This is a genomic window from Pseudomonas sp. AM14(2022) (assembly GCF_036346455.1).
In the GTDB taxonomy this organism is placed as follows: domain Bacteria; phylum Pseudomonadota; class Gammaproteobacteria; order Pseudomonadales; family Pseudomonadaceae; genus Aquipseudomonas; species Aquipseudomonas putida_A.
This window is the reverse complement of record NZ_JAOTNY010000003.1, coordinates 397,873-451,887: the sequence shown is the minus strand read 5'-3', so window position 1 is coordinate 451,887 and position 54,015 is coordinate 397,873. Positions and strand designations below refer to the sequence as shown.

The following is a 54,015-nucleotide window of genomic DNA, read 5'->3' as shown; positions in this document are numbered from 1 at the left end:
GCCTGATTCCACAATTGCCAGCCATCAGCGTCGCGGCGCAATCGGCAAAAAGCCTGCGGATGCTTCAGCAGAACCTGCCGTGGCAATACCCACGCGGCGTGCAGCAGACAGGCGAAAGCCCCGAGCAGACTGGCCCAGAGTGGAATCGACAGGAGAAACAAAACACCCAGAGCGAACGCCTGGGCCAACAGATACGCCGCCAGCAACTGCCGTGAGGCATGCCAGCGGCATTCGAACGTGTTACTTGGGCTGAACACGGTCCAGAATCATCCGGACCATGCGCTGCAGCTCAGGGTCTTCGGACTCACTGCGCTCCATGAACCAGCCGAACATGTCCTGATCCTCACAGGTCAGCAGACGGACATACAAGTCGCGATCGACCTGGTTGAGGTGCGGATAGACCTCTTTCACGAACGGCACCAGCAGCACGTCAAGTTCCAGCATGCCACGGCGGCTGTGCCAGAAGAGGCGATTGAGTTCAACTTGTTCGACCATGGAGCCCTCCTCAAATAGGCGCGCAGTATACAGCCCCGGCGCGGGTCGCACAGTCGGCTTTGGTCGGGCACCACCGATCCTTTATCAACTACCCATTTCAACAACGCGCCCTTATGATGTGCCCCAGACTTTTTACCCTGCGATGACCCATGGCCGATTCTGCTTTTTTCTGCACCCTGTCTCATGAAGGCGTACTCGCGGTTCGCGGCGTGGATGCCGGCAAATTCCTGCAAGGCCAATTGACCTGCAACATCAATTACCTCAGCGACAGCCAGGCCAGCCTGGGCGCGCGCTGCACGCAAAAAGGCCGGATGCAGTCGAGCTTCCGCATTCTGCTCGAAGGTGACGGCGTGCTGCTGGCAATGGCCAGTGAACTGCTGGAGCCGCAACTGGCGGATCTGAAAAAGTACGCGGTGTTCTCCAAATCCAAATTGACCGACGAAAGCGCCGCCTGGGTGCGTTTTGGCCTGGAGCACGGCGACGCCGCGTTGGCCAGCCTGGGTCTGAACCTGCCAGGCGAAACCGACGGCGTGGTGCGCAACGCAGGCCTGATCGCGATTCGCGTCTCGCCGGATCGCGCCGAACTCTGGGTACCGGCCGATCAAGCCGATGCCATCAAAGCCAAGTTGGCCACCGCCCTGCCTGAAGGCAAATTGAACCAATGGCTGCTGGGGCAGATTCGCGCCGGTATCGGTCAGGTCATGCCGACCACCCGCGAGTTGTTCATCCCGCAGATGCTCAACCTGCAGGCCGTCGGTGGCGTGAGTTTCAAGAAAGGTTGCTACACCGGCCAGGAAATCGTCGCGCGCATGCAGTACTTGGGCAAGCTCAAGCGTCGCCTCTATCGCGTAGAACTTGACGCGACTGAACTGCCAGAGCCGGGCACCCCGCTGTTCGCCCCAAGCCACAGCAGCGCCATCGGCGAAGTGGTGATTGCCGCCCGCGCCGCAGAAAAGATTGAACTGTTGGCGGTGTTGCAGGCCGAAGCTGCCGAAGCGGGTGATCTGCACCTGGGCGACCTCGAAGGGCCAGCCCTGCATTTGCTCGACCTGCCCTACGAACTGGATCGCGACCGCGAAATCCAGCGCTGATCGCAGCTTTTGTTGCAACACCCTAGAGAATCTACATGAGCGAGCTGGCGGATAAGGTCCAACAGGATTTGGTTGAGGCCATCGATAACGATGACCTGGTTCTGCCAACGTTACCGGAAGTGGCCCTGCAAATTCGCAAGGCCGCCGAAGACCCGGAGATCAGTGTCAGCGACCTGAGCAAAGTGATTGGCCGCGACACGGCGTTGTCGGCGCGACTGATCAAAGTGGTCAACAGCCCGTTGCTGCGCGCGACCCAGGAAGTCACCGACCTGCACACCGCGATCACCCGACTGGGGGTGAACTACAGCAGCAACCTGGCGATCGGCCTGGTGATGGAACAGATCTTCCACGCCCGCTCCGAGGTGGTCGAACAGAAGATGCGCGAAGTCTGGCGCAAGAGCCTGGAGATCGCCGGCGTCAGCTACGCCCTGTGCCGTCGGCACACCCAACTCAAACCTGATCAGGCGGCGTTGGGCGGACTGGTGCATCAGATCGGCGTACTGCCGATTCTGACCTATGCCGAAGATCACTACGAACTGCTGTCAGACCCGGTCAGCCTCAACCATGTGATCGACCACATTCACCCGCTGCTGGGCGACAAGCTGTTGCGGGTCTGGGAATTTCCCGAACAACTGGTGGCGTTGCCGGGGCTGTACCTGGATTTCAAACGCGACTCGGCGCACCTCGATTACGTCGATCTGGTGCAGGTGGCGAGTCTGTATTGTCACAAGGACAGCGATCATCCGATTGCGCGGATTGACCCGCTCAGCGTGCCGGCGTTCAGGAAGCTTGGGATCGATCCGGAGAACAAGGAGTTGTGCGCGGATCTGCAAGAATCGCGGACGATGTTTTACTGATCCGGAACCGCGGCGCGGCCTTCGCGAGCAAGCCCGCTCCCACAGGGGATTTGTGTACGGCGTGGATTCCCTGTGGGAGCGGGCTTGCTCGCGAAGAGGCCCGCACCAACACCACATTTATCCGGCAATAAAACTCACCCGAACCTTCAAACCGGCCTGCTCACCATCGTGCAAGGTGATCTGCGCCAGATGCGCCCGGCAGATCTCTCCGACGATCGCCAGCCCCAACCCTGAGCCCGCAACCTGCTGATTGCGCCGATAGAAGCGTTCAAACACCCGATCACGCTCTTCCAGCGGAATCCCCGGCCCGTCATCTTCAACTTCAAGCACCGCCGGCGCCGCGACCCGCAGAATCACGTTGCCGCCCGGTGGCGTATGCGCCAGTGCGTTGTCCACCAGATTGCTCAGCAGTTCATTGAGCAACGTCGGCTCACCGCGCAGCCACACCGGCTCATCCGCCTCCAGAGCCAGCGCGACTCCGCGCGCATGAGCCAACGGCGCCATAGCCATGCCCAGCTCGCGGGCCAACTGACTCAGATCGAGCAGTTGCGCGCCACCCTCGGCAATCGCCCGGGCACCGTTTTCCACCCGCGCCAGCGACAGCAGTTGATTGGCCAGATGGGTCAGGCGATCAGTGCTTTGCGCAGAGGATTCCAGGGTTGTGCGCCAGGTTTCCGCTTCAGTCGAACGCAGCCCAAGTTCCAGCCGCGCCTTCAACGCCGCCAGTGGCGTGCGCAGTTCGTGGGCGGCATCGGCGATGAACTGCGCCTGCCGCTCGAACTGCCCGCGCAAGCGTTCGGTGAAGTGATTGAGCGCGCGCACCAGCGGCCACAATTCATGTTGCACTTCCACCAGCGGCAGCGGCCGCAAATCATCGGGCTGACGCTCCTCCACCGCCGTGCGCAAACGCTCCAGCGGGCGCAGCGCGGCACTCACCGCAAACCACACCAGCAACAAGGCGCCGATCGCGAGCATGCCCAGACGCAGCAGCGTATCGGCCGCCAGACTGCGGGCCATGCTGACTCGCGCCTCATCGGTTTCCGCGACACGGATTTCCGCCATGCCATTCATGTTCGGTTCGGTGACCGCTTTGAGCAGGCTGACCACGCGCACGTTCTGCCCGCGATAGGTCGCGTTATAGAAGCGCGCGAGCGCTGGATAATCGTCAGTTCTTGGCGTACCGGGTGGTGGTCCGGGCAGGTTTTCGTAGCCGGAAATCAGCTTCTGGTGGATGTCGTTGACCTGGTAGTAAATCCGCCCGGCGCTGTCGTAAGCGAAGGTGTCCAGCGCCACGTAGGGCACGTCGGCGCTGAGGGTGCCGTCGCGCTGCGACAGGCCGGCGGCGATGGTCCGCGCCGAGGCCAGCAGGGTGCGGTCGTAGGCGGTGTCGGCGGCTTCGCGCCCGTTCCAGTACGCGCTCAGACCACTGGCGAGCATCAGCACCACCAGCAACAACGCGAGGTTCCACAGCAACCGCCAGCGCAGGCTGCTGGGCTTATGCATCGCGGCTTTCCAGCAAGTAGCCGAGGCCACGGAAGGTCACGATCGCCACCGGTTGGCCGTCGAGTTTCTTGCGCAGGCGATGCACGTAGATTTCGATGGCATCGGGGCTGGCTTCTTCGTCGAGACCGAACACCTGTGCCGCCAGTTGCTCCTTGCTCATCACCCGGCCCGGGCGGGCGATCAACGCTTCGAGCACGGCTTGTTCGCGGGAGGTCAGTGTCAGCAGTTCTTCGCCGAGACTGAAGCGCCGGGTGTCGAGATCGTAGGCCAGCACGCCGCAGCGCTGCTGACGCTCGCCACCGAGCACACTGCGCCGCAACAGAGCTTTGACCCGGGCTTCGAGCTCGGTCAGTTCGAACGGTTTGGCCAGGTAATCGTCAGCGCCGAGATTCAAGCCGTGTACGCGGTCCTTCACATCGCTGCGCGCTGTCAGCATCAACACCGGCAGGTTCTTGCCACGTGCGCGCAGGCGTGCCAGCACCTCGAAACCGTCCATGCGCGGCAGGCCGACATCGAGGATCGCCATCGCGTATTCCTCGCTGCCCAGCGCCAGGTCGGCGGCCACGCCATCGTGCAACACGTCCACGGTCAGACCGGTGCTCTTGAGCGCCTGGGCGACGCTTTCGGCCAGTTGCAAATGGTCTTCGACGAGCAGAACACGCATGGATCTCTACCTCATTCAGGGATGGCCGACGCCACTCTTTGCCGCGGAGTTTACAGCCGCAACCGCCGCTGTGAAGCCCGAAACCCGCGAAATCCAGCTGAAAGGTTAGCGAAAGGTTAGCCCGTTAGAGTCCGGTCACGGACAGTTTCGACTGCCGTCGCTGCTGCCACACAGCGATACGAAAAACGCCTCGAAGCGTTTTCGACCAATAAGAACAATAAACGGAGTACACCCGCATGCCGTCCTTGCAGACCAAGGCTCCCACGCCTGTTCGTCCTTCTCGTTTGCGCCACGCCACCCTCGCCAGCACCGCTGCCCTCGCCGGTTTCTCGCCGCTGAGCTACGCCGACTTCATCAAAGACAGTTCCGCCACCTTCGAAACCCGCAACATGTACTTCAACCGCGACTTTCGCGACGGCACCAGTGCCCAGCAAAGCAAGCGGGATGAATGGGCGCAGGGTTTCATGCTCAACCTGCAATCGGGTTACACCGACGGCACCGTGGGCTTCGGTGTCGATGCGCTGGGCATGCTGGGCGTCAAGCTTGATTCGAGCCCGGATCGTACCGGCACCGGCCTGTTGCCGACCCACGATGACGGGCGCGCGGCGAACGAATACTCGAAAGTCGGCCTGACCGGCAAAGTGAAAATCTCCGCCACCGAACTGAAAATCGGCAGCCTGATGCCGGAACTGCCGATCCTCAAACCGAATGACGGGCGCATCCTGCCGCAGACGTTTGAAGGTGGTTTGCTGACCTCCAAAGAGCTCAAGAACCTGACCTTCACCGGTGGGCGTCTGGAGAAAGCCAAGGATCGCGACAGCACCGATTTCGAGGACATCGCCCTCAACAACAAGAACAGCCGCTTCGCGGGCACCGTGGCCGGCAAGCATTTCGATTTCGCCGGCGTGGACTACAAGTTCACCGACAAGATCACCGGCAGTTACCACTTCGCCCAGCTCGACGAAGTCTATAACCAGCACTTCTTCGGTCTGGTTGCCTCGCGGCCGATGGGCCCGGGCACCTTCGCCACCGACCTGCGCTTTGCCGTCAGTGACGATCAGGGCGCGGCCCGTGGTGGCGAGATCGACAACCGCTCGCTCAACGGTCTGGTCAGCTACGCCCTGAGCGGCCACAAGTTCACCGCCGGTTATCAGCACATGTCCGGCGACAGCGCCTTCCCGTATGTCGATGGCAGCGACCCGTACCTGGTCAACTTCGTGCAGATCAACGACTTCGCCGGTGCCGAAGAACGCTCGTGGCAAGCGCGTTACGACTTCGACTTTGCCCGCCTCGGCATCCCCGGCCTGTCGTTCATGAGCCGTTACCTGAGCGGTGACAACATCAAGCTCAAGAATGGCGAAGAAGGCAAAGAGTGGGAGCGCAACACCGAGATCAAATATGTAGTACAAAGCGGCGCCCTGAAGGACGTTGCCGTACGCCTGCGTAATGCCACCTACCGTTCCAACTACTCCGCTCGCGATGCCGATGAAGTGCGTCTGCTGGTGAGCTATAGCATTGCCCTTTGGTAATTCAGTACGTCCATAACAACAACTCCCAAGGAGACATAGATGAACTTATCACTGCGTAAAGTTGCTCTGGCCGCTGGCGTCATGTTGTTCGCCGGCCAACTGATGGCCGAACCGAAACGTCCGGAATGCATCGCCCCGGCCTCCCCCGGCGGTGGTTTCGACCTGACCTGCAAACTGGCGCAGAGCGCGCTGGTCAACGAAAAACTGCTGACCAAACCGATGCGCGTGACCTACATGCCCGGCGGTGTCGGCGCGGTGGCGTACAACGCGGTCGTCGCCCAGCGCCCGGCCGACGCCGGCACGCTGGTGGCGTGGTCCAGCGGTTCGCTGCTGAATCTGGCGCAAGGCAAGTTTGGTCGTTTCGATGAAACCAATGTGCGCTGGCTGGCCGCCGTCGGCACCAGTTACGGTGCCATCGCGGTGAAAAGCGATTCGCCTTACAAGACCCTCGACGATCTGGTCAAAGCCCTGAAGAAAGATCCGAGCTCCGTGGTGATCGGTTCCGGCGGCACCGTCGGCAGCCAGGACTGGATGCAGACCGCACTGATCGCCAAGGCTGCCGGGATCAACCCGCGTGACCTGCGTTACGTCGCCCTCGAAGGCGGCGGCGAAATCGCTACTGCACTGCTCGGCGGTCACATCCAGGTGGGTAGTACCGACATCTCCGACTCCATGCCGCATATCCAGAGCGGTGACATGCGGCTGCTCGCGGTGTTCGCCGATAAACGCATCGACGAGCCGGAAATGAAAGACATCCCGACCGCGCGAGAGCAGGGCTACGACATCGTCTGGCCGGTGGTGCGTGGTTTCTACCTTGGGCCAAAAGTCAGCGACGAAGACTACGCCTGGTGGAAGGACGCCTTCGACAAACTGCTGGCCTCGGAAGAGTTCGCCAAGCTGCGCGATCAGCGTGAACTGTTCCCGTTCGCCATGACCGGCCCGGAGCTGGACACCTACGTGAAGAAGCAGGTCGCGGACTACAAAGTGCTGGCCAAAGAGTTCGGCCTGATTCAGTGATCGTCTCTGTCTAGCGGCTGCGGCCTCGCGCATCGAGGCCTCGGCACAGGAGTTTCCCATGCTCTTACAACGCATTTTCGCCTCGGTGCTGTTGCTGGCCTGCGTCGGCCTGGCGCTGATGGCGTGGCCGTATCAAGCGGCTTTTTCCTACGAACCGGTCGGCCCGCGCGCCTTTCCCCTGCTGATGCTCGGCCTGATGGGCGTGGCGCTGCTGTACATGGTGTTCCGCCCTGCACCGATCAAACACAGCGAAGACGAGCCGCCGCTGGATCGCGAAACCCTGACCAAGATCGGCATCTGCGTGCTGTTGCTGCTGGTCTTCGCCGGCCTGTTCGAACCGCTGGGCTTCATCCTCAGCAGCATCCTGATCGGCATCCCGATGGCGCGCCTGTATGGCGGTCGCTGGTTGCCAAGCATTGTGGTCACGACATTGATGGCCATCGGTCTGTACCTGCTGTTCGACCGTCTGATGGACGTTCCGCTGCCTTTGGGCCTGCTCGACGTTCTGGAGAACTGATATGGATACTCTCGGTTATTTGGGGCAGGGCTTCGGCGTCGCGCTGAGCCCGTACAACCTGGTCACGGCCTTGACCGGCACGCTGATCGGCACCGTGGTCGGGCTGTTGCCGGGCCTGGGTCCGATCAATGGCGTGGCCCTGCTGATCCCGATCGCCTTTGCCCTCGGCCTGCCACCGGAGTCGGCGCTGATTCTGCTGGCGGCGGTGTATCTGGGCTGCGAATACGGCGGGCGGATTAGCTCGATCCTGCTGAACATTCCGGGCGAAGCCTCCACCGTGATGACCACCCTCGACGGCTATCCGATGGCGCGCCAGGGTCTGGCCGGTGTCGCGCTGTCGCTGTCGGCATGGAGTTCGTTCATCGGTGCGTTCATCGCCACCTGCGGCATGGTGCTGTTCGCCCCGTTACTGGCGAAATGGGCGATTGCCTTCGGTCCGGCGGAATACTTCGTGTTGATGGTGTTCGCGATCGTCTGCCTTGGCGGCATGGCCGGTGATCGTCCGCTGAAGACTTTTATTGCGGCGCTGATCGGGCTGTTTCTGTCGACCGTGGGCATCGACGCCAACAGCGGCGTATACCGCTTCACCGGCGACAACATTCACCTGACCGACGGCATCCAGTTCGTGGTGCTGGTACTGGGTCTGTTCTCGGTCAGTGAAACTCTCCTGCTGCTGGAAAAAACCCATCGTGGCCAGGAAGCGGTGAAAGCCACCGGACGCATGATGTTCAACTTCAAGGAAGCGGCGTCGGTGTTCGTGGTGAACATCCGTTGCGGCCTGCTGGGTTTCATCATGGGCGTGTTGCCGGGTGCCGGCGCGACGCTGGCCAGTGCCGTGGCCTACATGACCGAAAAACGCATCGCCGGTGCCGGCGGCAAATTCGGTCAGGGTGACGCCCGTGGCCTCGCCGCTCCTGAGACTGCAATCGGCGCTTCGGCCTGCGGCGCACTGGTGCCGATGCTGACCCTCGGCGTACCCGGTTCGGGCACCACCGCCGTGATGATCGGCGCGCTGTCGCTGTACAACATCACCCCGGGGCCGCTGCTGTTCCAACAGCAACCGGACATCGTTTGGGGCCTGATCGCTTCGTTGTTCATCGCCAACATCATGCTGGTGATCCTCAACATCCCGATGATCCGCATCTTCACCCGCATCCTCGCCGTGCCGAACTGGGCACTGGTGCCGGTGATCGCGATCATCACCGGAATCGGCGTGTACGCCGTGCATGCGACCACCTTCGACCTGTTCCTGATGGTCGGCATCGGTATCTTCGGCTACATCCTGCGCAAGCTGGATTTCCCGTTGTCGCCCGTGCTGCTCGGGTTCATCCTCGGTGGGCTGATGGAGCAGAACCTGCGTCGTGCACTGTCGATCTCCAACGGTGCGCTGGAAATCCTCTGGTCGAGCCCGATCACTTTCGGCGTGTGGATCCTGACCGCGATCATGTTGCTGATGCCGCTGCTGCGCATCTGGCGCAAACGCTCGGCGGCGCAACGCGCCATCGCCGATGTCTGATCGCTCCTCCCTCCGAAGCTGGTGGGCGACCCCGCTGGTCGGTCTGCTTGGCGGTTTTATCGCCAGCCAGATCGGCTGGCCACTGCCGTGGATGGTCGGCTCGCTGCTGGCGATTATCCTGGTGCGCTGCCTGACACCCTGGCAATTGACCGAGATCCCCGGCGGGCGCAAATGCGGCCAATGGATCGTCGGCATCGGCATCGGCCTGCACTTCACGCCGCTGGTGATGGAGCAGGTACTGAGTCATTTCGGTTTGATTTTCTTCGGCGCGCTGGTCACCAGCCTGTCGGCGGTGGTCGGCGTGTGGTTGATGCGGCGTACCGGCGAAGATCGCGCCACGGCATTTTTCTCGAGCATGCCCGGCGGTTCCGGGGAGATGGTCAACCTCGGCGCGCGCAATGGCGCGCTGCTCAGCCATGTCGCGGCGGGGCAGAGTCTGCGGGTGCTGGTGGTGGTGCTGTGCGTGCCGGCCGCGTTCAAGTATCTGCTGGGCGACGGCACACCGATTTCCCACGCCGGCAACGTCGATTGGCGCTGGCTGGCGATTCTGTTTCCCACGGGCGCCCTGCTCGCCTGGCTCTGGCAGCGTTTGCGTCAACCCAATCCGTGGCTGTTCGGGCCGTTGCTGGTCAGTGCCACGGTGAGCATTGCCTGGGATTTGCACATCGGCCTGCCGGACGGCGGCAGCCAGATCGGTCAGTGGCTGATCGGCAGCGGGCTGGGCTGTCACTTCAATCGACAGTTCTTCCGCCGCGCGCCGTCATTCATGGGGCGTACGCTGATCGGCACGGCGCTGACCATGTTGATCGCCACATTGGCCGCGCTGGGCTTGAGTGCGCTGACCCATCTGGATCTGCGTTCGCTGACGTTGGGCATGATGCCCGGTGGGATTGCCGAGATGAGTCTGACGGCGGAGACCCTGCAACTGTCGGTGCCGCTGGTGACGGCGATGCAGGTGATGCGGCTGCTGTTTGTACTGTTTCTGGCGGAGCCGTTGTTCAAATACTGGAACCGTAATCCCGAGTAATACCGCGCCGCCCTTTTCGCGAGCAGGCTCGCTCCCACAGGGTTTTGAGGTGTTCACACAATCTGTGGCAACCACAGGAACCTGTGGGAGCGAGCCTGCTCGCGAAGGGGCCCGCCCATTCAACCCATCAAATCGGCGGCAGACGCCACTCAATTGGCGCTTCGCCATTCTGCTCGAGAAACTTGTTGGTCCGACTGAAATGCCCGCAGCCGAGGAAGCCACGATAAGCCGACAACGGCGATGGATGCACCGACGTCAGCACCAAATGCTTGGTCGCATCGATCAGCTTCTGCTTACTCTGCGCGTGTGCCCCCCACAGCATGAACACCAGATGCGGCTGGCGTTCGCTGACCACCTCAATGATCCGGTCGGTGAAGAACTGCCAGCCCTTGTCCTTGTGCGCGTTGGCATTGGCGCGCTCGACAGTCATGGTGGTGTTGAGCATCAACACGCCCTGATCGGCCCAGCTCTGCAGGTAGCCGTGGTTGGGAATGTCGATGTTCAAGTCGCGCTTCAACTCTTTGTAGATATTGACCAGCGACGGCGGCGCCGGCACGCCGGGTTGCACCGAAAAGCACAAGCCATGGGCCTGGCCCGGGCCGTGATACGGGTCCTGGCCGAGGATCACCACTTTGACTTTATCCAGCGGCGTCGAATTCAGCGCATTGAAAATCAGCGGGCCCGGCGGGTAGATTTCCTTGCCGGCAGCCCGCTCCTGCTGCAGAAAATTGCGCAACTCTGCCATGTATGGCTGGTCGAACTCAGCACGCAGTGCCTCCTTCCAGCTCGGTTCGAGTTTGATACGGTCGTCAGCAGTCATGGTCATACCCGGCAAAAACAATGGGGCGAACCCTAGGAAAGCCGACCACGCTTGTCAATTGATCTGACGCAGATCCGGCACTTTCCCACACAGCGATCATACTGATCGTTCAAATTCCCGATCGAGGTCACGATGAATCTGCACTTCGAAGAACTCACCGGCACCGACGGCGCCCGTCTCGGGATCGCCAGCCTGGATGCTGAAAAGTCGCTCAACGCGCTGTCCTTGCCGATGATCAACGCCCTGAGCGACAAGCTGAACGCCTGGGCCAAGGATCCACAAATCGTCTGCGTGCTATTGCGCGGCAACGGCGCCAAGGCGTTCTGCGCCGGCGGCGAAGTGCGTAGCCTGGTGGAGGCCTGCCGGGCCCACCCCGGTGAAGTCCCGCCACTGGCGGCGCAGTTTTTCGCCGCCGAGTATCGCCTGGACTACAGCTTGCATACCTACCCCAAACCGCTGATTTGCTGGGGCCACGGTTACGTGCTCGGCGGCGGCATGGGCCTGTTGCAAGGCGCCAGCACGCGGATCGTCACGCCGAGCAGTCGCCTGGCGATGCCGGAGATCACCATCGGTTTGTATCCGGACGTCGGGGCCAGTTGGTTTTTGTCACGGTTGCCGGGCAAGCTCGGCTTGTTCCTCGGTCTGACGGGTGCACACATGAACGGCCGCGATGCGATCGATCTGGATCTGGCCGACCGTTTCCTGCTTGAAGAGCAGCAACCGCAGCTGATCGAAGGCCTGCTGCAACTCAACTGGCAGGAACAGACCGACATGCAGCTCAACAGTCTGTTCAAGGCCCTGCAACAGGAAGCCGTGGGGCAGATGCCCGAGGCGCAGTGGCTGCCGCGGCGTCAGCAGATCGATGAACTGCTCGACGTCAGCGACGTCACCTGTGCCTGGAAAGCCATCAGCCTGCAACGCGACAGCAGCGACCCGCTGATCGCCCGCGCCGCGAAAACCCTGAGCGAAGGCTCGCCGCTGACCGCGCATCTGGTCTGGGAACAGATCCTCCGCGCCCGCTATCTGTCGCTGGCCGAAGTGTTCCAGATGGAATACACCCTGAGCCTCAATTGCTGCCGGCACCCGGAATTCAGCGAAGGCGTGCGCGCACGATTGATAGACAAGGATCAGAAACCGCACTGGCATTGGCCGGATATCAATACCGTGCCGGATGCGGTGGTCGAGGCGCATTTTCACAAGGTCTGGGAAGGTCGGCATCCGTTGGCGGATCTGACGCAATACTGAACGCCCGGTAAATCGCAGGCACAAAAAAAGCGGCGCTCAATGCGCCGCTTTTTTGTTTGCGGATGATTACCAGCGACCGCCTCGCCCGCCGTGGTCACCGCGGTTACCGTGATGGTCACGGCCGCCACGGTCACGATCCCAACCTCCACCGCGGTGGCCGTCCCAACGGCCACGATCATTGTCGTGCCAGCGACGACTCTCGTAGTAGCGTGGCGCTGGCTGGTAGTAGCGCGGCGCCGAGTAGTAACGCGGAGCCGGTTGATAGTAACGCGGGGCCGCCTGGTAGTAGCGCGGGGCCGAGTAATAGGTGCTGCCACCGCTGTAATAGGTGCCGCCAGTGTTGTAGTAAGCCGGAGCGGGTGAGGTGTAGACCTCCGAGCTGTAATAACTGTCTGCGTAGGAGTAGGGAGCGCAACCGGCAACGGAAAACATCATCGCAGCAAGTAGAAGAATTCGTCGATACATGGCGGCCTCCTGGACCGCGGGTAGCCGCACCAGCGACGCTGGCAGGCATCAGTCGTTTATTCGGTGACTGACGAAACATCTGACAGCGTTTTCCGAATCTGGTGCGCTTCCGTAACAAGTTGAAACATGTGATTGATGAAATCCTGTTCATTTGGAAACCACTGTCATTCAGCAACTGATCAGTGGTGCCCACCGTGATAGCCGCCGCCGTGATAACCGCGTCCGTAGCCGCCGCGATAGCCGTGACCACCGTAGTAATAGCGCCCGCCACCGTAGTAGCGCGGACCGTAATAACCGCCGTAGTAATACGACGAGTAATAGCCTGGATAGTAGTAAGTGGCAGGGTAAGCATCGTAAGGACCGGCATAGTAGTAACACCCGGACAGGCCTGAACCGAGCACCGCTCCCAGCAGCACTCGACGTAACAGTTTTGAAATACCCATGACGGCCTCCTGAAAGACCCACGGCCGCAGCAGGACAGCGCAGCCGACACAGTTTTTGACTGTCATGTCTGGGGCAAGTGCCGGGCGCGGAAAAGCTTCAGATCAGCGGTGTCAGTCACACTGAAAATGCTCTGTGGGAGCGGGCTTGCTCGCGAAAGCGGTGGGTCAGTGACGAATCACTGACTGACAGGACGCCTTCGCGAGCAAGCCCGCTCCCACAGTTAGCCTGCGTAATGCCCAGGAATACATCGGTGCCACCACCGTACATGCTGATGACACCTTGCATACCCTGCTGTCTCGGGCCGATCATGCGATGTAGCAGGCCAGACAAACTGGCCGTAACCGCAATTGCGTGGAAATGCCTTACTCGTCCTATGCCTGATTCCGACATCAAACCCGACCTCTGCCCCGCCTGCGGCGCGCGCAACGACTGCAGCCTGGCCGATCCGCGCACCGCCGACCAGGCCTGCTGGTGCTTTGGCGTAAGCATCGACCCGGCAGTGCTCGAAGCGCTTCCGGCCGAACTGCGCAATCAATCCTGCCTATGCCCGCGCTGCGCGCAGGTCGAAGCGCAACTGCAAGCAGCGGCGCGACCGATCCCGTAAGATACGCGACCCTTTGTCCGCCGATTTCTGACCATGCGCGTCGACCGCTTCCTCAGCAACCTGCCCCGCTATAACCGTCAGCAGGTTCGCCTGTTGCTGGTGGAAAAGCGCGTGCGGATCGACGGAAAAGTCGTCAGCGACCCGCACAGCGAAGTGCTGGAGTTCAGCCGCGTCGAAGTCGATGAAGAAGTCCTGCAACTCGGCAAACCGGCACGCTACTTCATGCTGCACAAGCCGCCGGGGTGCGTCAGTGCCACTCGCGATCCGCAGCACCCGACCGTGCTTGACCTGATCGATGAACCGGACAAGGACGACCTGCACATCGCCGGTCGCCTCGACTTCAACACCACCGGGCTGATGCTGATCACCAACGATGGCAGCTGGTCGCGACGCCTGACCCAACCGCAGACCAAACTGCCGAAGGTCTATTACGTCGAGACCGAACAGGAGATCGGGCCGCAATACGCGCTGGCGTTTGCCGATGGCATCTACTTCGCCTTCGAAAACCTGACCACGCAGCCGGCGCAACTCGAAGTGCTCGGCCCGCGAGTGGCGCGCCTGAGCATCGTCGAGGGTCGCTACCATCAGGTGAAGCGCATGTTTGGTCACTTCAACAACAAAGTGTTGCGCCTGCACCGCGAATCCATGGGCCCGCTGTCGCTGGATAACGCGCTAAAACCGGGCGAGTACCGCGCTTTGCGCACCGAAGAGATCCATTTGTTCTAAGCCGGCGACCGCTCAGCAGAAGTTGTCGAACAATTTACCAACGGCACTTGCGCGATCCCCATCCCACTGCTTGAATCAGGACGTCGGCCAAATTGTGACCGATTAGTCACACCATACATCCAAGAAACTTTTTGCCGGTCGTCAGCCCTCTGGGTTGCGCCTCAGCCGGCAGACTGCCCGCCAATAACAACACCCGTCGACCGCAGTCATGGATCGACATGGGCCAAGCAAATTCCAGGCGTATGCCTACCTGTCACAAAGCTCGTGCAATCTCTATTTGCGCGCATACCCGCTTGCTTGCCAGGAGTCTTATGACATGAGGCCAGAAATCGCTGTGCTGGATATACAGGGTCAGTATCGGGTTTACACGGAGTTCTATCGCGCAGACGCCGCAGAAAAGACCATCATCCTGGTCAACGGCTCGATGGCCACGACTGCGTCGTTTGCACAGACTGTGAAAAACCTGCACCCGCAATTCAACGTGGTTTGCTACGACCAGCCCTACGCGGGCCGGTCGAAAATCCACAACCGTCACGAGAAACATCTGACCAAGGAAGTCGAAGGGCAGATCCTGCTGGAGCTGATCGACCACTTCGGCGCCGAACACGTGCTGTCGTTTTCCTGGGGCGGCGCAGCCACCCTGGTTGCCCTGTCGCAACAGCCGCGGCGTATCGAGAAAGCCGTGATCAGCTCGTTCTCGCCGGTGATCAACGCACACATGCTTGATTACCTGGAGCGCGGTGTCGATTACCTCGGCCAGCGCGACGGCGACCGCGTCGGGCACCTGGTCAACAGCACTATCGGTAAACACTTGCCGTCACTGTTCAAGCGCTTCAACTATCGCCACGTCAGCAGCCTGGCCGAGCACGAATACGGGCAGATGCACTTTCACATCAGTGACGTGCTGCACAGCGATCGTCAGTGCTATTTGAATGCGGCGAAGAAGATCAACGTGCCGGTGCTGTTTCTCAACGGCGAATGGGATGAATACACCGCCGCCGAAGACGCCCGGATATTCGGCAACCATGTGGCGCACAGCACCTTCACCACGCTGCAGGCCACCGGCCACTTCCTCGACATGGAGCACAAGGCTGCGTGCCGCGATAGCCAGAACGCACTGCTTGGTTTCCTGAAACCCTCAACGCAGTCGAGCCGAACGCGTTACGCGTTCGTCCAGGATCACCATGCATTGGCCATTTGAAAAAGCGTCGTCGCGAGCGAGTCTGTGGGGCTGAAAAACCAGCATTCATTGTCCTGCAGATTTGCCCGCGAATGACCGTTTTCAATGCTGTAACGCGCTGCGAGCAAAAGAAAAACTTCAAATCCGCGCCCGACTCTGGTACAAAGTCAGCCGCTCTGAGCGGGTATAGTTTAGTGGCAAAACGAAAGCTTCCCAAGCTTTAGTTGAGGGTTCGATTCCCTCTACCCGCTCCACTCACTCAGGTCTCACGTCGTATTATGACGGGGGATGCAGGAACAGAAAAACCGGCCTACAGGGCCGGTTTTTTTGTGTCCGGGATTTGTCCGCATTGCCCCGTAAAGGCCTGCAACACACGCATCATCCCAACGCGAAGCCCCAGCCTAGACTGGACCTTGCCAGCGAGCCAATTAAAAGTCGATGACCGCTCGGTGGTTATGGTGTTGATAAAAAAAAATCAGTAGTTATAGTACCCACCAAGCACACCACAAGGAGGTGTTGTGAATAGCCGCTTTTTAATCGGTCAACTCGTCGCAGACGGCTGGTATCTGGTGCGGGTCAAAGGCAGTCATCATCACTTTAAACATCCCGTCAAGCCTGGACTGGTGACGGTGCCGCACCCGAAGAAAGACCTGCTAAAGAAAACGGCCATCAGCATTATGAAACAGGCGCTGCTCTGACTTACTCCGCCAACAGCGCCCAGGAGGACCACGAACATGCTTTACCCGATCGCAATTTCAATAGGTGATGAAGAACACGCCTGGGGAGTGGAAGTGCCGGATATTCCCGGCTGTTTTTCTGCCGGCGATGATCTGGATGATGCCGTCGCGATGGCTCGTGAAGCCATTGAGGGGCATTTCGAAATTCTGGCCGAGGACGGTGCGTCGATCCCGCCAGCCAGCAAGCTTGGCGTGCACGTAGCGAACCCGCAGTACTCCGGTTGTGCCTGGGCTGTGGTTGATATCGACGTTACCAAATACCTGGGCAAGGCGCAGAAACTCAACATCACACTGCCCGGCTATCTGCTCAACCGCATAGATGAATATGTGCTTCATCACCCGGAAGAAAAAAGTCGTTCGGGGTTTCTGGCCTCGGCAGCGTTGAAGGTCTTGCAGCAAGGTTGAATGCAAATCGGGCCCTCCGCTAGCATTTCTCCATCACCCACCACCCTCCCCCTGCGCGGCCATCGACGAATACGAGTTTTGACTTTCGAGGGACTCCATGGCGCGGCCTCTGTGCCGCCGATGACCGAACTCAAAAGAGCACTTCCCCCATGACGCAAAACATTTACGACGACCCCGAATTTTTTCACGGTTACAGCCAGATGAACCGTTCAATCGGCGGCCTCGATGCCGCGCCGGAGTGGCCGGCGCTCAAGGCTTTGCTGCCATCGATGCACGACTTGAATGTGGTCGACCTCGGCTGCGGCTATGGCTGGTTCAGCCGCTGGGCCAGTGAACACGGTGCCGCCAATGTGCTGGGGCTGGATGTCTCGGAAAAGATGCTGGAGCGCGCGCGTGAAACCACTACGGCGGCGAATATCCGCTATGAACGCGCCGATCTTGAACACATCGACCTGCCGGCCTGCAGTTTCGATCTGGCCTACAGTTCGCTGGCGCTGCATTACATCAAGGATCTGGCCGGACTGTTCGCCCATCTGTACGGGGCGTTGAAACCGGGCTCGTATTTTGTGTTCTCCATCGAACATCCGATCTTCATGGCCCCGCGCAATCCAGGCTGGCTGGTCGACAGCGATGGGCGCAAGCGCTGGCCGCTGGACAGTTATCAGATGGAAGGCGAGCGGGTAACCCACTGGCTGGCCGACGGGGTGATCAAGCAGCACCGCACGCTTGGCACGCTGTTGAATTCGTTGATCGCGGCGGGTTTTGCCATTCGCCACGTCAACGAATGGGGCCCGAGCGATGCGGAGGTGACCGCGCAACCAGCGCTGGCTGAAGAGCGGGAGCGGCCGATGATGTTGTTGGTGGCGGTGCAGCGCTAATTCGCGGCATATGCATTGTGGCGAGGGAGCTTGCTCCCGCTGGGGCGCGAAGCGCCCCGAATATCTTGGGCCTGCTCCGCAGTCCAGCGGGAGCAAGCTCCCTCGCCACAGAATGGGTGTTTGCCGTTACCGAGTCGCGACGATAAATAGCCGTGGAAACGGCAACAGCACCGAACCATCCGGCAACGCCGGATACGCCTCGGAAACGGCCGCCAGATACTGCTGCAGATACTGCGCCTGCTCCTCTTCGCTCAGCGGGCTCAGAAACGGAATCAAGCCACTGCCCTTGAACCACTCCACGATCCCCGCCGCTCCACCGGACAACTGATGGTGATAGGTGGTGCGCCACACATCGACCCGCGAACAGTGCAGACGCAACATCGAGAAGTAATCGCTGGCACTCGCCATGTCGGTGCGCTGCCCGGCGGCGCCAGCCAGCTTGGCGGCCCATGGGCCGTTGGCGGCGACTTCACGCATCAATCGGTGGGAAGGCTCGTTGAGGTTGTCCGGCATCTGGATCGCCAGACTGCCACCGTCCGAAAGCTTACCCGCCAACGCCGGCAGCAACGTAGCGTGATCCGGCACCCATTGCAGCACTGCATTGGCGAAGATCACATCGAACGGGCCTTGATCCCCCCAACTATCGATTTCTGCGACCTCGAACTGCAACTGCGGGAGGCGCTTGCGCGCGGCGTTTACCATGTCCGGCGAACTATCGAGACCCCTGACCTGGGCCTGCTCAAAACGCTGCACCAGCAGCTCGGTGGAGTTACCCGGACCGCAACCGATATCGACCACCGATCGCGCCTGAACCGTGGGAATCGCCGCCAGCAGATCACGTGCCGGGCGGGTGCGTTCATCTTCGAAAGCGACGTATTGTCTGGCGGACCAACTCATTGCGTTCTCCTGTCGGAACACTTCAGCGGTTCGTCACAATACAGGTAGCGCTGCGGGCAGTTCCAGACGGGCTTATTGCAAGGGATGTCTTCGCCCTCACAATTATTGGCAGTCGCCATTTGTAAGTAGAATTTTCATCGCGCCCCGGATGTCTGAATTTCAAGCTCTCCCAATAAGGAACACCGCAATGAAATTCGCCAAAATCTCCCAGACCCTGGCCCTCTGGGCCGGTAGCCCGAAAACCTTCATGGGCGCATTGATCCTGATTTTTCTGTGGGGGTTGAGTGGGCCGATTTTTGATTTCAATGACACCTGGCAACTGATCATCAACACCTCGACCACAATCATCACCTTTCTGATGGTGTTCCTGATCCAGAACACGCAGAACCGCGATACCGACATCCTGCACCTGAAACTCGATGAGTTGTTGCGGGTGAACAAGGAAGCGCAGAACGCAATGCTCGGCCTGGAATCGCTGGATCTCAAACAACTCGAGGCGCTGCGCAAGCATTACCGCAGCCTGGGGGAAAGCGAGGTGTTCAACCTTGAGGGGCTGGGAGAGAAGAGCAAGCCGAAGCAGGATTTGAATGACTGCTAAGTAAAGTTGAACAAAGCAAAAGATCGCAGCCTGCGGCAGTTCCTACACCGTTCTATGTAGGAGCTGCCGCAGGCTGCGATCTTTTGATTGGCAGTTGGTGTCAGCGACTGGCTTGCAGCGCCCGGGCCATTTCCAGATGGCTTTGCAGTTTTGGCAGCGTCTCGTCGGCAAATGCCTTGATTTCCGGCACGTCGGTCGACTGCGCTTCCTGCTGGATCTGCTGGATGGCCTCTTCGGTCGCTTTCACCTGGCTCGCGGCGTAGGCCTGGTCGAAGGTTTCACCGTCTTTAACCTCCGGGATCATGCTCTTGGCCTTGTCGGCGATTTCTTCACGGGGAGCGACCGGCAGATCGAGTTTCTTCGCGATCTTCGCCAGATGCTGGTTGGCCGTGGTGCGGTCATTGATCACGACGATGGTGTAATCCTTGACCTCTTTGGATTCGGCTTTCTGGTGCGCCAGACGGCTGGCTTCGATGTCGGCCATGCCTTTGGCGGACGCATCGTTGATGAAGTCGGCAGGCGACTGGGCGAATGCTGTGCCCGCGAACAAACCCAACAGCGTGGCAAAACTGAAACGACGTATCTGGGTGGCCATCCGGCTCATGGTCGCGCCCTCCTATCTCTGCAAATTCAAGCGGGGGCTTGCACCCCCGCCTCTCAATCAAAACTACCTCACCGACTACTTCGACTTCTGAGCTGGCTTGCGGCCCATTTCGGTTTTCGCAGGCTCTTTGTCGACCGTCGTGGTGGTGGTTTTCCCACCTTTGCGACCGGCTTCAGAGGCCTTGGTTCGATCGTTGGCGAAGTTTCCCGAGTTCGAGTTTCTTGAGTTAGGCATGATTCTCTTCCTCTTGGTGTTGATCGTTGGCGAGCAGATGCCCGCCTAGATTGAGAATTGCCGGACTGCCAAAGGTTTAGAAAAGTTGCCCGCGCCGCGACGAACGGCGCACACTGTTTCAGCTATCCACCGCCCGATGATTGAGGCGTTTGGCGGCGTACATCGCTTGGTCGGCATGCCGGAACAATTGTTGCTCCTCACTGCCATGTTCGGGATAACGGGCCACGCCGATGCTCGGTTCGATATGCAGGTTGTGACCGTCCAGGCGCATCGGCTGCACCAGCACCTGGCGGATTTTTCCGGCCACGCTGTCGGCGTCTTCAGCGGCGTGAACGCTGTGCAACAGCACCACGAATTCGTCGCCACCGATGCGCGCCACGGTATCGGTGTCGCGTACGCAGCCCTTGAGCCGACTCGCCACCGTTTGCAGCAGCATGTCGCCGACCGCATGGCCAAAGGTGTCGTTGACCTGTTTGAAGCGATCCAGATCGACGTACAGCAGCGCCATGTTTCCCGAGGTATCACGGGCAGCGGCCAGCGCAGCCTTGAGGCGGTCTTTGAGCAACCCGCGATTGGGCAACTGGGTCAGTTGATCGTACTGCGCCATGCGTTTGAGCCGCGCGTGCAACTGCTGGCGCTCGATGGCGGTGGCGACCTGGGCGCAGACGTATTGCAGCAGTTCCTTGTCCTGCTCGGTGTAACGCTCGCCGCCCGGCAGGCTTTTGACGATCAGCGCACCGATGGTGCCGTTCTTCGAATTCAGCGGCACACCGAGCCAGCACGGTGAGTCCTGCCCCGCCACCAGCGCCGCGAAGTCGGGCGAGGCGTCGGGGCTGTCCGGCGTCAGCAGAATCGGCTGACCGCTGCGGATGACCTGCGCACACAAACGCCCGGTGACGGTGCCCGGTTGCTCGGGCTGCAATTCGTGATCGTCGACGTGATAAGGAAAATTCAGCTGCGCACAGTGCTCGTCGTACAGCGCCACGGAGAAATTCAGCGCCGGCAGCCACTCACCGATGATCAGGTGGATGCGCTTGAACAGCGCCAGCAAGTCTTCGGCGACATGCGCCGCTTCGGAAATCGCATACAGCGCAGCCTGACGCGATTCCGCCTGCTTGCGCTCGGTGATGTCGCGGGCCACGGCGATGCGCAGTTGATCGACCTCCGACCAGCGCGCCGACCAGAGGATGTTGACGATGCGGCCATCCTTGCGCACGTAACGGTTTTCAAAGTTGTGCTTGGGTTCGCCGCCCATGATGTCGTGGGCGGCGGCCAAGGTGCGCTGGCGGTCTGCGGGATGCACCAGTTCGATCATCGACCGGCCGATCAACTCGTCAGGCGTATAACCAAAAATACGCTCGCAGGCAGCACTGACAAAAACGAAACGGCCCTGCCTGTCCACCGCGCAGACGGCATCGAGCAACAGGTCCATATAACTCGCCAACGGCGCGGAATTTCGGCTTTCCATGGTTCAGCGTGGGTGTCCGGACAATGCAGCACTGTTCAACCATCCCTGACCCTTTGTTCACGCATCCCTGCACACAACTTCAAGCCTTGTTCGGCAGCAATCCCGGTAGTGCGTGCATCAGTGCGTTGATCGCAAAACCGATGAACATCACGCCACACAAACGCGTGATCATCAGCTCGTGGCGCTGATACAGCGTGCGCACCCGTCGGGCGCCGACAACGCCGATCAAGATAGCGTAAGCCAGCAATCCGCCGAGAAAGCTCAGGGCGATCAGCCCTGGCAGCATCGACCAGTTGAGCAGTTCGGCGCGGCTCGACAGCAGCGCGGTAAATGTCGCCACCGCCACCGGGTACGCCTTGGGATTGGTCAGGCCGAACAGGATGCCGTGCCAGAACGGCTGACGCGCTGCGCCCTGTGGCTGATCAGCGCTGCGCCGCTGGGCCCGCACTGCACGCCAGCCGAGCCAGAACAGGTACAAACCGCTGAGCACACCCAGCACATCGAACGCGGTGCTGCCGATCTCGCGGGCACCGACGATGGCGATCAGCGCGGTGCTGCACCAAACCACATCGCCAAGCAGATGCCCACAGAGAAACCCGGCCCCGGCCCGTCGCCCATGCGCCGCACCGATGCCGAACACCGCCAGAACACCCGGCCCGGGCGTGATGCCGTATATGAAACCCGAGGCCAGAACGGCCATTAGCAGCGATGGAGTCATGGAAAACCTGCTGGCGCCAGTACAAATGATGGCCAGTCTATATCAGCCCAATGTGTCTGATCACGACGCGTCGTAAAAACGCATGCCCGTGTACGGTTTCAACCGACAGGCTGCCAGTCGCGAAGCCAGATCACCGACGTGAACCTCAAGCTTGTGGCCATCAGGGTCAAGAAAGTAGAACGACGCACCTTCGCTGCGGTTGTCGCGCCATTCCTTCACATTCGCCGCTTTTAGCGTCTGCACAAACAACGGAAAATCTGCCTCGGCGAGGCTGAACGCGTAATGATGTAGTCGACGGACGGCTCGGTGGTGCGCTGCGCCTCCAGCGACAGACACAACCACAGCCCCGGCAGCGAAAGGTAGGCACCGGCATCCCATGTGGCTTCGACGCGTAGACTCAATACATCGCGATAGAACGCCAGGCTGCGGGGCAAATCACTGACGGCGAGGGTCAGGTGGTTGAGGCCGGTAAGCATGGGGTCAGTAACCTCTGAAGTCTTCAGGAACGTTGTACTGCTGGCCATCGTACGTCAGGGTGATCTGCTTTTTCTTCAGCTCGGTGGTGTTCGATACGCACTGATTGCCGGACTTGGTGTTTTTCATTTTACTGCCGGTGGTGGTGACGATCAGATCGGCGAAACCATTGTGGCTCGTTGGAGCGATCTCGAGGGTCCGGCGGATTTTTTTGCTGTAGCCCTCGCAGTCATTCACGAACTCACCGTTGTCCTTGAAGACCACCAGGCCTTCAAGCACCGGACGTAACTCGTCGCCCTCGCGCACATACAGCACCAGATCGGTTTTCTCGTAGGGAATGGCATGGGAACTGTGGACGAACTTGGCTCGCAGCCCAAAAGCGCGGATATCCGGCGTCAAACGGTAGCGCGCCGTGTCGATGCGCACATCATCCAGACGCACGGCATCAGAGTTGTAGGCGCCCGGCTTACGGTAGGTGGCGATGGGTTTGGCGTTGCTGGCATTGAGGAGCGCCAGGTCCAGATCGAACGCCCCGGCATCGTCACCACCAGAATCGGCCAGATAGGTGGATTTGACCGAAATCGCCTGACTCGGGAACGCCGGCCAGACGTTGCAGCGTGACATGGATTTGCCGTCGAAACTCTTGGTGGTGCAGGCGGCGTGGGCTTGGGTGGTGATGGCCAGCAAACCGAAGGCGATCAGGAGTCTGGTGGGGTTAAGCATGGTTCTTCCTTGATAAGTGTCGTGTCTGGCTGGCGGGTTACAGGCCTTGGAAACCGTTTGGCAAAACGTATGATTTTCCGTCGTAGTGCAATGTTGTCAAAACGGGTTTGTTGTCAGTGGTTTTAGTTTTACATGCGTCTCCCGTCCCCAAACTTGTTGTGTCTTTCTCCAAGGTTTTGACAATCAGATCTGCATAGCCGTGAGAGCTCGTTTTAGCGATTTCTACCGTTCTTGAAATCTCATATCGCTCGCCTTCGCAGTCACCATCCCACTCGCCGCCATACCGATAAACCACTAATTTATCCAATACCGGGCGCAATTTTTCGCCCTCTTTCACGTAGAGCGAAAGCAGGTTTTCTTCCATCGGATTGATCCGGGATCCATTAGTGGATAACGCACGTACGCCAAAGGCACGAAGATCGGTAGTCAGTGTGTAGCGAGCCGTATCGAGCGTTATTTCTCGCAAACTGACGCCATCCAATACAAATGCAGCCGCTTTGTAATAAGTCGCAATGGGTTTCGATTGAGCGGTGTCCAGAACGGACAAGTCGAAATCGTAGGTACTCAGCGCTTCTGGGTCATCAGATGGGGATCCGCGCTTAAACTGTGCAGTGGCGTTGATGGTTAATCCTGGATATGCAGGCCACTCCTTGCAGACAGAAAGATCCAGATCTCCTGCCATCGGTGTTGGCACGCAACCAGCCAACACCTGCCCCGCCATCAACCACCCACTCAGGGCCACCCAGCCGATCCATCCAGACTTCACTGGCACATCCCACTCCTTGATAACGTTTTCAGCCGCGCACTATCCCCTCCTCAATCATGCGATTCAACCAGTTCAACGCCTGATCCCCACCCCGGCGCTTATGCCACGCCAGCACAAACGTGAACGGCGCAATCTCGAACGGTGGCGGCAGCACAATCAATTCCTGCTGATCAATCTCGCACACGCTGCGCGACGACACCGTGAGAATCAGATCCGTACCGCTGATCAACTCGGGGGCGACGTTCCAGTGCGGCAGGCTGATGGCGACGCGGCGGCGTTCGCGCAATGAAGTCAGCGCCCGTTCGATTTCCGGGGTGCCGCTGCCGCGCATTTCCAGCAGAACATGCGGGCGCGACAGGTAGGTCGGCAAATCCAGTACGCCGTCGGCCGGCAAGCTGCGGCGATCCAGCAGGCAGACGTAGCGCTCTTCGAACAGCACGCTGCTGCGCAACTCGTTGGGCATTTCCGGGAACACCCCGGCGGCCAAATCGATGTCACCGTTGAGCACACCCTCCAGCATGCCCTCGCGGCTCGCATGGCTGATCTGCAGGTCGATGCCCGGGGCCTCTCGGCGCAAGATGCGGATCAGCCCGGGCAGGATGATGGCCGCGCCGTAGTCGGACATCGCCACACGAAAGGTTCGCCGCGCAGTGGCCGGATCGAACGTGTTCGGCGCCAACAGCGATTGCACCTGGGCCAACGCTTCGGCCAGTGGCGCAACCAGTTCCAGCGCCCGCGCCGTAGGCACCAGCGTCGAACCGGCGCGCACCAGCAGCGGATCGCCGAGCAAGTCGCGCAGCCGCGCCAGCGCATGGCTGACCGCCGGTTGACTCAGGTGCAGCCGCTCGGCAGCGCGGGTGACGTGTTGCTCGCTGAGCAAAGCATCGAGGACCACCAGCAGGTTTAGATCGATACGGCGTAGATCATTCATCTTGTGCATGTTCTGGATGACAAAACGGAATTTAAATCTGCGCGACGAATACCCTAGAGTCCAGCAAAACCTGTTGGAGAGTGAGCATGAGTACGTTGCAGTGGGTTGGCTTTTTGCTGCTGGCCGCGTTTGCCGGGGCGGTGGTGCCGTTTCAAAGTGCGATCAACAGCAATCTGGCGCGGGGGCTTGGCCATCCGCTATGGGCAACCTTGGCCTCATTGCTGGTGAGTGCTTTGGTGCTGTTGCCGGTGATTCTGGCGTTGCGCCTGCCGCTGCCGTCGCTGGGTTTTATCAGCAAGGCGCCGTTGTGGATGTGGGCTGGCGGTGCGTTCGGCGTGTGCTTTGTGGCGCTGGCGGTGATGTTGCTACCGAAGCTCGGCGCGTCGGGGTTTGTTGCGCTGGCCTTGGCCGGCCAGGTGATTGCGTCGATGCTGCTGGATCACTTCGGGTTGTTTGGGCTGGTGGAGAAACAGCTGACGGCATCGCGGGTGTTGGGCGCGTTGCTGCTGATTGGCGGGGTGGTGTTGATTCAGTTTGGTGGGGTGTTTGAGCGGAATGTGGCGGCGGTTGGCTGATCTGAGAGCTCATGGTTTTGTGGTGTTGACGAGTCAGTCTTCGCGAGCAGGCTCGCTCCCACAGTTGATCGCATTTCAACTGTGGGAGCGGGCTTGCTCGCGAAAGGGCCGGTGAGTTCGGCTAAAAAATATCAGGACGGCGCATCTCAAAACGCGTTACGGAAAATCTCCTCGATCTGCCGCTGATCCGCCGCCCGTGGGTTGGTCAGGCCGCATGCATCTTTCAGCGCGTTGGTGGCAAGCACGGGGATGTCGCTGAGCTTGGCGCCGAGTTCACGCAGGCCACCCGGAATCTCGACGTCCTTGGCCAGACAACGGATCGCGTTGATCGCCGCCTGAGCGCCCTCTTCCGGGCTGAAACCACGGATGTCCGCACCCATGGCGTGAGCGACGTCAGTCAGGCGTTCGGCACAGATCAACGCGTTGAAGGTCTGCACATGCGGCAGCAGCACGGCGTTGCACACGCCATGGGGCAAGTCGTAGAAACCGCCCAACTGGTGGGCCATGGCGTGCACGTAGCCAAGCGATGCGTTGTTGAACGCCATGCCGGCGAGGAACTGCGCGTAAGCCATGTTTTCCCGCGCCGCGAGGTCGCTGCCGTCACGCACGGCCAGGCGCAGGTTGTTGCTGATCAGGGTCATGGCCTTCAGCGCGCAGGCGTCGGTGATCGGGTTGGCCGCAGTCGAAACGTAGGCTTCGATGGCGTGGGTCAGCGCGTCCATGCCGGTGGCGGCCGTCAGGCTTTTCGGCATGGCGACCATCAGCGCCGGGTCGTTGACCGACAGCAGCGGCGTGACGTTGCGGTCGACGATGGCCATTTTCACGTGGCGCGATTCGTCGGTGATGATGCAGAAACGGGTCATCTCGCTGGCGGTGCCGGCGGTGGTGTTGATGGCGATCAGCGGCAATTGCGGCTTGCTCGATTGATCAACGCCTTCGTAGTCGCGGATCTGCCCGCCGTTGGTCGCACACAGGGCAATGCCCTTGGCGCAGTCATGGGGCGAACCGCCGCCCAGCGACACCACGAAATCGCAGCGACTGTCCTTGAGCAGCGCCAACCCGGCCTCGACATTGGCAATGCTCGGATTCGGTTTGGCGCCGTCGAAGATCATCGAATCGATGTCCTGCATCGCCAGTTTTTCGGCAAGCATGGTCGCCACGCCAGCCTTGGCCAGCCCCGCGTCGGTGACGATCAGCGCCTTGCGAAAACCGTAGTTGCGGATCGCAACCATGGCTTCGTCGAGGCATCCGTTGCCCATGATGTTTACGGCCGGAATGAAAAAGGTGCTGCTCATGCGCGTCTCCTGACTGGGGCCGAATCGACTGCTCCGATACGGCGGATGTGCACAGGATCGACTGATCGGTCACCACCGATGTTGATCTGGCTCAATGCCCGCTCGTGATAAAGTCGCCGTCCATCCGCCCTTTGTTTTGAGACTGCCCACGCAATGACCGATTTTCTGGACGTCGATGCCACCCTCGAAGACTGGAGCGCCCTGCGCGCCACCGCCGACTTCAACGGCCTGCTGGTGGGCAATGGCGCCAGTCGCGCGGTGTGGGACGATTTCGGCTACGACTCGCTGTTCGAAAACGCGCGCACCGTGGAAGAGAAACCGCTGAGCCCGTCGGAACTGAGCGTGTTCGACGCGATGCAGACGCGCAGCTTCGAGCAGGTACTCGGCGCGCTGAAAACCACCAGCCGGGTCAACAAGGCGTTGGCCGTCAGCTCGGCCGCACCGCGCAATCGCTACTATGCGATCAAGGAAGCGCTGATCAACACCGTGCACGCGGTGCACATTCCATGGCGCCTGGTGCAGGCCTCGACCCTGGCCACGCTCAATGAAGAACTGGCGCGGTATCGCACGGTGTTCACCACCAATTACGACCTGCTCAGCTACTGGGCGATCCAGCACCGCAGCGAGGCGATCGACGACCTGTTCAACGGTCCCGACGCCAGTTTCGATCTGAGCGCAAGCAGCAGCGCCAAACCGCGTCTGTTGTATCTGCATGGCGGTCTGCACCTGGTGCGCAATCAGGACGGCACCGCGCGCAAACTGACCTCGACCGAGGGCACCCTGCTCGGCAGTTTCGCGATCAACAACACAATCAAGACGCTCGACGACGTGCCGCTGTTCGTCAACGAAGGGCCGAGCGCAGACAAGCTCAAGACCATTCGCAGCTCGGATTATCTGTCGTTCTGCTATGAGCAGTTATTGGGCCACGCGCAGAACCTGTGCATCTTCGGTCATGCCTTGGGCGAGCAGGATGCTCACATCGTCAGGGCGCTGCGTCTGGCGAAACCGGCGAGCGTGGCGATCTCGATTTATCCGCGCAGTGCGGCGTTCATTCAGCACCAGAAGCGGCATTACGCGAAGGTGTTCGAGGGCACCGGGATTGAGTTGCGGTTTTTTGATGCGAAGACGCATGCGTTGGGTAATCCGAAGTTGTCGGTGCCGGTCGAGGTTTGATGTAAACCGGACTGACGCTTTCGCGAGCAAGCCCGCTCCCACAGGGGGAATGCATTCTAAATGTGGGAGCGGGCTTGCTTGCGAAGCTTTTTCTGGCGGCTCATTCTTCGCTGCTGTGCACCACCACCAGCAACTGCGCCTGCACCTCGCCCACCGATCTGATCCGGTGCGGCTTCTGCGCATTGAAGTGCAGCGCATCGCCACGTTCGAGCAGCACCCGCTCGTTCATGAAATCCACTTCCACCTGCCCTTCGTGGACGAACAGAAACTCCTCGCCCAAGTGCTCCTTGAAGGTCTTGTCGGTGAATTCGCGCGGCGGGTAGATGATGAACGGCAGCAGGTTGCGCTCGCTGACCTGATGCGCCAGCACCGCATACCCCGGGCTCTGATCGTTGGCCGCCAGTGACTGGCGTTCGTGGTTGCGTACCAGGCTGTAGCTGTCGAGGCTGACGTTGTCTTCGGAGAACAATTCCTCGACCTTCACGTTCAGCGCCTTCGCCAGTTTCAGCGCGGCCGCAATCGACGGGGTGTTCAGCCCGCGCTCGACCTTCGACAGATAACTCTTGGTCATGCCGGATTTTTCCGCCAGCGCCTCAAGTGTCACGCCAAGTTTTTTTCTCAACAATTTCAAACGGATAGACATGCGCAGCAGTTATTCCATCAAGGAAACGACGATTGATGCTTGCTTATGACACTTTGTGTCATATAGGCTCTTTAGTGTCATTTGCAATCACCCAAAGGACACAGACATGGCCAAGACATTAGCACTACCCAAAGAGCAACTGGTCAAGCAAGCGCTGACCCAGATGCAAAACACGCTGGCGGATAATACGTGGACTGACCGGCAAAAGCTGGCGCTGACCTGCCGGATCCTGTTCGAGAGCGGTCATGACTCCGGTCTGGCCGGGCAGATCACCGCTCGCGGCCCACAACCGGGGACCTATTACACTCAGCAACTGGGCCTGGGTTTCGATGAAATCACCGCGAGCAATCTGCTGCTGGTCAACGAAGATCTGGAAGTGCTCGAAGGCCACGGCATGGCCAACCCGGCCAACCGTTTCCACAGCTGGGTCTACCGCGCCCGGCCGGACGTGAACTGCATCATCCACACGCACCCGACGCACATTGCCGCGCTGTCGATGCTGGAGGTGCCGCTGCAGATTTCCCACATGGACCTGTGCCCGCTGTACGACGACTGCGCGTTTCTCGAAGGCTGGCCGGGCGTGCCGGTGGGTAACGAAGAGGGCGAACTGATTGCCGGTGCACTGGGCGACAAGCGCGCGATTCTACTGTCGCACCACGGCCAACTGTCGACCGGCAGCACGATCGAAGAAGCCTGTGTCATCGCCCAACTGATCGAGCGCGCCGCCAAACTGCAGCTGCTGGCGATGGCCGCCGGCACGATCAAACCGATCATTCCGGCGCTGGGGCGCGAGGCCCATGACTGGGTGTCGAAACCCAAACGCCACGCCGCCGCCTTCAACTACTACGCCCGGCAGAACCTGCGCCAACACGCCGATTGCCTGAACTGATTTCAGCTTTTTCCGGAGACTCATCATGTCCAATATTCACGGCATCATCGGCTACACCATCACCCCGTTCGGCACCCACGGCGAAGGCCTCGATCTGCCGGCGCTCGGCCAATCGATCGATCGTCTGATCGACAGCGGCGTCCATGCCATCGCCCCGCTCGGCAGCACCGGCGAAGGCGCTTACCTCAGCGACGCCGAGTGGGATCAGGTCGCCGAGTTCAGCATCAAGCACGTGGGCAAACGGGTGCCGACCATCGTCAGCGTGTCCGACCTGACCACCGCCAAAGCCGTACGCCGCGCACGCTTCGCTGAAGCCCACGGCGCCGACGTGGTGATGGTGCTGCCGGCGTCGTACTGGAAGCTCACTGAAGCGGAAATCCTCGCGCACTACCGCGCCATCGGCGACAGCATCAGCGTGCCGATCATGCTCTACAACAACCCGGCCACCAGCGGCACTGACATGTCGGTGGAGCTGATTCTGCGCATCGTCAATGGCGTGGAAAACGTGACCATGGTCAAGGAGAGCACCGGCGACATTCAGCGCATGCACAAGCTGCAATTGCTCGGCGACGGTCAGGTGCCGTTCTACAACGGCTGCAATCCGCTGGCGCTGGAAGCGTTTGCCGCCGGCGCCAAGGGTTGGTGCACCGCCGCGCCGAACCTGATCCCGCAGCTGAATCTGGATCTGTATGCGGCTGCGCTGGCCGGTGATCTGGAACGGGCACGGGAGTTGTTCTATCGCCAGTTGCCGCTGCTGGACTTCATTCTCAAGGGCGGTTTGCCGGCGACGATCAAGGCCGGATTGCGCGAAACCGGGCTGGAAGTCGGCGCTCCACGACTACCGGTGTTCCCGCTGAGCGAAGCAGGGCAAGCTCAGCTAAAAGCGATCCTCAAGACCCTGCGCTGACACACAAACCCAATGTGGGAGCGGGCTTGCTCGCGAAGGCGTCGTGTCAGTCGACATCTCCATTGACTGATCCACCGCCTTCGCGAGCAAGCCCGCTCCCACATTTTTGCTCTTCTGTGTTCTTCACAGCACCGGCAAGGTCTTGTCCTTGATCACTTTGCTCGGCCCATTGGCCTTGACGCTGGCGATACCTTTGGCACACGCGGCGTCGTTGGAATAGGACTCACTGCTGCCGATGATCTGCTGGTTGGCGGCCTTGAGGTTGAAGTAAGGATGACCATCCTTGGTGGTCTTTTTCTCGTAGCGTTCATCCAGCGGGCTGTTGCTCTGCACCGAAGCAATGCCGTTGTCGGCAGCCGCGCGGGTGGTATAGAGCTCGCTGGTGAGAATGGTTTCAGCGTTGGCGGCCTTCAGCACAAACCTGAACTGGCCGTTGCTGCTTTTGCTCACTTCGTACCATCCGGACATGCTCGTTTCTCCTTGGCGGTTGAAAGGTTTTGCGCCAATGAGTAAAGACCAGCCCATGACTTCTGTCGCCTGTAATGGCCTCTTCGCGAGCAAGCCCGCTCCCACAGTAGATCTCCAGTGATCACAAAAATAGGTGAGCACTCGGCAATCAATGTGGGAGCGGGCTTGCTCGCGAAGGGGGCGACTCGCAATCAGCTATTTCACCACTGCTCGCACCACCGACAACTGCGGCTCCATCACCCGCCGCTGACTCAGATACCGCGTGCAACTCACCCGCAGGAACGAGGCAAAATTCACCACCTCGCCGCGATAATCCATCACCTCTTCATACAGCTTGGCGATCAGTTGATTGGTGGTCATGCCATCGACTTCGGCGATTTCGCTGAGGATGTCCCAGAACTGGTTTTCCAGGCGCAGCGTCGTCACCACGCCGCAGATGCGCAGCGAGCGCGAGCGGGATTCGTAGAGAATCGGGTCGGCCTTGACGTAGAGCTCGCACATCGGCGAATCCTCGTTACAGGGTGATCTTGGTGCCGAGCAGGCCGAGGAAACCGGCCAGCCAGTTCGGATGCGCCGGCCAGGCTGGCGCAGTCGCCAGATTGCCCTGAACGTGGCCGTCGGTCACCGGGATATCGATGAACGTGCCACCGGCCAGGCGCACTTCCGGGGCGCAGGCCGGATAGGCGCTGCATTCGCGACCTTCCAGAACGCCCGCCGCCGCGAGCAACTGCGCACCGTGGCAGACAGCGGCAATCGGCTTGCCAGCCTTGTCGAAGGCGCGCACCAGCTCCAGGACTTTTTCGTTCAGGCGCAGGTATTCCGGCGCTCGTCCCCCGGGGATCAGCAGCGCGTCGTAATCGGCCTCGGCGACCTTGGCGAAATCAAAGTTGAGGGCAAACAGGTGACCCGGTTTCTCGCTGTAAGTCTGGTCGCCTTCGAAGTCATGGATCGCGGTGCGCACAGTCTTGCCCGCAACCTTGTCCGGGCACACGGCGTGCACAGTGTGACCGACCATTTGCAGGGCCTGGAACGGCACCATCACTTCGTAGTCTTCGACGTAATCGCCGACCAGCATCAGGATTTTTTTCGCGGCCATGGGGAGGACTCCTCTGGGAATGGGCTTGCAGGAGTATTCAAGGTAGACCTTATCGGTTGGGGCGGGTAACAACCGGCTACTACCTCGAAGACCGCGTTATCGTTCTTCGCGAGCAGGCTCACTCCTACAGGGGAATGCATTCCAATTGTAGGAGTGAGCCTGCTCGCGATAGCGTCCGCAAACTGTACGCCTAAGTCTGTGCCTAGCTGTAACAGCCCGACCCGCCCGGTTCATGGCTAGATGAAGCCACCTTCCTGTCACCTTCAATTCTGGTCACTCACATGTCCTCGCGCGAAAACACCGGCATGGCCCTCGGCCTGCTCGGGGTTGTGATTTTCAGCCTCACCCTGCCCTTCACCCGGATTGTGGTGCAGGAACTGCATCCGCTGCTCAACGGCCTCGGCCGCGCGCTGTTCGCGGCGATTCCCGCGGCAGCGTTGTTGTTATGGCGACGCGAGAAGTGGCCGAGCTGGCAGCAGATCAAAGGCCTGAGCCTGGTGATCGCCGGGGTGATTCTCGGCTTCCCGGTGCTGTCGGCGTGGGCCATGCAGACCTTACCGGCGTCCCACGGCGCCCTGGTCAACGGTTTGCAGCCGCTGTGCGTGGCGCTGTATGCCGCCTGGCTGTCCCATGAACGCCCGTCGAAAGCCTTCTGGGCCTGCGCCGCACTGGGCAGTGCGCTGGTGCTCGGCTACGCGTTGTACACCGGCGCCGGGAGCATTCAGGCCGGTGACTTGTTGATGCTCGGCGCAATTGCCGTCGGCGGTCTGGGGTATGCCGAGGGTGGCCGGTTGGCCAGGGAAATGGGCGGCTGGCAGGTGATCTGCTGGGCGCTGGTGCTGTCGACGCCGCTGCTGATCGGGCCAGTCTTGTATCTGGCGCTGCAACATCACGGTGCAGTGTCAGCCAAGGCCTGGTGGGCGTTCGGCTACGTGGCACTGTTTTCGCAGTTTCTCGGCTTCTTCGCCTGGTACGCCGGGTTGGCGATGGGCGGGATCGCGCGGGTCAGTCAGATCCAGTTGCTGCAGATCTTCTTCACCATCGCGTTTTCGGCGCTGTTCTTTGGTGAACATGTCGAGCCGATTACCTGGGTGTTTGCCTGCGGGGTCATCGCAACGGTGATGCTTGGGCGCAAGACCGCCATCAAACCCCATGTGGGAGCGAGCCTGCTCGCGAAGGGGCCATAACAGCCAGCAGCATCCTTGGCTGGCACTCCGCGTTCGCGAGCAGGCTCGCTCCCACAAGGTCAGGCGAGAAAGCCGTCGGCGCGCAGCAGGGTTTCCAGACAGTGCTCGCTGATGTTGTAGAAATCCTTGAGCTCCTGAATCTTCACCAGCAACTGAGCCGGGTCCACCGGCTCGGCGCGTTTCACCGCGAGAATCATCTTGTTCTTGTTGGTGTGTTCCAGCGAGATGAATTCGAACACTTTGGTCTCGTAACCGCAGGCTTCGAGGAACAGTGCACGCAGGCTGTCGGTGACCATTTCCGCCTGTTGGCCCAGGTGCAGACCGTATTGCAGCATCGGCTTGAGCAGCGCCGGACTCTGGATCTGCAGGCGGATCTGTTTGTGGCAGCACGGCGAGCACATGATGATCGACGCGCCGGAACGGATGCCGGTGTGGATCGCGTAGTCGGTGGCGATGTCGCAGGCATGCAGGGCGATCATCACGTCCAGTTCGCTCGGCGCCACGCTGCGCACGTCACCGCACTTGAACACCAGCCCCGGGTGCTCCAGTTTCGCCGCGGCGGCGTTGCACAGGTTGACCATCTCTTCGCGCAGCTCGACGCCGGTGACTTCGCCTTCGGCCTTGAGCGTGTTGCGCAGGTAATCGTGGATGGCGAACGTCAGGTAACCCTTGCCCGAGCCGAAGTCCGCCACCCGCACCGGTTTGTCCAGCGCCAGCGGTGACGAGGTCAGCGCGTGGCTGAAGACTTCGATGAACTTGTTGATCTGCTTCCACTTGCGCGACATCGCCGGGATCAGCTCGTGCTGCGCGTTGGTCACGCCCAGGTCCTTGAGGAACGGTCGGCTCAAGTCCAGAAAACGGTTTTTCTCACGGTTGTGCTCGGCGGACGGCGCTTCACGCAATTGCTGAGGTTTGCTCTTGAACAGTGAACTCTTGCCCTTTTTGCTGTATTCGAGCTGGGCTTCGTCGGTCACGGTCAGCAAATGCGCATTCTTGAACGCGGCCGGCAATAGCTCGGCAATCACCGCCACGCCTTCGCTCAGCGGCAGATTCTTGGTGATGTCGCGGGTCTTGTAGCGATAGACAAACGACAGGTTTGGCTGCGTCTTGACCGTCACCGCTTTGATGATGATCCGCTGAAGATCCGCCTCTTCACCCACGTACTTGGCCAGCACCAATTTGATGAAGCCGTTGTGTTCGAGGCTGGTTTGCAGCAGCTCGATGAACTGGGCGTGATGATCGGGCGCGGGCTTGAGGGAGGGGGCGGTAACGGACATGGAAAAGCGGCCTCGGACGGGCGAAATCGGGAATGGCAGGTATTTTAGGGGGGATGGCGCTTGGGGACACGCTCTTATTTACCCAACGGCACAAGAACTCAGCGCACTGCCTGGCCCCTGTGGGAGCGGGCTTGCTCGCGAAAGCGGCGTATCAGGCGACATCGATGTTGAATGTCAGACCGTATTCGCGAGCAAGCCCGCTCCCACACTGGCTCGGCGTAATCCGGCCATATGTATCAGACAGGCCTTGTTCAGCGGGACCGGAAAGAACCGCACCCAGACTCAGCCCAACACAATCAACCGATTGGGCAATTCATTCCTCACCTGCGTTACCGGCACGTGCACCTTGAGCAGTTCCCCACAGGCATCGATGCAGGTGACAAAGCCCTCGAGCGTGCGCCCCTGCCGCACCTGCTCGGTGAACGCGGCGACGATCGCGTCCCAGCTTTTGTTGTCCAGCCGCCGGGAAATCCCCTCGTCCACCAGAATCTCCACGTAGCGCTCGGCCTCGCAGACAAAGATCAGCATCCCGGTGCTGCCGACGGTGTGGTGCAGGTTCTGTTCGAGGAACTGCCGCCGCGCCAGGTTCGATGCGCGCCAGTGACGCACGCGGCGCGGGATCAGATGAGTGGTGATTTTCGGCAGGCGAAACAGCAGGCACAGGACGATGAACAGGCCCCATTGCACCAGCAACAGGCTGTGCATGGTCAGCCAGCCGGTCAGGTAATGGACGATGCCCGGCACCAGCAGCGCCAGCAGGCTGGCCCACAGCAGCGGGATGTACGCGTAGTCATCGGCGCGGGCCGCCAGCACGGTCACCAGTTCGGCGTCGGTATCGCGCTCGACCCGGGCGATCGCCTCGGCGACTTTGCGTTGTTCGTGTTCAGTCAGTAATGCCATGTCGAAAAGTGCCTGATCATTATTGTTGTGTGTTCACCAGCCGCCGGACGAACCGCCGCCGCCGAAACTGCCCCCGCCGCCGCTGAAGCCCCCGCCTCCACCGCCACCGCCAAATCCACCACCGCCGAAACCGCCCCCGCCTCCGGAGCCGCCACGGCCGGCGGGAAGGATACCGAGCATCTGGCAGACAAACACGGTCAGGATGAACAACACCACCAGAAAAACGAACAACAGCGGATGCCGCGAGACAAAATCGCTCTGCGGATCGCCGCTCGACTCGTACACCGTCGACGGTTCGTCCAGCGGATTGCCGCCGAGCACCACCAGCATCGCCGCCACGCCGTCGCTGATGCCCTTGCTGAAATTGCCGGCCTTGAACGCGGGGGTGATCACTTGATGAATGATCACCGAACTCTGTGCATCGGTCAGCCGATCTTCCAGCCCGTAACCGACTTCAATGCGCAGTTTGCGCTCGTCCCGGGCGACGATCAGCAGCGCGCCGTTGTTCTTGTCTTTCTGGCCGATGCCCCAGTGCCGGCCCAGTTGTACGCCGTAATCCTCGATGGTGGTGCCCTGCAGATCAGGCACCGTGACCACCACCAGTTGCTCGCCGGTGGCCTGCTCGTGAGCCTGCAATTGCTGGCTCAACTGGGCGCGCACCGACGGCTCGAGCATCTGCGCCTCGTCCACCACCCGCCCGCTCAGCGCCGGGAACGTCAACTCGGCCCGGGCGCTGACGGCGAACAGCCACAGCATCAGCACCAGGCCTATCTTCAACACACGCATGGGCAACCTCGAATCAGAACTTCACTTCCGGGGCCTTTTCCGCACCGGGGGTGGTGGCTTCGAAGGTTTCGCGAATCGGCAGGTCGCTGTACATCACGCTGTGCCAGAGGCGCCCGGGAAACGTGCGGATCTCGGTGTTGTATTTCTGCACCGCCAGAATGAAATCGCGCCGCGCCACGGCAATCCGGTTTTCCGTGCCTTCGAGCTGCGATTGCAGGGCAAGGAAGTTCTGGTTGGCCTTCAGGTCCGGATAACGCTCGGAGACCACCATCAAACGGCTGAGCGCGCCACTCAACTGATCCTGAGCCTGCTGGAACTGCTTGAGTTTTTCCGGATTGTCGAGGGTGCTGGCATCGACCTGGATCGACGTCGCCTTGGCCCGCGCCTCGACCACGGCGGTCAGGGTCGCCTCCTCATGCTTGGCGTAGCCTCTGACGGTCTCCACCAGGTTGGGGATCAGGTCGGCACGGCGCTGGTACTGGTTCTGGACCTGGCCCCAGGCCGCCTTGGCCTGTTCATCGAGGGTCGGGATATTGTTGATGCCGCATGCGGTCAACAAAGTGGCAAGCACCAGCAGCGTGGCGACCTGCAGACGCGAGCGGTAGGTTGGACTGACATTCATCAAAGTGATGCTCCCTGGCATATTTCATAAAAAACCGACCGTGAAACCTTCTGCATCAGCGGTTGGGGCATAATCGGCCGCGCCACTGGATTGCAACGGGCCGATGGGCTAAAAAGAGGCCCTGCGCAAACGCAGCCGAGTGTCGGCGGGCGTTTTTGGCTCGGTCATTTTGAGCCTGCACCCGAACAACAATAGTCGCTCCCTAACTTTTGGCTGGCCGGCATTGCATTGCCGCTTGGGCCCTTGAGAAAAATATTCATGAAGAAGCTGTGTTTGCTGGGCCTGTTCGTCAGCCTGGCCAGTCATCAAGTATTGGCCGCCACGACCCCGGTACCCCTGGAAAACAAGGACGCGTTCATCAGCAATCTGATGAAACAAATGACCCTCGATGAAAAGATCGGCCAGTTGCGCCTGATCAGCATCGGCCCGGAAATGCCCCGTGAGTTGATCCGCAAAGAGATCGCTGCGGGCAACATCGGCGGTACGTTCAACTCGATCACCCGCCCGGAAAACCGTCCGATGCAGGACGCGGCGATGCGCAGTCGCCTGAAGATTCCGATGTTTTTTGCGTACGACGTGATCCACGGTCACCGTACGATTTTCCCGATTCCGCTGGCCCTGGCATCGAGCTGGGACATGGACGCCATCGGTCAGTCCGGGCGCGTTGCCGCCAAGGAAGCCGCGGCCGACAGCCTCGACATCACCTTCGCGCCGATGGTCGACATCTCCCGCGATCCGCGCTGGGGCCGCAGCTCCGAAGGGTTCGGTGAAGACACCTACCTGACCTCGCGCATTGCCAAAGTGATGGTCAAGGCCTATCAGGGCGACACGCCGAGCGCGGCTGACAGCATCATGGCCAGCGTCAAGCACTTCGCCCTGTATGGCGCGGTCGAGGGCGGGCGCGACTACAACGTCGTCGACATGAGCCCGGTGAAGATGTACCAGGACTACCTGCCACCGTACCGCGCGGCGATCGACGCCGGTGCCGGCGGGGTGATGGTGGCGTTGAACTCGATCAACGGCATTCCGGCCACCGCCAACACCTGGCTGATGAACGACCTGCTGCGCAAGGACTGGGGCTTCAAGGGCCTGGCCGTCAGCGACCACGGGGCGATCTTCGAGCTGATCAAGCACGGCGTGGCCGCCGACGGTCGTGAAGCGGCGAAGCTGGCGATCAAGGCCGGCATCGACATGAGCATGAACGACACCCTGTACGGCAAAGAGCTGCCGGGGCTGCTCAAGTCCGGCGAGATCGAGCAGAAAGACATCGACAACGCCGTGCGCGAAGTGCTCGCCGCCAAGTACGACATGGGCCTGTTCAAGGACCCGTACCTGCGCATCGGCAAGGCCGAGGATGATCCGGCCGACACCTACGCCGAAAGCCGTCTGCACCGCGCCGAGGCCCGTGACGTGGCACGCCGCAGCCTGGTGCTGCTGAAGAACCAGAACGACACCCTGCCGCTGAAGAAAGACGCGAAAGTCATGCTGGTCGGTCCATTGGCCAAGGCGCCGATCGACATGATGGGCAGTTGGGCCGCCGCCGGTAAGCCGGCGCAATCGGTGACCCTGTTCGACGGCATGAGCTCGGTGATCGGCGACAAGGCGAATCTGATCTACGCCCGTGGCGCGAATATCACCAGCGACAAGAAGGTGCTGGATTACCTGAACTTCCTCAACTTCGACGCCCCGGAAGTGGTCGATGATCCGCGCCCGGCCAACGTGCTGATCGACGAAGCGGTGAAAGCGGCCAAGGACGCTGACGTGATCGTCGCCGCTGTGGGCGAATCCCGTGGCATGTCCCACGAATCCTCCAGCCGCACCGACCTGAACATCCCGGAAAATCAGCGCGAGCTGATCCGTGCCCTGAAAGCCACCGGCAAACCGCTGGTACTGGTGCTGATGAACGGCCGTCCGCTGACCATCCTCGAAGAGAACCAGTCGGCTGATGCGATTCTGGAAACCTGGTTCAGCGGCACCGAGGGCGGTAACGCGATCGCCGACGTGCTGTTCGGCGACTACAACCCGTCGGGCAAACTGCCGGTGACCTTCCCGCGTTCCGTGGGCCAGATCCCGACCTACTACAACCACCTGAGCATTGGCCGGCCGTTCACGCCGGGCAAACCGGGCAACTACACCTCGCAGTATTTCGATGACACCACCGGTCCCCTGTTCCCGTTCGGTTACGGCCTGAGCTACACCCAGTTCACGCTGAGCGACATGGCGCTGTCGTCAACCACGCTGAACAAGACCGGCAAGCTCGATGCCAGTGTCACCCTGAAAAATACCGGCAAACGTGACGGCGAAACCGTGGTGCAGCTGTACATCCAGGACGTCGCCGGTTCGATGATTCGCCCGGTGAAAGAACTGAAGAACTTCCAGAAAGTCATGCTCAAGGCCGGCGAACAGAAAGTCGTGCACTTCACCATCACCGAGGATGACCTGAAGTTCTACAACGCCCAGCTCAAGTACGCGGCCGAGCCTGGCAAGTTCAACGTGCAGATCGGCCTGGATTCGCAGGATGTGACGCAGCAGAGTTTTGAGTTGCTGTAATTATTCAGGCAACACATAAACCCCTGTAGGAGTGAGCCTGCTCGCGATAGCGGTCTATCAGCCAGATCAATGCTGAATGACACGACGCCATCGCGAGCAGGCTCACTCCTACATTTGGTTTTGGTGTGTGGCTGCTAGCCGCGTCTGTCGAGGATATTGACCACCAACCGATCCACCCAGCCCCAAACCCGCTGCTTCACCCGCCGCCACAACGGCCGGCGCTGCCACTCCTCCAGACTGACCTGCTGACTCAGACCGAAATCCTTCTCGAAACTCTGCACCACCGCTGCCGTCAACGACGGGTCCAGTGCCTCCAGATTCGCCTCCAGATTGAAACGCAAGTTCCAGTGATCGAAGTTGCACGATCCGATACTCACCCACTCGTCCACCAGGACCATTTTCAGATGCAGGAAGCACGGCTGGTATTCGAAGATCTGCACCCCGGCCTTGAGCAGGCGCGGGTAGTAGCGATGGCCGGCGTAACGTACCGACGGGTGATCGGTGCGCGGCCCGGTGAGCAGTAGCCGGACGTCGACACCGCGAGCAGCAGCCTTGCGCAGCGAGCGGCGGATTTTCCAGGTCGGCAGGAAATACGGGGTGGCCATCCAGATGCGCTTCTGCCCGCTGTTCAGTGCACGAAATAGCGACTGCAGAATGTCGCGATGCTGACGGGCATCGGCATAGGCCACACGGCCCATGCCCTCGCCCATGTCCGGCACCTTGGGCAAGCGAGGCAGGCCGACATGCGCCGACGGTTTCCACGCCCGGCGATGGCGGTTGGCGATCCATTGGCGGTCGAACAGCACTTGCCAGTCGAGCACCAGCGGGCCGCTGATTTCCACCATCACCTCGTGCCATTCGCTGCTGTCCTGCCCCGGCGTCCAGAACTCATCGGTGACACCGGTGCCACCGACCACCGCCAGACGCTGATCGACCAGCAGCAATTTGCGGTGATCACGATAGAAGTTGCCGACCCAGCGCCGCCAGTTCAGGCGATTGTAGAAACGCAGTTCGACCCCGGCCTTGGTCAGACGCTGACGCAGGTGCAGGGTAAACGCGAGGCTGCCGTAGTCATCGAACAGGCAGCGTACCCGCACGCCGCGCTCGGCGGCCTGGACCAGCGCCTGAACCACGGCCTCGGCACAAGCGCCCGCCTCCACCAGATACAACTCCAGTTCGACCTGCTCCTCGGCGCGGGCAATTTCCACCAGCATGCGCGGGAAGAATTGCGGGCCGTCAATCAACAGTTCGAACCGGTTGCCGTCACGCCAAGGGAACACCGCGCCGCGCATGTCAGCGCGCCGTAAAAATCAGCACCGCACCCACCGGCACCGACAGACTGATGGCCGATAAGCCGGCCAGGTTGCGCAGGGTTTCCAGCCCCGGCGCCAGATCGAAATCCTCGGCGTTGATCACCAGCGGTTCCAGGGTCACCACTTGAAAACGTCGGTCATCGAGACGGGTGGCCAGCAACTCTGCCGGGTATTCATGTTGCTTGCCGTGCAGGTTGACGGTCAGCGGCAGACGCAATTCCAGCTGCGCACCGGGGGCCAGATCGTTGATCGGGCGCAGGTCGATCCGGGTGCTGATGGTCGCTTCGGGGAATTGCTCGATCTGGAACAGCTCCTTGCGCATGCGCTCGTCGCGCAGCGGGATGCCGCTGTTGATCGAATCCAGCTCGACTTCGACTTCAGCGCGGCCATCCGGATCGACCTTGCCGTGCAGCACCAGAAAGCGCTGCACTTCAGAAATGTGGGCGTTTTTCGTGCTGACGAACGACAGCCGCGACGACTCGCCATCCAGATACCAGTTGGCCTGCGCCGGCAGCGCGGCAGCGGCCAGCAGCAGACTGGCGAAGGCTTTACAGAGGGAGCGGTTGAACATTGAACACTCGTTGGGCGATAAACCTGCACGAACCTTAACCGCCCACGCCGTTATTGCAAACTGATCGCCGCAAATCTATCGATTGGTGAAACCTCCTGTGGGAGCGGGCTTGCTCGCGAAGGCGGTGAATCAGTCAACACAAATGCTGAATGGCACACCGCATTCGCGAGCAAGCCCGCTCCCACAGGGTTATCTATTGACTTGAGGATTGAGGCGGCAGCCCTGGCGTTCGCCCAGCCACTGCGCGCGATTGCTGCGGCCCATGCCGCTGACGGTGATGGTTTTGCTCGCGCTGTCATCGCTGAATTCGCTGGTTGGCAGCCACTGTTTCACATAGCCCCGGCAATACTCGGCGTCGTTGTTCATCACATAACGGCACGAACAATATTCCTTTGCCGTGTACGCGCTGATGATGTCGGGGAACGCCCAGAGGTTTTCCCGTTCGAGCCAGATCCAGCCGAGCAGCACGATCAGCGCCAACAGCAACACCCGCTTCAACAGCTTCATGGCTGCACCGCCTTGAGCACGCGTTTGAGCAGCTCGTTGTGGCGATAGCTGCCGTCGCGGTCATCGGCGTAACGCACGATCACCAGTTTCTCGCTGGGGATCACATACAGCGCCTGGCCCCAGTGGCCGAGGGCGGCGAAGGTGTCGGGCGGCGCGTCGGGCCACGGCGCGGCGGCGCCATCCGCCGGGCGATTGAGCCACCACTGACCACCGGGCACCGCTTCGTCCTGATGCGCCTTGTAGCCGGCAAAGGCAGTGCGGTTGAAAGCGACCCAATCCTTGGGCAGCAATTGCCGGTCGTGCCAACGTCCGTCGCGAGCCATCAGCAGACCGACCCGCGCCAGATCCCGCGCCGTGAGATAGGCATAAGAGGAAGCGACAAACGTACCGCCGGCATCGGTTTCCCACACGGCGTGGCGGATGCCCAGCGGCTCGAACAACGCGGTCCATGGATAGTCGGGATAACGCTGCGGGCCCACCATGTTCTTCAGCGCCGCCGCCAGCAGATTGCTGTCGCCACTGGAGTAACGGAACGTCTGCCCCGGCGGCGCATAAGCGTCGTGATTGGCAGTGAACGCGGGCATGTCGCGGTGCCCACGGGTGTAGAGCATCGCCACCACCGAGGATTTCAGCGGCGCGTATTCGTAGTCTTCCTGCCAGTCCAGCCCGGAAGCCCAGTGCAGCAGATCCGCCACGGTGATCGTGGGGTGTTGTTCCAGCGCCGGATAAAACTTCGCGACCGGATCATCCAGTTTGAACAGGCCTTCGCCATAGGCCACACCCAGCACGGTGGCCATCAGGCTTTTGCTGATCGACCAGGTCAGGTGCGGGGTCTCGGCACGGGTCGGGCCGGCGTAGCGTTCGTAGATCAACTGGCTGTCGCGGATGATCAGCAGCGCGTCCGTGCGGATGCCCTGGCGGGTAGTGTCGTCGCGGGGTGGGAAGGCGTAGGTCTCCAATGCCTCGACCGCTGCGCCGCTGATTTTTGCGTCAGTCGGCCATTGCTCACCGGGCCATTGTTCGGCCTGGACCGTGAAGCTGATCAGCAGCAGAAACAGGGACAGGCTTTTGCGCATGGTGAGGGCTCTTGGGGAGAACCTGCTGAGGGTAGTCTTGCCACATGACAGATGTGTGGTGTTTTTGCCGCCGCCTTCGCGAGCGAGCCCGCTCCCACATTTGAAACGCATTCCAAGGGTGGGAGCGGGCTTGCTCGCGAAGAGGCCAGTCAGCCCACCGCCAAAGCCTTGGCCAAGCGTTTGGCCCGCGCGCCGGCCGCCAACTGCATCACTCCCTGATCACGCTGCCACATCTGCGCCCACTCCGGACTACCCTCGGCCAACGCCTGATCGATCTCGCCCTTCAGCGCATCAAACTGCGCAAACAAACCGCCCAACAGCACATGCCCGGCCGGGTTGTTCGGTGGCTGGCGACTCGCTTCCGCGCACCCGGCCAACAGCGCCAGCAAGCGCAACAGCAGCGGCTGCGACCAGCCGCTGTCCTGACCGACACCGTACAGCCACGCGGTCATCGCGCTCAGCACATAGACATCTTCCAGGGTGCGAAACGGCTTCACATAAGCGTCCCAGCCATCCCCCGCGAGCAACTCGCACAAAGCGCCGTCCAGATGCAGCCGACCGTGACTGATGTCCGGCATCAACGGCAGCGCCGGGAGTTTTTCCACGCGCACGCCGGGCTCGCCGGGATAGACCACCGCCAGACTCAGGCGCGGCGTTTCGCCGGGTTCTTCACTGCGCGCGGCGACGAGCAGCCAGTCCGCCGCGTCCCCGGCGGTGACGAAATCCTTGCGCCCGCTCAGGCGCAAATCCGTCAGGCGCGTCTGCATGTCCGCCGGGCGCAGGCTGCGCTGCTCGGTCGCACACAACGCACCAAGGCTCGGCGGCGCGCTCGGCCAGAGCATGCGCAACGCCGCCTGATACCCCACCAGAAATGCCAGCCCCGGCGTCGCCATCCGACGCCCTCCGGCCACCGCCAGTTCGAACGGCGTCACGTTGCCCAATTGATGCAGCAAGGTAGCGAAACCTTCCGCCAGATCAGTCACGGCGGGCAGGCGTTCATGGCTTTCGAGCAGGCTGGGCCAGGGCATAAGAGGCTCCTTGAGGGCTGTCATACAAGCATCACCAAACGTTCACGGTGATGACACCGGGGCTACATAGCCTGACTTTGCACAACATGGCTGCATAAAGAAAGTCGATCGGCTGCAACCCACGACGGGTTCAAGGCCCGTACGGAGATTCAAATGACTCAGATCGCCCGCATCAGCGACACCGGCAATGAACGCCGCCTGCAAGCCGAACGCCTGATCGGCGCCGAGGCCTTGCAGCAAGCCCAGGCCTTGCGCTTCAGCGTATTCAGCGGCGAGTTCAACGCCAAGCTGAAAGGCGCGGAACTGGGTCTGGACATGGATGACTATGATGTTCACTGCAGCCACATCGGCGTGCGTGACCTGAACACCGGGCGTCTGGTCGCCACCACCCGTTTGCTCGATCACACCGCCGCCAGCAGCCTGGGCAAGTTCTACAGCGAAGAAGAATTCAGTCTGCATGGCCTCGCCCATCTGCAAGGCCCGATCCTCGAAATCGGCCGCACCTGCGTCGACCCGGCCTACCGCAACGGCGGCACCATCGCCGTGCTCTGGGGTGAACTGGCCGAAGTGTTGAATCAGGGCGGCTACAGCTATCTGATGGGTTGCGCGAGCATCCCGATGCAGGACGGCGGCGTGCAGGCCCACGCGATCATGCAGCGTCTGCGCGAACGTTATCTGTGCACCGAACACTTGCGCGCCGAACCGAAGAAGCCGCTGCCGTCGCTGGATATCCCATCGAACGTGATCGCCGAAATGCCACCGCTGCTCAAGGCCTACATGCGCCTGGGTGCGAAGATCTGCGGCGAGCCGTGCTGGGACGAAGATTTCCAGGTCGCCGACGTGTTCATCCTGCTCAAGCGCGACGAACTCTGCCCGCGCTACGCCAAGCACTTCAAGGCGGCCGTGTGATGAGCCGGTTGCGCGTGTACGCGCGGATCGCGCGGGTGCTGCTGGTGGTGGCGCTGGGCCTGACCATGGCCAGCGTCTTCGGCGTGTTCGAACGAATTGGCCTGGCGCACTCGATGCAACGTCGGCAGCGCTGGTCGCGGTTTTTCATGGCGCGTTTGAGCCATGCCCTGCCCTTTCGCGTGACCGTGTACGGTGAATTGCCGAAACAACCGATGCTGTGGGTCAGCAATCATGTGTCATGGACTGACATTCCGCTGCTGGGCATGCTCACGCCGCTGTCGTTTCTGTCCAAGGCCGAAGTGCGCACCTGGCCGGTGGCCGGCTGGCTGGCGGCGAAGGCCGGCAGTCTGTTCATCCGTCGCGGTTCGGGTGACAGCCAGTTGATCCGCAAACAGATGACCCGTCACCTGCAAACGCAACATCCGTTGCTGATGTTCCCGGAAGGCACCACCACCGATGGCCGCTCGCTGCGCACCTTTCATGGTCGCCTGCTGTCGGCGGCGATTGATTCGGAGGTGATGCTGCAACCGGTGGCAATCCGTTATCTGCGCAATGGCGAAATCGATGCGTTGGCGCCGTTCATTGGTGACGATGATCTGCTGTCGCATCTGATGCGTCTGTTCAGCCACGACTGCGGCGATGTCGAAGTGCATCTGCTCAAGCCGATCGCCTGTCAGGGCCGCGAACGTGCGGCGCTGGCGTTCGAAGCGCAGCAGGCGGTGCAGAAGGCGTTGTTTGGTGATATCGCCAAAGCGGCCGAACCGCGTCGCGCCGGCGAATTGATCGCTGCCTGAAACACAGATCCCCCCTGTGGGAGCGGGCTTGCTCGCGAAAGCGGTGGTTCAGCCAATGCACATGTTGAATGACCTACCGCATTCGCGAGCGAGCCCGCTCCCACAGGGGGTTACTGCGTTGCCGACGTTTGTGCAAATTCTTGAAGCTGCGGATAGAACAAGCGGAAATCCTCACTCAGCGGTTCATACAAGCGCCGTAATTCCTGCATCGCCCCCGCCAGCTCCTCAGGCCGGGTCAGGCGGCGGGAGATCCCGCGCAGCACCTGCTCCAGCACTTCAAACTCTTGATACGAACCCAGCCAGTCATTGGCAACCATGTGCGGGGCGATTTTCGCCAGGCGTTCTGGCAATTGCCGTTCATTCGACAGCACCCGATAAACGTCGCGGGTGAAATGTTCCAGCGGTCGATCGGCGTACAGCGTCCAGTCGCGCGCCAGGCAATGGTCGAAAAACACATCGAGGACAATCCCCGCGTAACGCCGCCGGGTCTCGGTGAAACGCCCGAGGGCGATGTCCACCAATGGGTGGCGATCGGTGAACACATCAATCCGCCGATGCAACTGAATCGCCGCTTCAATCTGGGGTGCAAATTGCCCTTGCAGGCGTCCTTTGACGAAATCGCCATACAGACTGCCGAGTAATTGCTCGGGGTGCTGGCCTCCGAGGTGTAAATGTGCGAGATAGTTCATGGGCGCAGCTTAGCACTGCGCGCTTTCATCGTTACAGCACACGTATCGTTATAACCCGATATACCGATTTATACGGTCGTCAGATCAAATTCATATTGGTATATCGCGAAATACCGATTTAAAGTTCGCCTCATCGCGATATAGCGCTACACATCACGAGCATAAAGCCATGAACCTCGACCTCGACGAAATAATAAAAGCCCTGGCACACCCAGTACGGCGAGACATTCTCATCTGGCTGAAAGACCCCAAAGCCCAGTTTCCTGAGCAGATACACAACCACGAGTACGGCATCTGCGCCGGGCAGATCGATCAACGCTGCGGCCTGTCGCAGTCGACCGTCTCCGCCCACCTGGCGACCCTGCAACGCGCAGGTCTGATCAGCAGCCAGAAAGCCGGCCAGTGGCACTTCTTCAAACGCAACGAGGACGTGATCCAGGCGTTCCTCGACGCCATCGTCAAAGAGCTCAGCGCTCCCACAAGGAATTGATTCAAATGCCCCTCTCGCTACTCATTCTGGCCTTGAGTGCCTTCGCCATCGGCACCACCGAGTTCGTCATCATGGGCCTGCTGCCCGATGTGGCAGCCGACCTCGGTGTGTCGATTCCCGGCGCCGGCTGGCTGGTGACCGGTTACGCCCTGGGCGTGGCCATCGGTGCGCCGTTCATGGCACTGGCCACCGCCAGACTGCCGCGCAAGGCCGCACTGGTAGCGCTGATGGGCATTTTTATCGTCGGTAACCTGCTGTGTGCCATCGCCAGTGACTACAACGTGCTGATGTTTGCCCGTGTCGTCACCGCGCTGTGCCACGGTGCGTTCTTCGGTATCGGTTCTGTGGTAGCTGCCGGGCTGGTGGCGCCGAACAAGCGCGCATCCGCCGTGGCGCTGATGTTTACCGGCCTGACCCTGGCCAACGTGCTCGGTGTACCGCTGGGCACGGCGCTGGGTCAGGAAGCCGGCTGGCGCTCGACCTTCTGGGCGGTGACCGTGATTGGTGTAGTGGCGCTGATCGGTCTGATCCGCTTCCTGCCGGCCAAGCGCGACGAGGAAAAACTCGACATGCGCGCCGAACTCGCCGCCCTCAAAGGCGCCGGCATCTGGCTCTCGCTGAGCATGACCGCGCTGTTCGCCGCGTCGATGTTCACCCTCTTCACCTATGTCGCGCCGCTGCTCGGTGATGTCACCGGTGTCTCGCCAAAAGGCGTGACCTGGACCCTGCTGCTGATCGGCCTCGGTCTGACGGTGGGCAACATCATCGGCGGCAAACTGGCGGACAAGCGTCTCGGCGCGACCCTGATCGGCGTGTTCGTGGCGATGGCGGTGGTTTCCACCGTGCTGAGCTGGACCAGCGTTGCGCTGATCCCGACGGAGATCACCCTGTTCCTCTGGGCCACCGCTTCGTTTGCCGCCGTCCCCGCGCTGCAAGTCAACGTGGTGACCTTCGGCAAGGCCGCACCGAACCTGGTGTCGACCCTGAACATCGGCGCTTTCAACATCGGCAACGCCCTGGGCGCCTGGGTCGGTGGCAGCGTCATCGCCCACGGTTTCGGCCTGACCAGCGTGCCCCTGGCCGCTGCCGCGCTGGCCGTTCTCGCGCTGCTGGTGACCCTGATCACTTTCCGTCAGAACGGCGACGCCGGTCTGGCCCCCGCTACCCACTGATTAACCACTTCACTGACGAGGGTTGTACACATGGCAACTATTTTCGATCCGATCAAACTGGGCGACCTCGAGCTGTCCAACCGCATCATCATGGCTCCGCTGACCCGCTGCCGCGCCGACGAAGGCCGCGTGCCGAACGCGCTGATGGCCGAGTACTACGTGCAACGCGCCTCCGCCGGTCTGATCCTCTCCGAAGCGACTTCGGTGACGCCGATGGGCGTCGGCTACCCGGACACCCCGGGCATCTGGTCCAACGACCAGGTTCGCGGCTGGACCAACGTGACCAAAGCCGTGCACGCTGCCGGCGGCAAGATCGTCCTGCAACTGTGGCACGTCGGCCGCATCTCGCATCCGTCGTACCTCAACGGCGAAACCCCGGTCGCGCCGAGCGCCATCCAGCCTAAAGGTCACGTCAGCCTGGTGCGTCCATTGGCCGACTATCCGACCCCGCGAGCTCTGGAAACCGCTGAAATCGCCGAGATCGTCGAGGCCTACCGGACCGGTGCCGAAAACGCCAAAGCCGCCGGTTTCGACGGCGTGGAAATCCACGGCGCCAACGGCTACCTGCTCGACCAGTTCCTGCAAAGCAGCACCAACCAGCGCACCGACAACTACGGTGGCTCCCTGGAAAACCGTGCGCGTCTGCTGCTGGAAGTGACTGACGCAGCGATCGACGTCTGGGGCGCCGGCCGTGTCGGCGTGCACTTGGCACCCCGCGCCGATTCCCATGACATGGGCGACGACAATCTGGCCGAGACCTTCACTTATGTGGCTCGCGAGCTGGGCAAGCGCGGCATCGCCTTCATCTGCTCCCGCGAGAAAGAAGGCGCCGACAGCCTCGGCCCACAGCTGAAAGAAGCTTTCGGCGGCGCGTACATCGCCAACGAACGCTTCACCAAGGACAGCGCCAATGCGTGGCTGGCTGAAGGCAAGGCTGACGCGGTAGCGTTCGGCGTACCGTTCATTGCCAACCCGGATCTGCCGGCACGCCTGAAGGCCGACGCACCGCTGAACGACGCACGTCCTGAGTTGTTCTACGCGAAAGGCCCGGTCGGTTATATCGATTATCCAACGCTGTAAACAACAACAACTAACAACTAAGCCCCGCCTCGAAAGAGGTGGGGCTTTTTTTATTTTCATACATTTAAAGATTCGCCATCAGAACAATATAAACCTAAGCTCCGCCCAGCAACTCATCAATTACAACCCACCAACTTAATCAAGCAAGGTTATATAAAAATGAATGATATAGATCCAAACAAACTTACATTCCTTCTGCAAATCACCAATGCCACGGACTCTACTTTCTGGCTTGACGACGCCTCTCCAAAGCACCCACCCTTGACGCGTATCGACAAGATCCTCCCTTACCAGACTGTTTTTATGCTGTTTGAAGGAGATCCTCATCTGAAACAGGACATCGTTATTGATTACGATATAAAAAAAGAGGTATTCAGCACTTACGTCTGCTACACCAACTACAAACAGAAAGTACAATTCGACACCACGCTCAGTTATTGCTACAGACAAATGGCGGGGCACCGGCCTCCAAAGGTCGAACTCTTCTGGGATACCAATGCTTTCTCTATTGGCGCCGAACCCATCACCTGCGGCGCGGCATTGGAAAATGAAAACCCGGTTTACCCTTACAGCTATAAGATGATCGCATTCATGACGCCATCGGCCTGATAGAGAGTTACCTGCTCATGCAGTAGCGGTACGGACAACGCTGACATTATAGAGGCGCGAGCAAACTAAAGGCCGTGGCTCAAGCCCATCGGAAGTAACGCAGCCTGGTGGTGAGGATCGGGCAAAGGGAACCCGGAAACGAAACGGATCGGTTGGTGCGTATCGGCTGCTCGGCGCCCTTTTAGCCCGAGTCGTTAACATTCATTCACACAGTCGACACAAAACCCCTACAAAATACGTAGCTCGCTACCTATCAACCTGGCCAACGTACGTATATAAAAGCACTCCATTACAAAAAGACTTGAAGCAGGGACATTTCCCCGCTTCAAGTCTTGACACGAACAGATTCAATTACGCATTTTGTTTCATTTACGCAGGCTAGGGCTCAGGCGCAGCATATCAAGCCCTGTATCGACCCAGCGCTCGGCTTCGGCATGCAATTGAAAGCTGTCCGGCGCCAACAGCCATCCATACAGGAGGCCATCGATATACGCATGAATGCTGATGGCCGCCCGGGCAGTGTCGAGATCTTCCGGCAACTGGCCGCGATTGACCGCATTACGCAGGGTCAGACCGATGCGCAGGTTGCAATCGAGACTGGCCGTGCGGCGCTGCTGGCGCAGATCGCACATTTCATCGGTGAATTCGCACTTATGAAACAGAATCTCGTTGATGCGACGGGTCTTCGGATCCAGGGCTACCTGATGAAACAGATGGATCAACAGCTTGCGCATGCACCCCAACGGGTCGAGTTCGTCCTCGCTCTCGCTGGCCTTGGCCAATTCATCCAGCGGTTCATGCAGGCTGTCGAGCATCGCCTGCACCAGATCGGCCTTGTTGCTGAAATGCCAATAGATGGCACCGCGCGTCACGCCGGCCATCGTCGCGATATCCGCCAGGGTCGTGCGGGCCACACCCCTTTCATAAAACGCTTTCTCGGCCGCTTCGAGAATCTGGCTGCGCGTTTCCTGAGCTTCCTCTTTGGTACGACGGACCATGGCAGTAAAACCTCAAACAGGATGTTTCAGGGATGGCTGAATATCCGCTGAATAAAGAGGGGGCTGATCTCTCACGAATCGGCTCCCCGGCCTACAATTTCAAACCTTGCGACGCATTTTGTAACAGGGTGGGTACGACGCCAAGCTATTTACAAACAACCATGAACGTAAGTATATTCCTTAGCAAGCTACTTATCCACTCGACCCGATTTTTTTACCCTTTCACACTTCTTGTGCGCAATGCGCGCGCCTGACCCGAGGATTTTCATGCAATTCAAGCCAGCTGTTACCGCTCTGGTCACTGCCGTCGCCCTGGCATCGCTGCTCAGCGGATGTAAAAAGGAAGAAGCGGCCCCAGCCGCTCCGCCTCCTCAGGTCGGCGTCGTCACCCTGCAACCACAAGCGTTCACCCTCACGTCGGAACTGCCGGGGCGCACCAGTGCGTACCGCATCGCTGAAGTTCGACCACAGGTCAACGGCATCATTCTCAAACGTCTGTTCAAGGAAGGCGGCGACGTCAAAGCCGGCCAGCAGCTGTATCAGATCGATCCGGCAGTCTATGAAGCGACCCTGAAAAGCGCCGAAGCCAACCTGCGTTCGACCAAGTCGATCTCCGACCGCTACAAGCAACTGGTCGACGAGCAGGCCGTGAGCCGCCAGGAATACGACACCGCCGTCGCCAATCGCATGGAATCGGAAGCGTCGTTGCAGAGTGCGCAGATCAACGTGAAATACACCAAGGTCTACGCGCCGATCTCCGGCCGTATCGGCCGTTCTTCGGTGACCGAAGGCGCACTGGTCAGCAATGGTCAGGCCGACGCGATGGCGACGATCCAGCAACTGGACCCGATCTACGTCGACGTTACCCAGTCCTCGGTTGAGCTGCTGGAACTGCGCCGCGAGCTGGAAAGCGGTCGTCTGCAGAAGGCCGGCGACAACTCGGCAGCGGTCAAGCTGACCCTTGAGGACGGCAGCCAGTACAAGCTCGACGGCAAGCTGGAATTCTCCGAAGTATCGGTTGATCCGACTACCGGTTCCGTGACCCTGCGCGCCGTGTTCCCGAACCCGGATCACACCCTGTTGCCAGGCATGTTCGTCCGCGCCCAGTTGCAGGCCGGGGTCAACGCCGCGGCCATTCTGGCGCCGCAACAAGGCGTGACCCGTGACCTCAAGGGCACTCCGACCGCACTGGTCGTCGGCCCGGACAACAAGGTTGAACTGCGTCAGCTCAAGGCCAGCCGTACTGTCGGCAGCCAGTGGCTGATCGAAGATGGCCTGAAAGCCGGTGATCGTCTGATCACCGAAGGTCTGCAATACGTTCGCCCAGGCGCTCAGGTCAACCCGACCGAAGCGACCAACGTAGCCAAGAACCCGGCCCCCGCTCAAGCAGCTGACAAAGCCGCTGGCGGCAAAGGGGAGTAACTCATGTCGAAATTTTTTATCGACCGTCCGATTTTCGCCTGGGTAATTGCCCTGGTGATCATGTTGGTCGGGGCACTATCGATCCTGAAATTGCCAATCAACCAGTACCCGAGCATTGCACCGCCGGCCATCGCGATCTCCGTGACCTACCCGGGCGCTTCGGCGCAAACCGTGCAGGACACCGTGGTCCAGGTGATCGAGCAGCAGCTCAACGGTATCGACAACCTGCGTTATGTGTCCTCGGAAAGTAACTCCGACGGCAGCATGACCATCACCGCGACCTTCGAGCAAGGCACCAACTCCGACACCGCGCAGGTTCAGGTCCAGAACAAGCTGAACCTGGCCACCCCGCTGCTGCCACAGGAAGTGCAGCAACAGGGTATCCGCGTCACCAAGGCAGTGAAGAACTTCCTGCTGGTGATCGGTGTGGTGTCGCGCGACGGCAGCATGACCAAGGACGACCTGTCCAACTACATCGTGTCGAACATGCAGGACCCGATCTCGCGGACCGCCGGTGTCGGTGACTTCCAGGTCTTCGGTGCCCAGTACGCGATGCGCATCTGGCTCGATCCGGCCAAGCTGAACAAGTACAACCTGACGCCGTCGGATGTCAGCGCCGCGATTTCGGCGCAGAACGTCCAGGTGTCTTCCGGTCAGCTCGGCGGTTTGCCGGCGCTGCCAGGTCAGCAACTGAACGCCACGATCATCGGCAAGACCCGTCTGCAGACTGCCGAGCAGTTCAAGGCGATCCTGCTGAAGGTCAATCAGGACGGCTCTCAGGTCCGTGTCGGCGACGTGGCCGACGTCGGTCTGGGCGGTGAAAACTCGAGTATTTCCGCCCAGTTCAACGGTAGCCCGGCGTCCGGTCTGGCGGTAAAACTGGCCAACGGTGCCAACGCCCTCGACACGGCCAAAGCGCTGCGCAAGACGATTGACGACCTCAAGCCGTTCTTCCCGCAAGGCATGGAAGTGGTGTTCCCGTATGACACCACTCCGGTCGTGACCGAGTCGATCAAGGGTGTGGTTGAAACCCTGGTCGAAGCGATCGTGCTGGTGTTCCTGGTGATGTTCCTGTTCCTGCAGAACTTCCGCGCCACCGTCATCACCACGATGACCGTGCCGGTGGTATTGCTCGGTACGTTCGGCATCCTCGCCGCCGCCGGTTTCAGCATCAACACCCTGACCATGTTCGGTATGGTGCTGGCCATCGGCTTGCTGGTGGACGACGCCATCGTCGTGGTGGAAAACGTCGAGCGGGTGATGGCCGAAGAAGGCCTGTCACCGAAGGAAGCGACCAAGAAGTCGATGGGTCAGATCCAGGGTGCCCTGGTCGGTATCGCCCTGGTGCTGTCGGCGGTACTGCTGCCGATGGCGTTCTTCAGCGGTTCCACCGGTGTGATCTACAAGCAGTTCTCGATCACCATCGTCTCGGCCATGGCCCTGTCGGTAATGGTTGCACTGATCTTCACCCCGGCACTCTGCGCGACCATGCTCAAGCCGATTGCCAAGGGTGACCACGGCACGCCGAAAAAAGGTTTCTTCGGCTGGTTCAACCGCAATTTCGATCGCGGTGTCAGGAGTTACGAGCGCGGTGTCGGCAACATGCTGTCGCGCAAAGCCCCGTACCTGCTGGCGTACCTGCTGATCGTCGTCGGCATGATCTGGCTGTTCACCCGCATTCCAACCGCGTTCCTGCCGGAAGAAGACCAGGGCGTACTGTTCGCCCAGGTGCAAACCCCGGCCGGTTCCAGTGCGGAACGTACTCAAGTCGTGATCGACGAGATGCGTACCTACCTGCTGGATAAAGAAGCGGGTGCGGTGTCTTCGGTGTTCACCGTGAACGGCTTCAACTTTGC

At 60.5% G+C, this 54,015-nt stretch carries 60 protein-coding genes, 1 tRNA gene and 1 pseudogene (2 of these 62 cut by a window edge); 30 read left to right on the top strand and 32 right to left on the bottom strand.

The window, feature by feature from the left end:
- On the bottom strand, positions 1-257 hold the 5' portion of the coding sequence (locus tag V3W27_RS08945; protein WP_330206414.1) for a protein YgfX. It extends 196 nt beyond the left edge of the window; the window shows 257 of its 453 coding nt (coding positions 1-257); the start codon lies at positions 255-257; its stop codon lies beyond the left edge, outside the window.
- Entirely contained in the window at positions 241-495 is a 255-nt protein-coding gene (locus V3W27_RS08940) for an FAD assembly factor SdhE (RefSeq protein ID WP_003222550.1), read from the bottom strand. Before V3W27_RS08940 ends, V3W27_RS08945 begins: the two co-directional genes overlap by 17 nt.
- A gap of 149 nt (positions 496-644) precedes the next feature.
- On the opposite strand from V3W27_RS08940, the gene ygfZ reads away from it, so the two are divergent.
- A complete protein-coding gene (gene ygfZ, locus V3W27_RS08935; RefSeq protein ID WP_103368267.1) occupies positions 645-1,586 on the top strand; it encodes a CAF17-like 4Fe-4S cluster assembly/insertion protein YgfZ in 942 nt (313 codons plus the stop codon).
- Positions 1,587-1,621: 35 nt separating this feature from the next.
- A complete protein-coding gene (locus tag V3W27_RS08930; RefSeq protein ID WP_097086666.1) occupies positions 1,622-2,443 on the top strand; it encodes an HDOD domain-containing protein in 822 nt (273 codons plus the stop codon).
- Positions 2,444-2,560: 117 nt separating this feature from the next.
- On the opposite strand, the gene V3W27_RS08925 is transcribed toward V3W27_RS08930, so the two are convergent.
- Entirely contained in the window at positions 2,561-3,946 is a 1,386-nt protein-coding gene (locus V3W27_RS08925; RefSeq protein WP_027614456.1) for a sensor histidine kinase, read from the bottom strand.
- Positions 3,939-4,610: a response regulator gene (locus V3W27_RS08920; protein ID WP_003222545.1), complete on the bottom strand. Its 672-nt coding sequence runs from the start codon at positions 4,608-4,610 to the stop codon at positions 3,939-3,941. The genes V3W27_RS08925 and V3W27_RS08920 overlap by 8 nt, the downstream gene beginning before the upstream one ends.
- 236 nt (positions 4,611-4,846) lie before the next feature.
- On the opposite strand from V3W27_RS08920, the gene V3W27_RS08915 reads away from it, so the two are divergent.
- From V3W27_RS08915 to V3W27_RS08895, 5 genes are read left to right on the top strand one after another with little or no spacing between them, the layout of a single operon-like run.
- Positions 4,847-6,139 carry an OprD family porin gene (locus tag V3W27_RS08915; RefSeq protein ID WP_330206413.1) on the top strand — a complete coding sequence of 431 codons (1,293 nt, stop codon included), beginning with the start codon at positions 4,847-4,849 and terminating at the stop codon, positions 6,137-6,139.
- A 39-nt stretch (positions 6,140-6,178) separates the two neighbouring features.
- Positions 6,179-7,156, top strand: coding sequence for a Bug family tripartite tricarboxylate transporter substrate binding protein (locus V3W27_RS08910; protein ID WP_115988033.1), 978 nt, complete (start codon positions 6,179-6,181; stop codon positions 7,154-7,156).
- A 58-nt stretch (positions 7,157-7,214) separates the two neighbouring features.
- Positions 7,215-7,673, top strand: a complete 459-nt coding sequence (locus tag V3W27_RS08905; protein ID WP_027614453.1) for a tripartite tricarboxylate transporter TctB family protein — start codon at positions 7,215-7,217, stop codon at positions 7,671-7,673.
- 1 nt (position 7,674) lies between these two features.
- Positions 7,675-9,189, top strand: a complete 1,515-nt coding sequence (locus V3W27_RS08900; protein ID WP_330206412.1) for a tripartite tricarboxylate transporter permease — start codon at positions 7,675-7,677, stop codon at positions 9,187-9,189.
- Positions 9,182-10,216 (top strand): AbrB family transcriptional regulator, encoded by a 1,035-nt coding sequence (locus V3W27_RS08895; protein WP_027614451.1) that lies wholly within the window; start codon positions 9,182-9,184, stop codon positions 10,214-10,216. Before V3W27_RS08900 ends, V3W27_RS08895 begins: the two co-directional genes overlap by 8 nt.
- Positions 10,217-10,343: 127 nt before the next feature.
- Here the strand turns inward: V3W27_RS08895 and ung are convergent, their stop codons facing one another.
- Positions 10,344-11,036, bottom strand: a complete 693-nt coding sequence (gene ung, locus V3W27_RS08890) for a uracil-DNA glycosylase (RefSeq protein ID WP_097086750.1) — start codon at positions 11,034-11,036, stop codon at positions 10,344-10,346.
- 132 nt (positions 11,037-11,168) lie between these two features.
- On the opposite strand from ung, the gene V3W27_RS08885 reads away from it, so the two are divergent.
- A complete protein-coding gene (locus V3W27_RS08885; RefSeq protein ID WP_330206411.1) occupies positions 11,169-12,281 on the top strand; it encodes an enoyl-CoA hydratase/isomerase family protein in 1,113 nt (370 codons plus the stop codon).
- 66 nt (positions 12,282-12,347) lie between these two features.
- On the opposite strand, the gene V3W27_RS08880 is transcribed toward V3W27_RS08885, so the two are convergent.
- Together V3W27_RS08880 and V3W27_RS08875 are read right to left on the bottom strand one after the other, a co-directional pair.
- Positions 12,348-12,746, bottom strand: coding sequence for a hypothetical protein (locus V3W27_RS08880; RefSeq protein WP_007963255.1), 399 nt, complete (start codon positions 12,744-12,746; stop codon positions 12,348-12,350).
- A gap of 179 nt (positions 12,747-12,925) precedes the next feature.
- Positions 12,926-13,189: a hypothetical protein gene (locus V3W27_RS08875; protein WP_330206410.1), complete on the bottom strand. Its 264-nt coding sequence runs from the start codon at positions 13,187-13,189 to the stop codon at positions 12,926-12,928.
- 374 nt (positions 13,190-13,563) lie between these two features.
- Here V3W27_RS08875 and V3W27_RS08870 point away from each other — a divergent pair, with 374 nt between their 5' ends.
- From V3W27_RS08870 to V3W27_RS08840, 7 genes are all read left to right on the top strand, one after another.
- A complete protein-coding gene (locus V3W27_RS08870; RefSeq protein ID WP_330206409.1) occupies positions 13,564-13,794 on the top strand; it encodes a cysteine-rich CWC family protein in 231 nt (76 codons plus the stop codon).
- Between the two features lie 33 nt (positions 13,795-13,827).
- Positions 13,828-14,520: a pseudouridine synthase gene (locus tag V3W27_RS08865; protein ID WP_330206408.1), complete on the top strand. Its 693-nt coding sequence runs from the start codon at positions 13,828-13,830 to the stop codon at positions 14,518-14,520.
- A 316-nt stretch (positions 14,521-14,836) separates the two neighbouring features.
- The gene (locus tag V3W27_RS08860) at positions 14,837-15,721 is read left to right on the top strand and encodes an alpha/beta fold hydrolase (protein WP_330206407.1); all 885 of its coding nucleotides are present in this window, start codon (positions 14,837-14,839) and stop codon (positions 15,719-15,721) included.
- A gap of 159 nt (positions 15,722-15,880) precedes the next feature.
- Positions 15,881-15,954, top strand: a tRNA-Gly gene (locus V3W27_RS08855).
- Positions 15,955-16,218: 264 nt separating this feature from the next.
- Positions 16,219-16,398, top strand: coding sequence for a type II toxin-antitoxin system HicA family toxin (locus tag V3W27_RS08850; RefSeq protein WP_247267805.1), 180 nt, complete (start codon positions 16,219-16,221; stop codon positions 16,396-16,398).
- 36 nt (positions 16,399-16,434) lie between these two features.
- Entirely contained in the window at positions 16,435-16,842 is a 408-nt protein-coding gene (locus V3W27_RS08845) for a type II toxin-antitoxin system HicB family antitoxin (protein ID WP_041070420.1), read from the top strand.
- Between the two features lie 149 nt (positions 16,843-16,991).
- Positions 16,992-17,720, top strand: a complete 729-nt coding sequence (locus tag V3W27_RS08840) for a class I SAM-dependent methyltransferase (RefSeq protein WP_330206406.1) — start codon at positions 16,992-16,994, stop codon at positions 17,718-17,720.
- A gap of 126 nt (positions 17,721-17,846) precedes the next feature.
- On the opposite strand, the gene tam is transcribed toward V3W27_RS08840, so the two are convergent.
- The gene (gene tam / locus V3W27_RS08835) at positions 17,847-18,617 is read right to left on the bottom strand and encodes a trans-aconitate 2-methyltransferase (protein WP_330206405.1); all 771 of its coding nucleotides are present in this window, start codon (positions 18,615-18,617) and stop codon (positions 17,847-17,849) included.
- Positions 18,618-18,804: 187 nt separating this feature from the next.
- Between tam and V3W27_RS08830 the strand changes: the two genes are divergently transcribed.
- On the top strand, positions 18,805-19,215 hold the full coding sequence (locus tag V3W27_RS08830) for a low affinity iron permease family protein (RefSeq protein ID WP_047598058.1): 411 nt from the start codon (positions 18,805-18,807) through the stop codon (positions 19,213-19,215).
- A 100-nt stretch (positions 19,216-19,315) separates the two neighbouring features.
- Here the strand turns inward: V3W27_RS08830 and V3W27_RS08825 are convergent, their stop codons facing one another.
- The 8 genes and pseudogenes from V3W27_RS08825 to V3W27_RS08790 all read right to left on the bottom strand — a co-directional run bounded on the left by V3W27_RS08825 (position 19,316) and on the right by V3W27_RS08790 (position 25,142).
- Positions 19,316-19,819: a DUF4142 domain-containing protein gene (locus tag V3W27_RS08825; protein WP_330206404.1), complete on the bottom strand. Its 504-nt coding sequence runs from the start codon at positions 19,817-19,819 to the stop codon at positions 19,316-19,318.
- Between the two features lie 75 nt (positions 19,820-19,894).
- On the bottom strand, positions 19,895-20,053 hold the full coding sequence (locus tag V3W27_RS08820; RefSeq protein ID WP_003222499.1) for a KGG domain-containing protein: 159 nt from the start codon (positions 20,051-20,053) through the stop codon (positions 19,895-19,897).
- 118 nt (positions 20,054-20,171) lie between these two features.
- Complete coding sequence (locus V3W27_RS08815; RefSeq protein ID WP_330206403.1) at positions 20,172-21,521, bottom strand: sensor domain-containing protein; 1,350 nt, start codon at positions 21,519-21,521, stop codon at positions 20,172-20,174.
- 79 nt (positions 21,522-21,600) lie between these two features.
- Positions 21,601-22,239 (bottom strand): LysE family translocator, encoded by a 639-nt coding sequence (locus tag V3W27_RS08810; protein ID WP_097086642.1) that lies wholly within the window; start codon positions 22,237-22,239, stop codon positions 21,601-21,603.
- 60 nt (positions 22,240-22,299) lie between these two features.
- A pseudogene (gene fos, locus V3W27_RS08805) lies at positions 22,300-22,715 on the bottom strand (fosfomycin resistance glutathione transferase).
- Positions 22,716-22,719: 4 nt separating this feature from the next.
- Entirely contained in the window at positions 22,720-23,436 is a 717-nt protein-coding gene (locus V3W27_RS08800) for a hypothetical protein (RefSeq protein WP_330206402.1), read from the bottom strand.
- Positions 23,437-23,473: 37 nt separating this feature from the next.
- The gene (locus V3W27_RS08795; RefSeq protein ID WP_330206401.1) at positions 23,474-24,208 is read right to left on the bottom strand and encodes a hypothetical protein; all 735 of its coding nucleotides are present in this window, start codon (positions 24,206-24,208) and stop codon (positions 23,474-23,476) included.
- A gap of 22 nt (positions 24,209-24,230) precedes the next feature.
- Positions 24,231-25,142, bottom strand: a complete 912-nt coding sequence (locus tag V3W27_RS08790; protein ID WP_330206400.1) for a LysR substrate-binding domain-containing protein — start codon at positions 25,140-25,142, stop codon at positions 24,231-24,233.
- 77 nt (positions 25,143-25,219) lie between these two features.
- Between V3W27_RS08790 and V3W27_RS08785 the strand changes: the two genes are divergently transcribed.
- Positions 25,220-25,708, top strand: coding sequence for a DMT family transporter (locus V3W27_RS08785; RefSeq protein WP_330206399.1), 489 nt, complete (start codon positions 25,220-25,222; stop codon positions 25,706-25,708).
- Positions 25,709-25,854: 146 nt separating this feature from the next.
- Here V3W27_RS08785 and yiaY read toward each other — a convergent pair whose 3' ends face one another.
- Complete coding sequence (yiaY, locus tag V3W27_RS08780) at positions 25,855-27,003, bottom strand: L-threonine dehydrogenase (RefSeq protein WP_330206398.1); 1,149 nt, start codon at positions 27,001-27,003, stop codon at positions 25,855-25,857.
- A gap of 153 nt (positions 27,004-27,156) precedes the next feature.
- On the opposite strand from yiaY, the gene V3W27_RS08775 reads away from it, so the two are divergent.
- Complete coding sequence (locus V3W27_RS08775) at positions 27,157-28,176, top strand: DUF4917 family protein (protein ID WP_330206397.1); 1,020 nt, start codon at positions 27,157-27,159, stop codon at positions 28,174-28,176.
- 100 nt (positions 28,177-28,276) lie between these two features.
- Here the strand turns inward: V3W27_RS08775 and V3W27_RS08770 are convergent, their stop codons facing one another.
- Positions 28,277-28,819 carry a helix-turn-helix domain-containing protein gene (locus tag V3W27_RS08770; protein ID WP_330206396.1) on the bottom strand — a complete coding sequence of 181 codons (543 nt, stop codon included), beginning with the start codon at positions 28,817-28,819 and terminating at the stop codon, positions 28,277-28,279.
- Positions 28,820-28,925: 106 nt separating this feature from the next.
- On the opposite strand from V3W27_RS08770, the gene V3W27_RS08765 reads away from it, so the two are divergent.
- Entirely contained in the window at positions 28,926-29,708 is a 783-nt protein-coding gene (locus tag V3W27_RS08765; RefSeq protein WP_103368249.1) for an aldolase, read from the top strand.
- A gap of 22 nt (positions 29,709-29,730) precedes the next feature.
- Positions 29,731-30,615 (top strand): dihydrodipicolinate synthase family protein, encoded by an 885-nt coding sequence (locus tag V3W27_RS08760; protein ID WP_330206457.1) that lies wholly within the window; start codon positions 29,731-29,733, stop codon positions 30,613-30,615.
- Positions 30,616-30,738: 123 nt separating this feature from the next.
- On the opposite strand, the gene V3W27_RS08755 is transcribed toward V3W27_RS08760, so the two are convergent.
- From V3W27_RS08755 to V3W27_RS08745, 3 genes are all read right to left on the bottom strand, one after another.
- Positions 30,739-31,083 (bottom strand): YegP family protein, encoded by a 345-nt coding sequence (locus V3W27_RS08755; RefSeq protein ID WP_330206395.1) that lies wholly within the window; start codon positions 31,081-31,083, stop codon positions 30,739-30,741.
- Between the two features lie 195 nt (positions 31,084-31,278).
- A complete protein-coding gene (locus V3W27_RS08750; protein WP_202369457.1) occupies positions 31,279-31,584 on the bottom strand; it encodes a ribbon-helix-helix domain-containing protein in 306 nt (101 codons plus the stop codon).
- 13 nt (positions 31,585-31,597) lie between these two features.
- On the bottom strand, positions 31,598-32,179 hold the full coding sequence (locus V3W27_RS08745; protein ID WP_064586386.1) for a DJ-1/PfpI family protein: 582 nt from the start codon (positions 32,177-32,179) through the stop codon (positions 31,598-31,600).
- Positions 32,180-32,460: 281 nt separating this feature from the next.
- On the opposite strand from V3W27_RS08745, the gene V3W27_RS08740 reads away from it, so the two are divergent.
- Positions 32,461-33,366 carry a DMT family transporter gene (locus V3W27_RS08740; RefSeq protein WP_330206394.1) on the top strand — a complete coding sequence of 302 codons (906 nt, stop codon included), beginning with the start codon at positions 32,461-32,463 and terminating at the stop codon, positions 33,364-33,366.
- 59 nt (positions 33,367-33,425) lie between these two features.
- On the opposite strand, the gene V3W27_RS08735 is transcribed toward V3W27_RS08740, so the two are convergent.
- From V3W27_RS08735 to V3W27_RS08720, 4 genes are all read right to left on the bottom strand, one after another.
- Positions 33,426-34,643, bottom strand: coding sequence for a class I SAM-dependent methyltransferase (locus V3W27_RS08735; RefSeq protein ID WP_330206393.1), 1,218 nt, complete (start codon positions 34,641-34,643; stop codon positions 33,426-33,428).
- Positions 34,644-34,925: 282 nt separating this feature from the next.
- On the bottom strand, positions 34,926-35,543 hold the full coding sequence (locus tag V3W27_RS08730; protein WP_330206392.1) for a TPM domain-containing protein: 618 nt from the start codon (positions 35,541-35,543) through the stop codon (positions 34,926-34,928).
- Positions 35,544-35,576: 33 nt separating this feature from the next.
- Positions 35,577-36,329: a TPM domain-containing protein gene (locus tag V3W27_RS08725; protein WP_097086621.1), complete on the bottom strand. Its 753-nt coding sequence runs from the start codon at positions 36,327-36,329 to the stop codon at positions 35,577-35,579.
- Positions 36,330-36,342: 13 nt separating this feature from the next.
- Positions 36,343-36,951: a LemA family protein gene (locus V3W27_RS08720; protein WP_007963199.1), complete on the bottom strand. Its 609-nt coding sequence runs from the start codon at positions 36,949-36,951 to the stop codon at positions 36,343-36,345.
- Between the two features lie 258 nt (positions 36,952-37,209).
- Here V3W27_RS08720 and bglX point away from each other — a divergent pair, with 258 nt between their 5' ends.
- Positions 37,210-39,501 (top strand): beta-glucosidase BglX, encoded by a 2,292-nt coding sequence (gene bglX, locus V3W27_RS08715; protein ID WP_139055284.1) that lies wholly within the window; start codon positions 37,210-37,212, stop codon positions 39,499-39,501.
- Positions 39,502-39,635: 134 nt separating this feature from the next.
- Here the strand turns inward: bglX and V3W27_RS08710 are convergent, their stop codons facing one another.
- From V3W27_RS08710 to V3W27_RS08690, 5 genes are all read right to left on the bottom strand, one after another.
- A complete protein-coding gene (locus V3W27_RS08710; protein WP_096797057.1) occupies positions 39,636-40,793 on the bottom strand; it encodes a phospholipase D-like domain-containing protein in 1,158 nt (385 codons plus the stop codon).
- Position 40,794: 1 nt separating this feature from the next.
- Positions 40,795-41,385: a YceI family protein gene (locus V3W27_RS08705; RefSeq protein ID WP_202369460.1), complete on the bottom strand. Its 591-nt coding sequence runs from the start codon at positions 41,383-41,385 to the stop codon at positions 40,795-40,797.
- A 189-nt stretch (positions 41,386-41,574) separates the two neighbouring features.
- Positions 41,575-41,892 carry an amidase gene (locus V3W27_RS08700; RefSeq protein ID WP_330206391.1) on the bottom strand — a complete coding sequence of 106 codons (318 nt, stop codon included), beginning with the start codon at positions 41,890-41,892 and terminating at the stop codon, positions 41,575-41,577.
- The gene (locus tag V3W27_RS08695) at positions 41,889-42,968 is read right to left on the bottom strand and encodes a serine hydrolase domain-containing protein (protein ID WP_247269424.1); all 1,080 of its coding nucleotides are present in this window, start codon (positions 42,966-42,968) and stop codon (positions 41,889-41,891) included. Before V3W27_RS08695 ends, V3W27_RS08700 begins: the two co-directional genes overlap by 4 nt.
- A gap of 149 nt (positions 42,969-43,117) precedes the next feature.
- The gene (locus V3W27_RS08690; RefSeq protein ID WP_330206390.1) at positions 43,118-43,996 is read right to left on the bottom strand and encodes an acyl-CoA dehydrogenase family protein; all 879 of its coding nucleotides are present in this window, start codon (positions 43,994-43,996) and stop codon (positions 43,118-43,120) included.
- Between the two features lie 153 nt (positions 43,997-44,149).
- Here V3W27_RS08690 and olsB point away from each other — a divergent pair, with 153 nt between their 5' ends.
- Positions 44,150-44,905, top strand: coding sequence for an L-ornithine N(alpha)-acyltransferase (gene olsB, locus V3W27_RS08685; protein WP_027614412.1), 756 nt, complete (start codon positions 44,150-44,152; stop codon positions 44,903-44,905).
- Positions 44,905-45,699: a lysophospholipid acyltransferase family protein gene (locus V3W27_RS08680; RefSeq protein WP_330206389.1), complete on the top strand. Its 795-nt coding sequence runs from the start codon at positions 44,905-44,907 to the stop codon at positions 45,697-45,699. Before olsB ends, V3W27_RS08680 begins: the two co-directional genes overlap by 1 nt.
- A 110-nt stretch (positions 45,700-45,809) precedes the next feature.
- Here the strand turns inward: V3W27_RS08680 and V3W27_RS08675 are convergent, their stop codons facing one another.
- Positions 45,810-46,388, bottom strand: a complete 579-nt coding sequence (locus tag V3W27_RS08675; protein ID WP_204895071.1) for an acyl carrier protein phosphodiesterase — start codon at positions 46,386-46,388, stop codon at positions 45,810-45,812.
- 169 nt (positions 46,389-46,557) lie between these two features.
- On the opposite strand from V3W27_RS08675, the gene V3W27_RS08670 reads away from it, so the two are divergent.
- From V3W27_RS08670 to V3W27_RS08655, 4 genes are all read left to right on the top strand, one after another.
- A complete protein-coding gene (locus V3W27_RS08670; RefSeq protein ID WP_003222436.1) occupies positions 46,558-46,878 on the top strand; it encodes an ArsR/SmtB family transcription factor in 321 nt (106 codons plus the stop codon).
- A 5-nt stretch (positions 46,879-46,883) separates the two neighbouring features.
- Positions 46,884-48,050 (top strand): MFS transporter, encoded by a 1,167-nt coding sequence (locus V3W27_RS08665; protein ID WP_003222434.1) that lies wholly within the window; start codon positions 46,884-46,886, stop codon positions 48,048-48,050.
- Between the two features lie 30 nt (positions 48,051-48,080).
- Positions 48,081-49,130, top strand: coding sequence for an alkene reductase (locus V3W27_RS08660; RefSeq protein ID WP_096797051.1), 1,050 nt, complete (start codon positions 48,081-48,083; stop codon positions 49,128-49,130).
- Between the two features lie 159 nt (positions 49,131-49,289).
- A complete protein-coding gene (locus V3W27_RS08655; protein ID WP_330206388.1) occupies positions 49,290-49,739 on the top strand; it encodes a hypothetical protein in 450 nt (149 codons plus the stop codon).
- A 365-nt stretch (positions 49,740-50,104) separates the two neighbouring features.
- On the opposite strand, the gene emhR is transcribed toward V3W27_RS08655, so the two are convergent.
- Positions 50,105-50,737, bottom strand: coding sequence for an efflux system transcriptional repressor EmhR (emhR, locus tag V3W27_RS08650; RefSeq protein ID WP_027614407.1), 633 nt, complete (start codon positions 50,735-50,737; stop codon positions 50,105-50,107).
- A gap of 267 nt (positions 50,738-51,004) precedes the next feature.
- Between emhR and emhA the strand changes: the two genes are divergently transcribed.
- Positions 51,005-52,159 (top strand): efflux RND transporter periplasmic adaptor subunit EmhA, encoded by a 1,155-nt coding sequence (emhA, locus tag V3W27_RS08645; protein ID WP_027614406.1) that lies wholly within the window; start codon positions 51,005-51,007, stop codon positions 52,157-52,159.
- Positions 52,160-52,162: 3 nt separating this feature from the next.
- Positions 52,163-54,015, top strand: the 5' portion of a protein-coding gene (emhB, locus tag V3W27_RS08640; RefSeq protein WP_027614405.1) for an efflux RND transporter permease subunit EmhB. 1,297 nt of this gene lie beyond the right edge of the window; only the first 1,853 of its 3,150 coding nucleotides appear in the window; it begins with the start codon at positions 52,163-52,165; its stop codon lies beyond the right edge, outside the window.

Excerpts from the sequence above, each read along its gene's own strand:
- V3W27_RS08690 (WP_330206390.1), bottom strand. The coding sequence starts at position 43,996 with ATGCCCTGGCCCAGCCTGCTCGAAAGCCATGAACGCCTGCCCGCCGTG.
- V3W27_RS08925 (WP_027614456.1), bottom strand. The coding sequence starts at position 3,946 with ATGCATAAGCCCAGCAGCCTGCGCTGGCGGTTGCTGTGGAACCTCGCG.
- V3W27_RS08710 (WP_096797057.1), bottom strand. The coding sequence starts at position 40,793 with ATGCGCGGCGCGGTGTTCCCTTGGCGTGACGGCAACCGGTTCGAACTG.
- V3W27_RS08825 (WP_330206404.1), bottom strand. The coding sequence starts at position 19,819 with ATGAGCCGGATGGCCACCCAGATACGTCGTTTCAGTTTTGCCACGCTG.
- V3W27_RS08655 (WP_330206388.1), top strand. The coding sequence starts at position 49,290 with ATGAATGATATAGATCCAAACAAACTTACATTCCTTCTGCAAATCACC.
- V3W27_RS08665 (WP_003222434.1), top strand. The coding sequence starts at position 46,884 with ATGCCCCTCTCGCTACTCATTCTGGCCTTGAGTGCCTTCGCCATCGGC.
- V3W27_RS08845 (WP_041070420.1), top strand. The coding sequence starts at position 16,435 with ATGCTTTACCCGATCGCAATTTCAATAGGTGATGAAGAACACGCCTGG.
- V3W27_RS08775 (WP_330206397.1), top strand. The coding sequence starts at position 27,157 with ATGACCGATTTTCTGGACGTCGATGCCACCCTCGAAGACTGGAGCGCC.
- V3W27_RS08830 (WP_047598058.1), top strand. The coding sequence starts at position 18,805 with ATGAAATTCGCCAAAATCTCCCAGACCCTGGCCCTCTGGGCCGGTAGC.
- emhA (WP_027614406.1), top strand. The coding sequence starts at position 51,005 with ATGCAATTCAAGCCAGCTGTTACCGCTCTGGTCACTGCCGTCGCCCTG.
- V3W27_RS08675 (WP_204895071.1), bottom strand. The coding sequence starts at position 46,388 with ATGAACTATCTCGCACATTTACACCTCGGAGGCCAGCACCCCGAGCAA.
- V3W27_RS08930 (WP_097086666.1), top strand. The coding sequence starts at position 1,622 with ATGAGCGAGCTGGCGGATAAGGTCCAACAGGATTTGGTTGAGGCCATC.
- V3W27_RS08885 (WP_330206411.1), top strand. The coding sequence starts at position 11,169 with ATGAATCTGCACTTCGAAGAACTCACCGGCACCGACGGCGCCCGTCTC.
- V3W27_RS08700 (WP_330206391.1), bottom strand. The coding sequence starts at position 41,892 with ATGAAGCTGTTGAAGCGGGTGTTGCTGTTGGCGCTGATCGTGCTGCTC.
- V3W27_RS08730 (WP_330206392.1), bottom strand. The coding sequence starts at position 35,543 with ATGGCATTACTGACTGAACACGAACAACGCAAAGTCGCCGAGGCGATC.
- V3W27_RS08895 (WP_027614451.1), top strand. The coding sequence starts at position 9,182 with ATGTCTGATCGCTCCTCCCTCCGAAGCTGGTGGGCGACCCCGCTGGTC.
- olsB (WP_027614412.1), top strand. The coding sequence starts at position 44,150 with ATGACTCAGATCGCCCGCATCAGCGACACCGGCAATGAACGCCGCCTG.
- V3W27_RS08670 (WP_003222436.1), top strand. The coding sequence starts at position 46,558 with ATGAACCTCGACCTCGACGAAATAATAAAAGCCCTGGCACACCCAGTA.
- V3W27_RS08875 (WP_330206410.1), bottom strand. The coding sequence starts at position 13,189 with ATGGGTATTTCAAAACTGTTACGTCGAGTGCTGCTGGGAGCGGTGCTC.
- tam (WP_330206405.1), bottom strand. The coding sequence starts at position 18,617 with ATGAGTTGGTCCGCCAGACAATACGTCGCTTTCGAAGATGAACGCACC.
- ung (WP_097086750.1), bottom strand. The coding sequence starts at position 11,036 with ATGACTGCTGACGACCGTATCAAACTCGAACCGAGCTGGAAGGAGGCA.
- emhR (WP_027614407.1), bottom strand. The coding sequence starts at position 50,737 with ATGGTCCGTCGTACCAAAGAGGAAGCTCAGGAAACGCGCAGCCAGATT.
- V3W27_RS08905 (WP_027614453.1), top strand. The coding sequence starts at position 7,215 with ATGCTCTTACAACGCATTTTCGCCTCGGTGCTGTTGCTGGCCTGCGTC.
- V3W27_RS08900 (WP_330206412.1), top strand. The coding sequence starts at position 7,675 with ATGGATACTCTCGGTTATTTGGGGCAGGGCTTCGGCGTCGCGCTGAGC.
- yiaY (WP_330206398.1), bottom strand. The coding sequence starts at position 27,003 with ATGAGCAGCACCTTTTTCATTCCGGCCGTAAACATCATGGGCAACGGA.
- V3W27_RS08790 (WP_330206400.1), bottom strand. The coding sequence starts at position 25,142 with ATGCACAAGATGAATGATCTACGCCGTATCGATCTAAACCTGCTGGTG.
- V3W27_RS08880 (WP_007963255.1), bottom strand. The coding sequence starts at position 12,746 with ATGTATCGACGAATTCTTCTACTTGCTGCGATGATGTTTTCCGTTGCC.
- V3W27_RS08740 (WP_330206394.1), top strand. The coding sequence starts at position 32,461 with ATGTCCTCGCGCGAAAACACCGGCATGGCCCTCGGCCTGCTCGGGGTT.
- V3W27_RS08915 (WP_330206413.1), top strand. The coding sequence starts at position 4,847 with ATGCCGTCCTTGCAGACCAAGGCTCCCACGCCTGTTCGTCCTTCTCGT.
- V3W27_RS08725 (WP_097086621.1), bottom strand. The coding sequence starts at position 36,329 with ATGCGTGTGTTGAAGATAGGCCTGGTGCTGATGCTGTGGCTGTTCGCC.
- V3W27_RS08910 (WP_115988033.1), top strand. The coding sequence starts at position 6,179 with ATGAACTTATCACTGCGTAAAGTTGCTCTGGCCGCTGGCGTCATGTTG.
- V3W27_RS08750 (WP_202369457.1), bottom strand. The coding sequence starts at position 31,584 with ATGTGCGAGCTCTACGTCAAGGCCGACCCGATTCTCTACGAATCCCGC.
- V3W27_RS08840 (WP_330206406.1), top strand. The coding sequence starts at position 16,992 with ATGACGCAAAACATTTACGACGACCCCGAATTTTTTCACGGTTACAGC.
- V3W27_RS08720 (WP_007963199.1), bottom strand. The coding sequence starts at position 36,951 with ATGAATGTCAGTCCAACCTACCGCTCGCGTCTGCAGGTCGCCACGCTG.
- V3W27_RS08940 (WP_003222550.1), bottom strand. The coding sequence starts at position 495 with ATGGTCGAACAAGTTGAACTCAATCGCCTCTTCTGGCACAGCCGCCGT.
- V3W27_RS08785 (WP_330206399.1), top strand. The coding sequence starts at position 25,220 with ATGAGTACGTTGCAGTGGGTTGGCTTTTTGCTGCTGGCCGCGTTTGCC.
- V3W27_RS08800 (WP_330206402.1), bottom strand. The coding sequence starts at position 23,436 with ATGCTTAACCCCACCAGACTCCTGATCGCCTTCGGTTTGCTGGCCATC.
- V3W27_RS08860 (WP_330206407.1), top strand. The coding sequence starts at position 14,837 with ATGAGGCCAGAAATCGCTGTGCTGGATATACAGGGTCAGTATCGGGTT.
- V3W27_RS08810 (WP_097086642.1), bottom strand. The coding sequence starts at position 22,239 with ATGACTCCATCGCTGCTAATGGCCGTTCTGGCCTCGGGTTTCATATAC.
- V3W27_RS08920 (WP_003222545.1), bottom strand. The coding sequence starts at position 4,610 with ATGCGTGTTCTGCTCGTCGAAGACCATTTGCAACTGGCCGAAAGCGTC.
- ygfZ (WP_103368267.1), top strand. The coding sequence starts at position 645 with ATGGCCGATTCTGCTTTTTTCTGCACCCTGTCTCATGAAGGCGTACTC.
- V3W27_RS08815 (WP_330206403.1), bottom strand. The coding sequence starts at position 21,521 with ATGGAAAGCCGAAATTCCGCGCCGTTGGCGAGTTATATGGACCTGTTG.
- V3W27_RS08755 (WP_330206395.1), bottom strand. The coding sequence starts at position 31,083 with ATGTCCGGATGGTACGAAGTGAGCAAAAGCAGCAACGGCCAGTTCAGG.
- V3W27_RS08680 (WP_330206389.1), top strand. The coding sequence starts at position 44,905 with ATGAGCCGGTTGCGCGTGTACGCGCGGATCGCGCGGGTGCTGCTGGTG.
- V3W27_RS08870 (WP_330206409.1), top strand. The coding sequence starts at position 13,564 with ATGCCTGATTCCGACATCAAACCCGACCTCTGCCCCGCCTGCGGCGCG.
- V3W27_RS08745 (WP_064586386.1), bottom strand. The coding sequence starts at position 32,179 with ATGGCCGCGAAAAAAATCCTGATGCTGGTCGGCGATTACGTCGAAGAC.
- V3W27_RS08765 (WP_103368249.1), top strand. The coding sequence starts at position 28,926 with ATGGCCAAGACATTAGCACTACCCAAAGAGCAACTGGTCAAGCAAGCG.
- V3W27_RS08705 (WP_202369460.1), bottom strand. The coding sequence starts at position 41,385 with ATGTTCAACCGCTCCCTCTGTAAAGCCTTCGCCAGTCTGCTGCTGGCC.
- V3W27_RS08770 (WP_330206396.1), bottom strand. The coding sequence starts at position 28,819 with ATGTCTATCCGTTTGAAATTGTTGAGAAAAAAACTTGGCGTGACACTT.
- V3W27_RS08735 (WP_330206393.1), bottom strand. The coding sequence starts at position 34,643 with ATGTCCGTTACCGCCCCCTCCCTCAAGCCCGCGCCCGATCATCACGCC.
- V3W27_RS08820 (WP_003222499.1), bottom strand. The coding sequence starts at position 20,053 with ATGCCTAACTCAAGAAACTCGAACTCGGGAAACTTCGCCAACGATCGA.
- V3W27_RS08695 (WP_247269424.1), bottom strand. The coding sequence starts at position 42,968 with ATGCGCAAAAGCCTGTCCCTGTTTCTGCTGCTGATCAGCTTCACGGTC.
- V3W27_RS08660 (WP_096797051.1), top strand. The coding sequence starts at position 48,081 with ATGGCAACTATTTTCGATCCGATCAAACTGGGCGACCTCGAGCTGTCC.
- bglX (WP_139055284.1), top strand. The coding sequence starts at position 37,210 with ATGAAGAAGCTGTGTTTGCTGGGCCTGTTCGTCAGCCTGGCCAGTCAT.
- V3W27_RS08865 (WP_330206408.1), top strand. The coding sequence starts at position 13,828 with ATGCGCGTCGACCGCTTCCTCAGCAACCTGCCCCGCTATAACCGTCAG.